This window comes from Streptomyces sp. NPDC031210 (assembly GCF_055570395.1).
This window is the reverse complement of record NZ_JBVIHH010000022.1, coordinates 1-51271: the sequence shown is the minus strand read 5'-3', so window position 1 is coordinate 51271 and position 51271 is coordinate 1. Positions and strand designations below refer to the sequence as shown.

Below are 51271 nucleotides of genomic sequence, written 5' to 3'. Positions count from 1 at the left end.
GGTGAGGGGCGAAAAACTGGATGGGAAGCTAATCCACGTTGTCTCTTCGGCTCTCCCCTTACCGGCGAAAGCAGGTTTGGGGCAAAATATTGGTGTTTGTGCGGGCGGGGGGCGCCCAGCCCCCCCCCCGGGACCAGAAGCACGGGGGTCAGGAGACGCCCAGCTCCTTGGCCTTGGCCTTGAGGTCGTCCAGGCCACCGCACATGAAGAACGCCTGCTCGGGGAAGTGGTCGTACTCGCCGTCGGCGATCGCGTTGAAGGCCGCGATCGACTCGTCCAGCGGGACGTCCGATCCGTCGAGACCGGTGAACTGCTTCGCCGCGTGGGTGTTCTGCGACAGGAAGCGCTCGATACGACGGGCACGGTGGACGACCAGCTTGTCCTCCTCGCCCAGCTCGTCGATACCGAGGATGGCGATGATGTCCTGCAGGTCCTTGTACTTCTGCAGGATCGCCCGGACGCGGGAGGCCGCGTCGTAGTGGTCCTGCGAGATGTAGCGCGGGTCCAGGATGCGGGACGTCGAGTCCAGCGGGTCGACCGCCGGGTAGATGCCCTTCTCCGAGATCGGACGGGACAGGACGGTCGTCGCGTCGAGGTGCGCGAAGGTCGTCGCCGGCGCCGGGTCGGTCAGGTCGTCCGCGGGGACGTAGATCGCCTGCATCGAGGTGATCGAGTGACCGCGGGTCGAGGTGATGCGCTCCTGGAGGAGGCCCATCTCGTCCGCCAGGTTCGGCTGGTAACCCACCGCGGAGGGCATGCGGCCCAGCAGGGTGGAGACCTCGGAACCGGCCTGGGTGAAGCGGAAGATGTTGTCGATGAAGAACAGCACGTCCTGCTTCTGCACATCGCGGAAGTACTCCGCCATGGTCAGACCGGCCAGCGCGACGCGGAGACGGGTGCCCGGGGGCTCGTCCATCTGGCCGAAGACCAGCGCGGTCTTGTCCAGAACGCCGGAGTCCGTCATCTCGTCGATGAGGTCGTTGCCCTCACGGGTGCGCTCGCCGACACCGGCGAACACGGAAACGCCCTCGTGCAGCTTCGCCACACGCATGATCATTTCCTGGATGAGGACGGTCTTGCCGACGCCCGCACCGCCGAACAGACCGATCTTGCCGCCCTTGACGTACGGGGTCAGCAGGTCGACGACCTTCAGGCCGGTCTCGAACATCTCGGTCTTCGACTCGAGCTGGTCGAAGGCCGGGGCCTTGCGGTGGATCGGCCAGCGCTCGGTGACCTGAGCCTCCGCCTCCGGCTCGTTCAGGATGGCGCCAAGGGTGTTGAAGACCTTGCCCTTGGTGATGTCGCCGACCGGAACGGTGATGCCGTTGCCGGTGTTGGTCACCGGGGCCTGGCGGACCAGGCCGTCGGTGGGCTGCATCGAGATGGCGCGGACCAGGCCGTCACCCAGGTGCTGGGCGACCTCCAGGGTCAGCGTCTTGAGCTTGCCCTGCTCGGCGGGGTCGGCGACCTCGACGTGCAGCGCGTTGTAGATCTCCGGCATCGCGTCGACGGGGAACTCCACGTCGACGACCGGGCCGATGACCCGCGCGACGCGGCCCGTTGCCGTGGCCGTTTCAACAGTGGTGGTCATAGTGGTCAGTCACTCCCCGCGGTCGCGTCGGCCAGAGCACTGGCACCACCGACGATCTCGCTGATTTCCTGGGTGATTTCGGCCTGTCGGGCCGCGTTGGCAAGCCGCGCGAGCGACTTGATGAGGTCTTCTGCGTTGTCGGTCGCCGACTTCATCGCACGACGCGTGGCGGCGTGCTTGGAGGCGGCGGCCTGCAGGAGTGCGTTGTAGATCCGCGACTCGACGTACCGCGGCAGCAGGGCGTCCAGGACGTCCTCGGCCGACGGCTCGAAGTCGAACAGCGGAAGGATCTCGCCCTTGGACGACTCCTCCGCCTCCGTCTTGTCGAGGCGCAGCGGCAGCAGACGGTCGTCGATCGCCCGCTGCGTCAGCATCGACACGAACTCGGTGAAGACGATGTGGAACTCGTCCACGCCGCCCTCGGCCGTGTCCTTCTGGACGGCCGCGATCAGCGGGCCTGCCACAGCCTTGGCGTCCGCGTACGTCGGGCTGTCGGTGAAGCCGGTCCACGAATCCGCGACCTTGCGCTCACGGAAGGCGTAGTACGACACACCCTTGCGGCCGACGATGTAGGTGTCGACCTCCTTGCCCTCGGCCTTGAGACGCTCGGTGAGCCTCTCGGCGGCCTTGATGGCGTTCGAGGAGTAGCCGCCGGCCAGACCGCGGTCGCTCGTGATGAGCAGCACCGCGGCGCGGGTCGGGGTCTCCACCTCGGTGGTCAGGGCGTGCTGGGTGTTCGAGCCGGTGGCAACCGCTGTCACCGCGCGGGTCAGTTCACTCGCGTACGGCGTCGATGCCGCCACCTGGCGCTGCGCCTTGACGATGCGCGAGGCGGCGATCATCTCCATCGCCTTGGTGATCTTCTTGGTCGCGGTGACGGAGCGGATGCGACGCTTGTAGACCCGGAGCTTGGCTCCCATGGATCAGGTCCCTTCCGTCGTCACTTGGTGGTGCTGACCGGAGCGTCCTCACCGAGCAGCTTGCCGTCCGAGGTCTCGAACTGCTGCTTGAAGGCGGCGACGGAATCGGTGAGCGCCTGGATGGTGTCGTCGGACATCTTGCCGCCCTCGCGAATGCTGGTCAGCAGGTCCTTCTTCTCCCGGCCCAGGTAGTCGAGCATCTCCCGCTCGAAGCGGCGGATGTCCTCGACGGGGACGTCGTCCATCTTGCCGGTGGTGCCGGCCCAGATGGAGACGACCTCGGCCTCGGTCGGGTAGGGCGCGTACTGGCTCTGCTTGAGCAGCTCGACCATGCGCTTACCGCGCTCGAGCTGCGCCTTGGAGGCCGCGTCCAGGTCGGAACCGAAGGCGGCGAACGCCTCCAGCTCGCGGTACTGGGCGAGGTCCACGCGCAGTCGGCCGGAGACCTGCCGCATGGCCTTGTGCTGGGCGGAGCCACCGACACGGGAGACCGAGATACCGACGTTCAGCGCCGGGCGCTGGCCCGCGTTGAACAGGTCGGACTCCAGGAAGCACTGGCCGTCGGTGATGGAGATGACGTTGGTCGGGATGAACGCCGACACGTCGTTCGCCTTGGTCTCGACGATCGGGAGGCCCGTCATCGAACCGGCGCCCAGGTCGTCGGAGAGCTTGGCGCAGCGCTCCAGCAGACGCGAGTGCAGGTAGAAGACGTCACCCGGGTAGGCCTCACGGCCCGGCGGGCGGCGCAGCAGCAGCGACACGGCGCGGTAGGCGTCTGCCTGCTTCGACAGGTCGTCGAAGACGATCAGGACGTGCTTGCCCTGGTACATCCAGTGCTGGCCGATGGCCGAACCGGTGTAGGGGGCGAGGTACTTGAAGCCGGCCGGGTCGGAAGCCGGAGCCGCGACGATCGTCGTGTACTCCAGAGCGCCCGCCTCCTCCAGCGCACCGCGCACGGACGCGATGGTGGAGCCCTTCTGGCCGATGGCGACGTAGATGCAGCGGACCTGCTTCTTCGGGTCGCCGGAACGCCAGTTGTCACGCTGGTTGATGATCGTGTCGACGGCCAGGGCGGTCTTGCCGGTCTGGCGGTCACCGATGATGAGCTGGCGCTGGCCGCGGCCGATCGGCGTCATCGCGTCGACGGCCTTGTAGCCGGTCTCCATCGGCTCGTGGACCGACTTACGGACCATGACGCCCGGAGCCTGCAGCTCCAGGGCGCGGCGGTCCTCGGACTCGATCTCGCCGAGGCCGTCGATCGGGTTGCCCAGCGGGTCGACGACGCGGCCGAGGTAACCCTCGCCCACGGCGACCGAGAGCACCTCACCGGTGCGCTGCACCGGCTGGCCCTGCTCGATGCCGCTGAACTCGCCGAGGACAACCGCACCGATCTCGCGCTCTTCCAGGTTCAGCGCAAGACCGAGCGTGCCGTCTTCGAACTTCAGCAGCTCGTTCGCCATCGCCGAGGGAAGTCCCTCGACCTTCGCGATGCCGTCACCGGCTTCGCTGACCGTGCCGACCTCCTCGCGCGAGGCCGCGTCCGGCTTGTACGCCTGGACGAAGTTCTCCAGCGCGTCCCGGATCTCCTCCGGCCGGATCGTGAGCTCCGCCATCTGGGTTCCCTGCTCTCCTTGTTGGGCCCGAAGTTACTTGCGGGGGTCCGGGGGGCTGTTTCCCCCCAGGGGGTTTCCGCTTACGGCCCAACTCGGGCCGCCGTCATGCTTGTGCTGTGTCCCCGGGGCCGGTCCCGGACCGCAGCCGGACCCGTGGGTCCGGCCGGCTGGTCCGGCGTCCGTCCGCCGGTTGTGCAGCTCTTGAGTTGGTGGCTGGGTCAGCCGGCCATCCGCCGGGCCGCCTCTTCGAGGCGCTCCGCGATGGTCCCGTTGATGACCTCGTCGCCGATCCGTACCTGCACGCCGCCGAGGACCTCGGGATCCACGTCGAGGTTCAGGTGGATCTGCCGTCCGTAAAGCTGTGCCAGCGAAGCGCCGAGGCGCTGCCGCTGCCCTTCGCTGAGGGGCACCGCGGAGGTGACCACCGCGACCATCCGGTCCCGGCGGGCCGCCGCCAGCTTGGAGAGGGCGTCGAGCCCCGCTTCCAGGCTACGGCCCCGCGGCTGTCCGACAAGACGGATCACGACACGCTCGGTGACCGGGTTGGCCCGGCCGCCCAGCAGCGTGTGCAGCAGCTCCGTCTTGGCGGCGACCTTCGCGTTCCGGTCGGTCAGCGCGCTGCGCAGCTCGCCCGCCGAGACGACGATCCGGCCGAACCGGAACAGCTCGTCCTCGACGTCGTCGAGCTGGCCGGCCCGCTGGGCCGCGACCAGGTCGGCGCTGTAGGCCAGCTCCTCGATCGCGTCCGCCAGGTCACGCGCACGCGACCAGCGGGAGCGGACCATACCGGTGATCAGCTCGGCGGTCGGGGCACCGACCTTGTCGCCGAACAGCCGCCCGGCCAGCTCGGCTCGCGCCTCGCCGGACTGCGCCGGGTCGGTCAGGACCCGACGCAGCGACACCTCGCGGTCGAGCAGAGCGGTGACGGCAGCCAGCTCCTCGGCGAGCTTCGCCGCGTCCACGGACGTGTTGTCCGTCAGCGCGTCGAGCTGCTCGCGTGCGGAGGCGAGTGCCTCGCGGCTCGCTCCGTTCATCGGCCGGCCTCAGCCTTCGTCGCGTCCGACGCCGCCTTGGCCTCGACCTCGTCGAGGAAGCGGTCGATGGTCCGGCTCTGCCGGGCGTGGTCCTCGAGGGACTCGCCGACGAGCTTGCCGGCCAGGTCGGTGGCGAGCTTGCCCACGTCCTGACGCAGCGACTGCGCGGCCTGCTTGCGGTCCGCCTCGATCTGGGCGTGACCGGCAGCGATGATCTCCTCACGCTGCCGCTGGCCCTCGGCGCGCATCTCGGCGATGAGCGTCGCGCCCTGCTCCTGCGCCTCCTGGCGCAGACGCGCGGCCTCGTGGCGGGCGTCGGCGAGCTGTGCCCGGTAGTCCTCGAGCACCTGCTGAGCCTCGGCCTGGGCGGCCTCGGCCTTCTCCATCCGGCCTTCGATCCCCGCGCGACGCTCGTCCAGAACATTGTTGATGTTCGGGATGAGCTTCTTGGCGAGGAAGCCGAAAACGATGAAGAAGGCGATCAGGCCGATGACCAGCTCTGGGATCGGCGGGACCAGGGGGTTCTCGGGAACCTCCGCCGCCATGGGAACCAGGGCGTTCACATCAGTGCCTTCCGTCTGAATGGATAGTCGATGCGGTTCGTTTACTTGTAAACGAAGCCCATGACGATGCCGATCAGGGCGAGCGCCTCACAGAAGGCGAAACCCATGATCTGGTTGGTGCGGATCAGGCCGGCGGCCTCGGGCTGACGGGCCAGGGCCTGGGTGCCGTTACCGAAGATGATGCCGACGCCGACGCCGGGGCCGATCGCGGCGAGGCCGTAGCCGATCGCGCTGACGTTGCCGGAAACAGTGTCCTTGGCGGCGAGGTTGACCATTTCGAGAGCAGCGGACATGCCGTTACTTCCTTCTCTTTCACGGACCGGTGGGGGTTGGCCACCGGACAGCCATTGGGCTGGGAGACGGGGTGCTCAGTGGTTCTCGGCGAGCGCGCCCTGAACGTAGTTGCAGGCCAGGAGGACGAAGACGTACGCCTGGACGGCCTGGATGAAGAGCTCGAACGCGGTCATCACCAGGGTCATCACGAAGGAGGCGCCCGCGTAGATGATGCCGACGCCGTTCAGCAGGTACCAGCTGGCGATGGTGAACATCAGGATCAGCATGTGACCGGCGAACATGTTCGCGAAGAGCCGGACGGCGTGGGTGAAGGGCCGGATGATCAGGTGCTGCGCGAGCTCGAGCAGCATGATCAGCGGCAGGACCCAGCCGAGCGACTTGTCGTAGCCCGTGATGTTCTTCATGCCGCCGACGAAGCCGTGCTTCTTGAACGTCAGGGACAGCCAGAGCACGTAGACGACCAGTGCGAGGCCCACCGGGAAGGCGATGACCGAGGTCACGGGGAACGAGAAGAGCGGGATCACCGACCAGAGGTTCATGATCCACACGAAGAAGAACAGCGAGACCATGAAGGGGACGTACTTGTCGCCCTCCTTCTTGCCCAGCGCGTCATAGACGAGCCCGCGGCGAACGAAGTCGTAGCCCGCCTCGCCGATCATCTGCAGCTTTCCGGGAACGACCTTCGCCTTGCCGAAAGCGGCCCAGAAGAACCACACAACGACGATGGTGCTGAGGAATGCCAGCAGCATCGGCTTGTTGAACTCGAACCCGCCCACTGTGAAGAGGGGTTCGAAAACGAACGAATGAAGACCCGGGGCCTCGAAGCCACACCCCGGGATGAAGAGGTGGCACTCCGTGTCGAAGGCGAGCATCGTTTCAGCACTCACCGCGGGCTCCTTCAGCGTGGCGCATGGGTACGGCAACCTCGTTGTGTCGGCGCGGCGTTGAGCCACGGAGCGGCACTGGACTGGTCTTACGGATTTGGGGGCGGCTGGTCGGCGCTGGGCCGGGTCGGATCACAGGCATCGGCCGCGAGGGCTGCCCGTTCCATCCCGTGGAATTCGGGAGCTCAGCCGCCTGCGCCAACTGTGCCGCAGTTGGCACCGGACGATAGCAGGCTCGCATGAGGGCATTTATTCCGGCCCTACGTGTCACGTCGGCGACCCCGCCGTCTCCGCCTTCTTCGCCTCTGCGGAGTCGGGGTCAACGTACAGAATCCTTGCCTTCATATGGCCGCGCGTCTGCGCCGCGATCCACACGAGAACGGCACCGAGCAGGGTGAACGCAAATGCCTTGGTGTCAAAGAGCGTTGTGTCCTTGAACGTCATCATGAAGACGGCGACGAGCAGGATCTGCACCGTGTACAGCAGCAGCCCCATCATCTGGAACAACTGCGGGTGGTTCTTCGCGGTCTGCTGCAGGACGACGAGGCCGGCACCCATCACGAGCACCACCAGCGCGGTGCCGACGGCGGCTCCGACCGCTCCCGCCCCGCCCGCGACCACAGCGCTCACGGCAACGGCGACAGCGCCGATGGCGAGCGTGGGCACAACGGCATGGAGGAGAAGTCGGGCGTCATTCGACTGCATGGCGGCGCTCCGGCAAGGGGTGGGGGTGTGGTCGTCAAGGACGAGCGTAGACCCGGCCTGAGGCGGAACCTGAGGCCAAAGGACAGTCGCACTACGGTCCTTCGGCTCTGTCGCCGGGTTTCGTGAACGGTATCACAAACTATTTGATGAGGTCTTTACCTGGTTCGTGTGCTACCTGTCACACTTGAGCGTGAACCTGCGCGTTGGTGCACTGACGGCCCGACTTATGTCTGGTATGGGACCAAGCGCCCCGATTCCTGACCGCCGAAAAGGCCGTCGAACCTCTGGCTCAGTGGTGACTGCCAGCCTTGCGGCGGTCCACGAAGCGTGACCGGTCGCCGATCGCGGTGGCGCCGTGGAGGCCCGCGGGCACCGGCTCGCGCTCCTCGCCGTCCGCCGCCGGACCCTCGGCGTCCGCCGCCTCGGCGCCCGCGCCCGGCGCGCGTACGACCCTGCGGTAGCGCGGCGGAACCATCCACTCCGCCCAGCGCGGCGCGCGCGGCGTGAAGCGCGGCAGCAACAGCAGCACCAGCCCGACCGCGCTCAGCAGCACGATGCCCAGCACGATCCACATGCTGGCGTTGTTCACGGAGTAGGCGACCGCGCCGAACGCGATGAGCGCCGACCAGAAGTACATGATCAGCACGGCGCGGCTGTGCGAGTGCCCGATCTCCAGCAGCCGGTGGTGGAGGTGGCCGCGGTCCGCGGCGAACGGCGACTGGCCGTTCCACGTACGCCGCACGATCGCCAGGATGAGGTCGGCCACAGGCACCGCGATGACGGTCAGCGGCAGCAGCAGCGGGATGTAGACCGGCACCATCGCGTGGGTCGCCTCACGCAGACCGCCCGCCTTGAGGTTGAGCAGGTCCGGGTCGACCTGGCCGGTGACCGAGACCGCGCCGGCGGCCATCACCAGGCCGATGAGCATGGAGCCCGAGTCGCCCATGAAGATCCGCGCCGGGTGCATGTTGTGCGGCAGGAAGCCCAGGCACATGCCCATCAAAATGACCGAGAACAGCGTTGCGGGCGCGGCCGCCTCGATGCCGTAGCCGAACCACATCCGGTACGCGTACATGAAGAACGCCGCTGCGGCGATGCACACCATGCCGGAGGCCAGACCGTCCAGGCCGTCGACGAAGTTGACCGCGTTGATGGTGATCACGACGAGCGCGACGGTGAGCAGCGTGCCCTGCATCGGGGTCAGCGAGACGGTGCCGACGCCCGGGACCGGGATCCACAGGATCGTCAGGCCCTGGAGGACCATCACACCCGCGGCGATCATCTGGCCGCCGAGCTTGACCAGGGCGTCCACGCCCCACTTGTCGTCCAGGACGCCGAGGATCCAGATCAGCGCGGCGCCGGAGAGCAGGGCCCGTGGCTCGTTGGAGCTGGCGAAGACGCTCTTGAGGTTCGTCAGGTGCGAGGCGACCAGCAGCCCCGCGCACAGCCCGCCGAACATCGCGATGCCGCCGAGCCGCGGTGTCGGCTCGCGGTGCACATCACGCGCACGGATCTCCGGCATCGCCCCGGCCGCGATCGCGAACTTGCGCACCGGCCCGGTCAGCAGGTAGGTCACCGCGGCTGTGACGCACAGCGTCAGCAGGTATTCACGCACGGGCTGCCCCATTGGTATAGCTGGCCATCACAGCCACACACCATATGCGTGTCAGCCCCTTGTCCGTGAATACAGCACAAGACGCTCACCGTCCCCGGCCGGTTCCCGCCCGTCAGTCGTGCGCCGGATACGGCGGGAAGCGGTGGGCCAGAGCGAGCGTTTCGGCCCGGGCGGCGCCGTCCTCCCGCAGGGCCGCGCCCATGAGGTCCGCGATCTGCCGCATCTCGGCCTCGCGCATGCCCTGGGTCGTCACCGCGGCGGTCCCCAGCCGGATACCGGTGCGGCGGGCGGCCCGGGCGGACCGGCCGGCGGGAGCCGCTTCCGGACAGGGCAGCGCGCACGTGTCGAGCACGATGCCGGCGGCGGCCAGCCGACCCCTGGCGGTGCGCGCGTCCAGCCCGAGCGGGGCGGTGTCTGCCGTGATCAGGTGCGTGTCGGTGCCGCCGGTGGTGATCGTCAGGCCCTGCCCGGTGAGCGCCTCGGCCAGGGCGCGGGCGTTGGCGGTGACCTGGTGGGCGTACGCGCGGAACGCGGGCGTGGCGGCCTCGCCGAACGCGACGGCCTTGGCCGCGACGGCGTTCATCTGCGCGCCGCCCTGGGAGAAGGGGAACACCGCGCGGTCGATGCGTTCGGCCAGCCGCGCGCCGCACAGGATCATGCCGCCGCGGGGCCCGCGCAGCACCTTGTGGGTGGTGGCGCACACCACGTGGGCGTACGGGACGGGGCTGGGCGCCGCTCCCCCGGCGACCAGCCCGATGGGGTGGGCGACATCCGCGATGAGGTACGCGCCGGTCTCGTCGGCGATGTCGCGGAAGGCGGCGTAGTCGAGGTGGCGGGGGTAGGAGATCGAGCCGCAGACGATGGCCTTGGGCCGGCGTTCGCGGGCCAGTGCGCGGATCGCGTCGTAGTCGAGGAGCCCGGTGTCCTCGTCGACGCCGTATCCGGCGAAGTCGAACCAGCGGCCGGAGAAGTTGGCGGGCGATCCGTGGGTGAGGTGTCCGCCGTGCGGCAGGGCCATGCCCAGGACGGTGTCCCCGGGGCGCAGGAGGGCGGCGTAGGCGGCCAGGACGGCCGAAGACCCGGAGTGGGCCTGGACGTTGGCGTGTTCGGCGCCGAAGAGCGCCTTGGCGCGTTCGACGGCGATCCGCTCGGCGAGGTCGACGATCTCGCAGCCGCCGTGGTGCCGGGCGCCGGGATAGCCCTCGGCGTATTTGTTGCCGAGCGGGGAGCCGAGGGCGGCGAGCACGGCGGGGGAGGCGTAGTTCTCGGCCGCGATCAGTTGGAGGTTGTCGCCCTGGCGGGCGCTCTCCCCCAGCAGGACGCCGGCGATCTCGGGGTCCTGGCGCAGCAGGGCGGCGAAGTCGGGGCCGCCGGCCGGTGCGGCGCCGGAGCGGGCGGCGGCGCCGGCCCGCTCCGCGAGGGTCCCGGTGAGGCCGGCGGCGGGCGGCGGCTCGGGGGCCGGGGCGCGGCCTGCCGGGGTGGCGCTGCGGGGTGACGCGGTGGTGGCGGGCATGGCGTGCTCCGGGCCTCGTACGGGGACGTAGTCCCAATGTAGGCGCGGGGGGGGCGATCGGGCGCGGTAGGTGCGGCGCTCGGGCGGCGGCCGTGCTCAGGCGCGGGCGGGGACTCCGGTGAGGGCCGTGACGACCGGGTCGAGCGCCTGGTTGATCTCGTCGCCGATGGAGCGGAAGAAGGTGATGGGGGCGCCGTAGGGGTCGTAGACCTCGTCGGACTCCGGGTTCGGCGCGAGCAGCCAGCCGCGCAGCGCGGCGGCGGCGCCGACCAGCGCGCGGGCGCGCTCGACCAGCCCGCCGTCCGGCAGGTCCGGGTCGGGCTCGGGCAGCGTGGCGGGGTCTATGGCCCGCACCAGCCGGTTGAACTCCTTGAGGGTGAAGGTGCGCAGTCCCGCGGAGTGGCCCATGGAGATGACCTGGGCGCGGTGGTCGCGGGTCGCGGTGAGCACCAGGTCGGCGCGGATGACGTGCTCGTCCAGCAGCTCCCGGCCGATGAAGCCGGCCGGGTCCGCGCCGTAGTCGGCGAGGACGGTGGCGGCGTGGGCCTCCATGGGTGCGCCTTCATGGCCCCAGGTGCCGGCGCTCTCGACGAGCAGCCCGCCGCTGTGGGCCCGGCCCAGGCGCAGTTCCAGGGCATGGCGGTGCAGCCGCTCGGTGATCGGCGAGCGGCAGACGTTGCCGGTGCTGACGTGGAGGATCCGGAAAGGGGGTGCAGAAGGCAGGAGGGGGTCGTCGCCTGGTCCCGCTATGCCACGCCCCAGGGGCGCCATCAATTGGCCACCTCGAGCTCGGGTACGACCTTGCGCAGCTCTTCCGCGCTGATCGCGCCCGCGCGCAGCAGCACCGGGACCCGGCCGGTGACGTCGACGATCGAGGACGGCACGGCGGCGGGCGTCGGGCCGGCGTCGAGGTAGACGGAGACGGAGTCGCCGAGCATCTCCTGGGCGGCGTCGCAGTCCTGCGGGGAGGGGTGGCCGGTGAGGTTGGCGCTGGAGACGGCCATCGGGCCGAAGTCGTTGAGCAGCTCGATGGCGACGGGGTGCAGCGGCATCCGCACCGCGACCGTGCCGTGGGTCTCGCCCAGGTCCCAGGTCAGCGACGGCTGGTGGTTGGCGACGAGGGTGAGCGCGCCGGGCCAGAAGGCGTCGACCAGTTCCCATGCCTGCTCGGAGAAGTCGGTGACCAGGCCGTGCAGGGTGTTGGGTGATCCGACCAGGACCGGGGAGGGCATCCCGCGGCCGCGTCCCTTGGCCTCCAGCAGGTCGCCGACGGCCTCGGCGCTGAAGGCGTCCGCGCCGATGCCGTAGACGGTGTCGGTCGGCAGCACGACCAGCTCGCCGCGGCGGACCGCCGACGCGGCCTCGCGCAGACCGGTCGCGCGGTCGGTCGCGTCGCCGCAGTCGTAACGCCGTGCCATTTAACGAACCTCCTCGTGCGGAACGGAAACATCACCGGCGCCGGGCGCCGTGCCGGTGCGCGTCATGGCGTCGCCCGGCGGGCGGTGGCGAAGCGGGGCCGGTTGTTGAGGTCGGGGTGGTCGGCCGCGTCCGCCCAGCCCTTTTCCTCGGTGAAGATCCACGGGACCTGGCCGCCCTGGGTGTCGGCGTGCTCGATGACGACGACGCCGCCGGGCCGCAGCAGGCGGTGCGCGGTCCGCTCGATGCCGCGGATGGTGTCCAGGCCGTCCTCGCCCGAGAACAGCGCGAGCTCGGGGTCGTGGTCGCGTGCTTCGGGTGCGACGTACTCCCACTCGGTCAGCGGGATGTACGGCGGGTTGGAGACGACCAGGTCGACCTGCCCGTCCAGTTCGGGAAGCGCGGTCAGCGCGTCACCGTGATGGAGAACGACGCGGGACCCCTCGACGTTCTTGCGGGCGTAGCGAAGGGCTTCTTCCGACAGCTCCACGGCGTGCACGCGCGAGCGCGGGACCTCCTGCGCCAGGGCGAGGGCGATGGCGCCCGAGCCGGTGCACAGGTCGACGATGAGCGGCTCGACGACGTCCATGGCGCGTACCGCGTCTATCGCCCAGCCGACGACCGACTCGGTCTCCGGGCGGGGCACGAACACCCCGGGGCCGACGGTGAGTTCGAGGTAGCGGAAGAAGGCGCGGCCGGTGATGTGCTGGAGCGGTTCGCGGGCCTCGCGGCGGGCGATGGCTTCCCAGTAGCGGGCGTCGAAGTCGCTGTCGGGGACCAGGTGCAGCTCGCCCCGCTTGACGCCGTGCACGTGCGCGGCGAGCTCCTCGGCGTCGAAGCGCGGCGAGGGCACACCGGCGTCGGCGAGCCGCTGGGTGGCCTGGGCCACCTCGGCGAGCAGCACCGAGCGGGGGTTCGGGGGGCGATCCCCCGGGGATTGCGGCACGGGCCTTCCTCCTGGTGCGCTGCGTCTTCGTCGGCCGGGGTCCGGGGGTGGTCCCCGGTGGTGCCTCTCCAGCCGGTACGTACGGGTCTTACTGGGCGTTGGCGAGCTTGGCGGCCGAGTCGGCGTCGACGCAGGCCTGGATGACCGGGTCGAGCTCGCCGTCGAGCACCTGGTCCAAGTTGTACGCCTTGAAGCCGACCCGGTGGTCCGAAATGCGGTTTTCGGGGAAGTTGTACGTACGGATGCGCTCCGAGCGGTCGACGGTGCGCACCTGGCTGCGCCGGGCGTCCGACGCCTCCTTCTCGGCCTCTTCCTGGGCCGCGGCCAGGAGCCGGGAGCGCAGGATGCGCATGGCCGACTCCTTGTTCTGAAGCTGGCTCTTCTCGTTCTGGCAGGAGACGACCAGACCGGAGGGGAGGTGGGTGATGCGGACGGCGGAGTCGGTGGTGTTGACCGACTGGCCGCCGGGGCCCGACGAGCGGTAGACGTCGATGCGCAGGTCGTTGGGGCCGATCTCGACCTCGACCTCGTCCGCCTCGGGCGTGACGAGCACGCCGGCGGCGGAGGTGTGGATGCGGCCCTGCGACTCCGTGGCGGGCACCCGCTGGACGCGGTGCACCCCGCCTTCGTACTTCAGCCGGGCCCAGACGCCCTGGCCGGGCTCGGTCGCCCCGCCGCCGCCCTTGGTCTTCACGGCGACCTGGACGTCCTTGTAGCCGCCGAGGTCGGACTCGTTGGCTTCCAGGATCTCGGTCTTCCAGCCGGCCCGCTCGGCGTAGCGCAGGTACATCCGCAGCAGGTCCCCGGCGAACAGCGCCGACTCCTCGCCACCCTCACCGGCCTTGACTTCAAGGATGACGTCCTTGTCGTCGCTGGGGTCGCGCGGGACCAGCAGCAGGCGCAGCTTTTCGGTCAGCCGCTCGCGCTGGGCATCGAGCTGCTTGACCTCGTCGGCGAAGTCCGGATCGTCGGCGGCGAACTCGCGCGCCGTCTCCAGGTCCTCGCCGGTCTGCTTCCAGGCGCGGTACGTCGCGATGATCGGGGTCAGCTCGAAGTAGCGCTTGTTGAGCCGCATGGCCTCGCGCTGGTCGGCGTGGACCGCGGGGTCGGCCAGCCGCTTTTCGAGATCGGCGTGCTCGCCGATCAGTTCCTCGACCGCCTCGAACATCGTGGGGTTCCTCTGCTGGCTGTCTGTTTCTTTCCGGGGGCGCCCCCGGACCCCTGGGCCGGAGGCGCAAGGGGTCGTACGACGGTGCGGGGGCGCGGGGGGGACCCCGGACCCCGCCAAACAAAGACGCCGGTCCGGTCACCCCTGGGCAGGGGCGACCGTGAACCGGCGCCTTGCGGGTCGCTACTTCTTGGCGGCTGCGCCCTTGCCGAAGCGGGCCTCGAAGCGGGCCACGCGGCCGCCCGTGTCCATGATCTTCTGCTTACCCGTGTAGAACGGGTGGCACTCGGAGCAGATGTCGGCGCGGATGCTACCGCCGGCAACGGTGCTACGGGTGGTGAACGACGCGCCACAGGTGCAGCTCACCTGGGTCTCGACGTACTCCGGGTGGATGTCGCGCTTCAAGGGGTTCTCCTAGGTTCGGGAGTGCTCCGGGTCGTGCCGCGGGTTGCGGCACGTGAACCGGGGCCGACGGTCCAGTCTGCCAGGACTCGCCGTATCTCCAAAACCGGGGGACGGTCGCCGCTATTCCCCGGTCCGGTCCGCGGAGCCCGGCCGGCCTCCGGGGGCGGCGTCCCGGCTACTTGACGTAGGCGTCCGTGCCGCCCTTGTCACCGGCGGAGCCCTTGGCGGCGGACTTCGGGATGTCCTTGTCGGCCCGCAGCGCGCCCCAGACCTGGGCGCTCTGCTTCTCCAGCGGCAGCACCCGGTCGGGGTCGGCCGTGTCGTAGGCCACCGGCAGCGTCATCATGGCGATGTTCTCCGACCCGATGCCGCCCAGGCTCTTGGCCAGGCCGGTCAGCTCGCTGACGGAGTTGAGGTCGGTGTCGGTGGTGATGGCCTTGGTGGCGGTGTCGGCGATGTCGTAGAGCTTGGTGGGGTTGGTGAGCACCCCGACGTTCTTGACCTGGTCCATCAGCGCCTTGATGAACGTCTGCTGCAACTGGATGCGGCCCAGGTCGCTGCCGTCGCCTCCGGGCACGCCGTGCCGGGTGCGCACCAGGCCGAGCGAGTCCTCGCCGTCGAGGGTGTGCCGGCCGGGCCGCAGGTGCAGGTGGCTGCTGTCGTCGTCGATGGCCTTGCTGGTGGTGATCTCCACCCCGCCCAGCGCGTCGATGAGCTTCTTGAAGCCGGTGAAGTCGACCTCGATGAAGTGGTCCATGCGGATGCCGCTCATCGATTCGACGGTCTTGACGGCGCAGGCCGGGCCGCCGACCTCGAAGGCGGTGTTGAACATCGCCCGCCGCGCCCCGGGGACGCTCTTGCCGTCCTTGGTGCAGTCGGGCCGCTTGACCAGGGTGTCGCGGGGGACGCTGACGACGCTGGCCTTCTTGTGGCCCTGGTACACGTGCACGATCATCGCCGTGTCGGAGCGCGCGCCGCCCTCGTCGCGGCCGTACGCGCCGTTCTTGCCCGCGCGGGAGTCGGAGCCCATCACGAGGATGTCCATCGAGCCGTTGTCGACGTTTTTCGGACGGTCACGGCCGAGGGCGGCGTTGATGTCGACGCCCTTGAGGTTGCCGTTGAGTTTGAAGTAGACGTACCCGAGTCCGGCTCCACCGAGCAGTACGGCGCTGACCAGCGCGCACAGGGTGATCGTCAGGGCCCGGCGGCGCCGGGTCGGGCCCTTGCGCCGGCGGCCCGAGGCACGTATGCCGCGGGCGCGGCTTTCGGCCGTCTTCGCGGTCCCGTTGCTGTCCGCCATCTGCTCCTCAGTCCTCTGTCCGTCGGCTGCCCCTCACCGTCACCGTGCGTTCACGCGCTCACGGGTTGTTGCCCTTCTTCAGACGGGAGGCAGACCGGAAGGGTTGCACAGGGAGTTATCCGGGCTTTCTCAGGAACGGGCGCGGCCGGCGCGCGGCACCGCGGTAGCCGGGTCCGTTCTCACCTGGGATTTCGGCCGGATTCGTGCCCTGGCCGAAACCGGCCGGTGGCGGGCGGATCTGTGCGGAAGGTCTCAGCCGGAACGGCTTCCGGGCAGCACGAAGCCCCCCTCGCCCACAGCGGGCGAGGGGGGCTCGTTCAGGCGTCGTGCGGGGCGTCAGTCGTTGCCGTTGCCGCCCATGCCCGGCGTCGTCTTCTGGATCTGGAGCAGGAACTCCGCGTTGGACTTCGTCTGCTTCATCTTGTCCAGCAGCAGCTCGATGGCCTGCTGCTGGTCCAGCGCGTGCAGCACCCGGCGCAGCTTCCAGACGACGGAGAGCTCGTCGCTGCCCATCAGGATCTCTTCCTTACGGGTGCCGGACGCGTCCACGTCCACCGCCGGGAAGATGCGCTTGTCGGCGAGCTTGCGGTCGAGCTTGAGCTCCAGGTTGCCGGTGCCCTTGAACTCCTCGAAGATCACCTCGTCCATGCGCGAGCCGGTGTCGACCAGCGCGGTGGCCAGGATGGTCAGCGAACCGCCGTCCTCGATGTTGCGCGCGGCACCGAAGAAGCGCTTCGGCGGGTACAGCGCGGTCGAGTCGACACCACCGGACAGGATGCGGCCGGAGGCGGGGGCGGCGAGGTTGTACGCGCGGCCCAGACGGGTGATGGAGTCCAGCAGGACGACCACGTCGTGACCCAGCTCGACGAGACGCTTGGCGCGCTCGATGGCCAGCTCGGCGACGGTGGTGTGGTCCTCGGCCGGGCGGTCGAAGGTCGAGGAGATGACCTCGCCCTTGACCGACCGCTGCATGTCGGTGACCTCTTCGGGCCGCTCGTCGACGAGGACGACCATCAGGTGGCACTCGGGGTTGTTGCGGGTGATCGCGTTGGCGACCGCCTGCATGATCATGGTCTTACCGGTCTTCGGCGGGGCCACGATCAGACCGCGCTGGCCCTTGCCGATGGGCGCGACCAGGTCGATGATGCGGGTCGTCAGACCGCCCGACTCCCCCTCCAGGCGCAGTCGCTCCTGCGGGTAAAGGGGCGTCAGCTTGCCGAACTCCGGCCGGTTGCGGCCCTGTTCGGGCGCCACGCTGTTGACCGTGTCGAGCCGGACGAGCGCGTTGAACTTCTCGCGGCGCTCGCCGTCCTTGGGCTGGCGGACGGCACCGGTGACGTGGTCGCCCTTGCGCAGGCCGTTCTTGCGGACCTGGGCGAGCGAGACGTAGACGTCGTTCGGACCGGGGAGGTAGCCGGAGGTCCGGATGAACGCGTAGTTGTCGAGGATGTCGAGGATGCCCGCGACGGGGATCAGGACGTCGTCCTCGGCGACCTGCGGCTCGTTGCCGAACTCCTCGCGCGCGCCACGGCGGCCACGGCGGTCGCGGTAGCGGCCGCGGCGGCCACGGCGGCCGCCCTCGAAGTCGTCGTCGTCCTCGACGCGGCGGTTGTCGCGGTTGTCGCGCTGGCGGTTGCCGCCCTGGCCGCCGTCACCGGCGTCGTTCTTGCGGCGGTCACCACGGTCGCCGCGGTCCTGGCGGTCCCCACGGTCCTGGCGGTCCCCACGGTCCTGGCGGTCCCCGCGGTCCTGGCGGTCCCCGCGGTCACGGTCGCGCTGGCCGCGCTGCCCGCGCTCCGGGCGGTCGCCGCGGTCCTGGCGGTCCCCACGGTCACTCTTCTGCCCGCGGTCCTGACGGTCCCCGCCCTTGTTCGGCCGGTTGTCGGTGTCCGGGGCGGCCACGGAGCCCTCGGCCTTGGCGGCCTTGGTCTCGGTCCGGGTCTCGACCTTGGTGTCGGTCTTGACGTCACCGGAGACGGCCTCGGGGCTGCCCGCGGCGGCGGTGGCCCGGCGCCGGCGGCGCTCGCCGGCCGGCTGCTCGTCACTCACCGGCTGGCCGGGGATGTCGATCTGCTGCTGGGCCGCGGCGGGCTCGGCGGCCTGGGCCGTCTTGCCGGCCCTGGCGGCCTTGTCGTCGTCGCCGGTACGCGCCTTGGAGGTCGTACGGCGCTTCGGCTTGGTCTCGGTGTCGGCGGGCGCGTCGGCCTTGGCCGCGGAGCCTCCCCCAGAGCCTGAAGCGGCCTGGGAGGAGCCGCCGGCCTGCTTCTCCTTGATGACCTCGATCAGTTGGCTCTTGCGCATGCGCGCGGTGCCCTTGATGCCGAGGCCGGAGGCAACCTGCTGCAGCTCTGCCAGGACCATGCCATCAAGGCCGGTGCCCGAACGGCGGCGCCGCGTGGCAGGGGCTGTGGCAGCACCGGTGGCAGGCGCGGCGGGAGCGTCCGTGGCGGGCGCGGTGGCACTGCCATCGGTGCGCGCGCCCATCAGATCGGTGGTGTCGCTCACGAAGGGTCCTTCCCTGGAGCGGGCGTCGGCCTGTCTGGCTCGGCGACCGGTTGTGCTGTCCGGCTGCGGTCCTTAGGTCTTGCGGACCGGGCCGGGGCGGTGGTCCCGCCGGGAAACGGCGGAAAGATCAGTTCATGGTTCCGGCGTGAAGAGATGCAGAGTGCTCATGACGTCACGCCGATTCCGGAGCGTGCTCACTACTGCTCAGGCCATTGCTCCAAGCAGTTTGGGAGGCTCCCGGAAGAAAGTGGTCCCGATGGGGGACCCGAAGCACCGCGCCACACAGGCGTCGAGTACTGACTTGAGGTTAACACTACCGGATCCAACAAACATTCCCCCTTTCCAAGACCGGCAATCGTCGATCACTGCCTGTGATCACCCGGCGAGCGGCAGCACACAGGTGCCGTCCGCGTCGAGGGTCAGCCGGTTGGCCGCCCACCCCTCTCCCGCCAGCGCGGCGACCTTCTCGGCCGCGGCGTCCTCGACCAGCGCGAGGACCGTCGGGCCCGCGCCGGAGATGACCGCGGGGACACCGTCCGCGCGCAGTCGGTTCACCAGGCCCACGCTCTCCGGCATCGCCGGCGCGCGGTATTCCTGGTGAAGTCGGTCCTCGGTCGCGGCGAGCAGCAGCTCGGGGCGCCTGGTCAGGGCCTCGACGAGCAGTGCGGCGCGGCCGGCGTTGGCCGCGGCGTCCACATGGGGGACGGTGCGCGGCAGCAGTCCGCGGGCGGTCTCGGTCAGCACCGGCTTTCCGGGCACGAACACCACCGGAACGATGGAAGCGGCCGGATCCATCCGGATGGCCCGCGCGGTCCCCGTGTCCATCCAGGCGAGCGTGAAGCCGCCGAGCAGGCACGCCGCGACGTTGTCGGGGTGGCCCTCGATCTCGGTGGCCAGCTCCAGCAGCGCGGCGTCGTCGAGCTTCTGCTCACCGCCTATGGTCACCGCGCGGGCGGCGACGATGCCGGCGCAGATGGCGGCCGAGGAGGAGCCCAGGCCACGGCCGTGCGGGATGCGGTTGGCGCAGACGATTTCCAGGCCGCGCGGCTGTCCGCCCAGCAGATCGAAGGCGGTGCGCAGGGCGCGTACGAGCAGGTGGCTCTCGTCGCGCGGGAGGGTGCGGGCCCCCTCACCCGCGATGTCGACGTGCAGACCGGAGTCGGCGACGCGCACCACGACATCGTCGTACAGGCCCAGGGAAAGACCCAGGGCGTCGAAGCCGGGACCGAGATTGGCGCTGGTAGCGGGGGTGCGCACCCGGACGGCGGCGGCGCGGAACGCGGGACCGGCCATCGCTCGATGACTCTCCTTGATTGATGCTGCGGTACTGCCCCGGAGCACCGCGGCACCGAGGTGCCCGGCCGGCTCGTGGGGTCTGTTCTGACCTGCCCTGCGCACCACTGCGTTATGCCGTGGGGAGGGGAGTTGGCTGCCAGCCTATCGAAGGAAGGTTCTGTGGCGACATAGGGCGCACAGGAGGCGCATGATGCGTGTCGCGCGCCAGCCGTGCCCCGGAGCCGTCTTTGCAGCCTTTGCTCGATTTGCTGTACGGGCGGTGCGGGACGGCGAACGTCCCGCACCGCCTTCCGTACGCGTGGGCCGGGCCCGTCGGACGCGCGCTTTACGCGAGGCCGAGGCGCTCGGCGGCGGCGTCCGCGTCGATCGGGATCGTCACGGGCTGCGGCGCGCCGGCCACGGCCCAGTCGGGGTCCTTGAGGCCGTTGCCGGTGACGGTGCAGACGATGCGCTGGCCCGGGTCGACCTTGCCCTGCTCGGCGGCCTTGAGCAGACCGGCGACGGACGCGGCCGAGGCGGGCTCGACGAAAACACCCTCCTGAGCGGCCAGCAGGCGGTAGGCGGCGAGGATTTGACGGTCCGTCACCTCGTCGATGAAGCCGCCGGACTCGTCCCGCGCCTGCTCGGCGAACGTCCACGAGGCGGGGTTGCCGATGCGGATGGCGGTGGCGATCGTGTGCGGGTCCTTGACGACCTCGCCGCGCACGATCGGCGCACTGCCGGACGCCTGGAAGCCCCACATGCGCGGGGTGCGCGAGGAGATGCCGTCGGCGGCGTACTCCTTGTAGCCCTTCCAGTAGGCCGTGATGTTGCCGGCGTTGCCGACGGGCAGCACGTGGATGTCGGGCGCGTCGTCGAGCATGTCGACGATTTCGAAGGCGGCGGTCTTCTGCCCCTCGATGCGCACCGGGTTGACGGAGTTCACAAGTGCGACCGGGTACTTGTCGGACAGGCTCCGCGCGAGCGTGAGGCAGTCGTCGAAATTCCCGTCGATCTGAAGGATCTTCGCGCCGTGCACCAGGGCCTGGCCCATCTTGCCGAGCGCGATCTTGCCCTGCGGGACGAGCACGGCGCAGACCATGCCGGCGCGCACGGCGTAGGCGGCGGCCGAGGCGGAGGTGTTGCCGGTGGAGGCGCAGATCACCGCCTTGGCACCCTCCTCCTTGGCGCGGGTGATCGCCATCGTCATCCCGCGGTCCTTGAAGGATCCGGTGGGGTTGGCACCCTCGACCTTGAGGTGGACCTCGCAGCCGGTGCGCTCGGAGAGCACCTGGGCCGGTACGAGGGGCGTGCCGCCCTCCCGGAGGGTGACCACCTCGGTCGTGTCACTGACCGGCAGCCGGTCACGGTATTCCTCGATGATTCCGCGCCACTGACGGCTCGCGGTGGAAATAGCAGACATGGGTTCCTTTACTCCCCTTCGACCCGCATGATGCTGGCGACACCGCGGACGGTGTCCAGCTCGCGCAGCGCCCCGACGGTCGACGACAGGGCCGCGTCCGCCGCTCGGTGGGTGACGACGACGAGGGATGCCTCGCCGTCCTTGCCCTGCTGACGGACCGTATCGATCGATACGCCGTGTTCGGCGAAGACCGTCGCGACCTGCGCCAGAACGCCGGGCTTGTCGGCCACGTCGAGACTGATGTGGTACCGCGTGACGACCTCGCCCATGGGACTGACGGGCAGCCGGGTGTACGCCGACTCCCCCGGCCCGGTCGTGCCGGCGACCTTGTTGCGGCAGACCGCGACGAGGTCTCCCAGGACCGCGGAGGCGGTCGGCGGGCCGCCCGCGCCCGGCCCGTAGAACATGAGCTGGCCGGCCGCGTCGGCCTCGATGAAGACCGCGTTGTACGCCTCGCGCACGGAGGCGAGCGGGTGGCTGAGCGGAATCATCGCCGGGTGCACCCGGGCGGTGACGGACGCGCCGTCGGCGGCCCGCTCGCAGATGGCGAGGAGTTTGACGGTGCAGCCCATCCGTTTGGCGGAGGCGATGTCGGCGGCGGTGACCTCGGTCAGGCCCTCGCGGTGCACGTCGTCGATGGTGACGCGGGTGTGGAAGGCGATACCGGCCAGGATCGCGGCCTTGGCGGCGGCGTCGAAGCCCTCGACGTCGGCGGTCGGGTCGGCCTCGGCGTATCCGAGCGCGGTCGCCTCGTCCAGCGCCTCGCTGTAGCCCGCCCCGCTGCTGTCCATCTTGTCGAGGATGAAGTTCGTCGTGCCGTTGACGATGCCGAGCACGCGGTTGACCTTGTCCCCGGCCAGCGATTCGCGCAGCGGCCGCACCAGGGGGATGGCGCCCGCGACGGCCGCCTCGTAGTAGAGGTCCGCGTCGTTGGCCTCCGCCGCGGCGTGCAGCGCCGCGCCGTCCGCCGCGACCAGCGCCTTGTTGGCGGAGACCACGCTCGCGCCGTGCTCGAAAGCGGTGGTGATGAGCGTGCGGGCCGGCTCGATGCCGCCGATGACCTCGATGACGACGTCGATGTCGCCCCGCTTGACGAGGGCGGTCGCGTCGGTGGTGACCAGGTCGGCGGGGACGCCGTCGCGCACCTTGCCGGGGCGGCGGACGGCGATCCCGGCGAGCTCCACGGGCGCCCCGATGCGGGCCGCGAGGTCGTCGGCGTGCGTCGTCATGATGCGCGCCACCTCTGAGCCGACAACACCACAGCCCAGCAGCGCCACCTTCAGCGGACGCGTACGCATCATTCGACCTCTGCTTTTCATCGTTCCAGCGGTTTTCATGCGGTTTTCATGCTTGGTAATGCACCAGTCTCACGCACCTGAGGGCACTTTCCGTCCCTAGTCCAGATGCCGAGACATTTATTTCATCCCGGGCCCGGCCCCGGCGATCCGCCCCTAGCCGACATCCAACCGCAGGAGATCTTCCTCCGTCTCGCGCCGGACGATCACCCGGGCCCGGCCGTCCTTGACCGCCACGACCGGGGGCCGCAGCGCGTGGTTGTAGTTGCTCGCCATCGAGCGGCAGTACGCGCCGGTGGCCGGCACCGCGAGCAGGTCACCGGGCGCCACATCGGCCGGCAGGAAGGCGTCGCGGACGACGATGTCACCGCTCTCGCAGTGCTTGCCGACCACCCGCGACAGCATCGGCTCGGCGTCGGAGGTGCGGGAGACGAGCGCGACGCTGTACTCCGCGTCGTACAGCGCGGTGCGGATGTTGTCCGACATCCCGCCGTCCACGGACACGTACGTCCGCAGCCCCTCCAGCTCCTTGACCGTGCCCACCTCGTACAGCGTGAACGCCGTCGGCCCGACGATCGCCCGCCCGGGCTCCACCGACAGCCGCGGCACGGCCAGACCGGCCGCCTGGCACTCGCGCGTGACGATCTCGCCGAGCGCCTTCGCGATCTCGTGCGGCTCCGCCGGGTCGTCCTCCGAGGTGTACGCGATGCCGAGCCCGCCGCCGAGGTCGATCTCCGGCAGCTCGACGCCGTGCTCGTCGCGCACCTCGGTCAGCAGTTGGACCACGCGGCGGGCCGACACCTCGAAGCCCGCCATGTCGAAGATCTGCGACCCGATGTGGGAGTGGATGCCGATGAGCTCCAGCCCGTCCAGCTTCAGCGCCCGCCGGACCGCCTCCGCGGCCTGCCCGCCGGCCAGCGCGATCCCGAACTTCTGGTCCTCGTGCGCGGTCGCGATGAACTCGTGCGTATGCGCCTCGACACCCACCGTGACCCGGATCTGCACCGGCTGACGCCTGCCGAGCCCCTGCGCGATGTGCGAGACCCGCACCATCTCCTGGAAGGAGTCGAGCACGATCCGCCCGACCCCGGCCTCCACGGCGCGGGTGATCTCCTCGACGCTCTTGTTGTTGCCGTGCAGCGCGATCCGCTCCGCCGGCATCCCCGCCGCGAGCGCGGTCGTCAGCTCGCCGCCGGAACACACGTCGAGGTTGAGGCCCTCCTCGTGCAGCCACCGCACGATGGCCCGCGACAGGAACGCCTTCCCGGCGTAGAACACGTCGGCGTCCGGACCGAAGGCGTCCTTCCAGGCACGGCAGCGCGCCCGGAAGTCGTCCTCGTCCATGAAGTACGCCGGCGTACCGAACTCCTCGGCGAGCGCGGCGACGTCCAGCCCGCCCACGGTGACCACCCCGTCGGCGTCGCGCCGGACGGTACGGGACCACACGTGCGGGTCGAGGGTGTTGAGATCGGCGGGCGGCCCGGAGTAGTGCCCCTCGGGCATCACATCGGCGTGGCGGGGCCCTGCGGGGTGGGCGGAACGGCTCATGACGGTGAAGGTCCCCTCAAGGGTTCAGAGGTGTTCGGGCGCGGAGATGCCGAGCAGACGCAGGCCGTTGGCGAGCACCGTCCCGGTGGCCTCGGCGACGGCCAGGCGGGCACGGTGAACGGCCAAGGGTTTCTCCTCCCCGACCGGCAACGGAGGCCACACCTCCACCCACCGCGCGAAGGCGTCCGCCGTTTCCTCCATATGCCGCACCACCCGCTCGACGGCTCCGAACCGCGCGGCGTTCCGGAGGGCGGCGGGGTAGGTGGCCAGGAGGGTGGGGAGGGGGTGGCCGGATGTGTGGGGGGCGGATGGGTCGTTGGAGTGGCTGGGGTGGTCCGGGTGGCTGGAGGGCCGGGTGGTGGAGGAGTGGTCCGGGTAGCCGGGGGCGGGGAGCCCTTCGGCATCGCGGGGGTGGCTGAGGGCATCACGGACATGGCTGACGGCATCGCGGGGGTGGCTGACCTCGCCCACGTCCCCCGGCTCACTCGCGAATCCCAGATCCCGCGCGTTACGCAGCAACGCCCGGGTCCTGGCATACGCGTACTGCACCCGGAACCGCGGATTGCTCTCCCGCTGCACCGGCCGCTCCGGCAGCCGGACCGGGTCGTGCGCCGCGGGCCGCAGCAGGGCCCAGCGCGCTTCGTCCTCCCCCAGCCGAGCCACCAGCCCGGCGAACTCCCGCTCCCCCGGCACTCCCGCCCCCGCACCCGCCGGTCCGGCAGGCGTCGGCCGCCGCATCCCGGCAGCCGCCACGACCCGCTCCCACGCCTCACCGACGACAAGCCCCCGAGCCCCGGTCAGCCGCGGCCCCTGGGCAACGCCTGCGGCGGCCCCCGCGTCCTGAGCGCTCTCCGGTCCTGCCTCGCCGTACCTCTCCGGTCCTGCCTCGCCGTACGAGGCGCCCTGCGCGAGCACCTCCCGCACCAGCGCGGCCTGTGCCCCGTCCCCCAGCGTGAAGTTCAAGAATCCCGGCCCGGCGATCTCTACCCGGGCGATCCCGGCGCTCCCCAGCAGCCGCTTCCGCAAGATCTCGGCGACCTCACGAGCCGGCCGCCCCGCCGGCTTGGCCAGTTGCAGCGCCACATTCGACGCGTAGTCCCCACACCCGGGCCGCGGCGGCGGCTGCACGACGATCCGCGCCGGCACGGGCACGGAGAGCTCCTGCTCCTCCACGGCACCACGCACGGAGCGCAGCACGGTACGGGAGAGCTCAGCGGGGGTCACGAGACAAGCGTATGGGAGAAGCCACCCCACCACGCGACCCGGTTTCGCCCTGTGGACACCTCACGCCCCGCGCACTCCGTCGGCCCGAACCCCCTACGCCGCCGGCTCCGAATCCCCCTCCGCGCACCCGGCCGCGTCCCCACCGAGGTCGGCCACACCCATCCCCCCGGACGACGGCCCGTTCCCCGCGACATTCCCCGCTACGCTCCCCGCCGCGAAATCCGTCCCGTCCTCATCCCTGTCCACCGCCCCGTCCTCGGGCTCGCCCTCCCGCCGCCGACCCTCACGCAGAAGGTCCCGCACGGTCCGGACGAGCTCGGCCGGCTCGAAGGGTTTCGCCAGGTAGGCATCGACCCCCACCGACTCGCCGCCGTCCACGTCACCCTGCGTGGAGGCGCTCACGATGGCGATGGGAATGTCCCAGGTCCGCGGATCCGACCTCAGCCGCTCCGCGGTTCGCAGACCGTTGAGCCGTGGCATCACGAGATCAAGGGTCACCACATCAGGTCTCACGTGGTGCACGACATCCAGACATTCGGCACCATCAGCCGCGGTCACGACCTCGAAGCCCTCAAGCTCGAGATTGACCCTGATCAACTGCCGGATCACCTTGCTGTCATCGACAACAAGGATCCGACCGGACAAGCCAGGCACACCATGAGACTAGGCGGGCGCCCGTGACTGCGTCCCGGTTTTCCCCACTTCCGCCCCCATGCGAGGGACCTTTCCCCGACCGCCGCCCCCACGCCCGACACATGCGCTAGGAACCCCCCGACCCTCTCCCCCACCCCCACAAAACCCTGTTCATGAACACCCCGTCAGAGCTGGTAGTGTTCTACCCGTCGCCGCACAACACGGCGCAACGCCCCCGTAGCTCAGGGGATAGAGCAACGGCCTCCGGAGCCGTGTGCGCAGGTTCGAATCCTGCCGGGGGCACACTGTGTAAGTGTGTCCAAGACCCCGTCACCAACGGAAACGTTGAGGCCGGGGTCTTCGCGTATGTGCAGCCATATGCCGCTCGGAGCGGCTGCATGGCGGGGTCTGCGGACCAGGCATCGACGGGCGTTCCCGCATCGCCGCAGGTGAGCGTCTGGAAACGATGAGGGCCGCACCACCGCCAGACGCCCCGTCCTGGACGTTGATCACGCCGTGGAGGCCGCCGACAGGCACCCGTAAGGACGGCCGGCACCGCGATGAGGCGCACCGACTCAGGGTCGCAGTCGATACGGCCCGACGCTTGCGCGACCGTAGTCTGGGACGGATCTCAGCGACCGCCCGCCCGTGGTTCGTATCGAGGAGCCAGGGTTTCCTCGAGTACACATAGCGCAGGTGATTGGTCCGACCGTTTCATTTTGCTGGCTGCCGCCGCAACGGCCCAAGGCCGCGACTTTACTCAGCAAGCTTCCACGTTTCGCATTGGGAGCCGAAAGGGAGTTCAATCAATGGCTCACTCGGTAAATTCTTGGGCTTCCTTGAGTCCTTCCTGAACGTAGTTCGGAAGCGTGACCTGAGCGGGACCATCTGGGGGCCAAACCCTTACACCGTGCCGAGCAACGAAGTTCAGGGGGATTTTGGGGTTGTTGAGGTGCGGACGCGCACCTCCGCCCCGACGAGAATCGATCTCGATCTGTTCCTGGAGCGCTGCTTCCCACTGGGAAAAATACGGCTCCAGCTTACTCGGATGAATCTCGTATATTCCTTCCGGGGTCGATTGGTCGAAAACCGCGACGATCCAGAGATGAACCGACCTGTAGCGATCAATGTTGTCGAGGGTGAGCGTATGTTCCGTAGTAACGCTAAGGCTTTTCTTGCGCTCACCCTTAAAATTCAGCCTTGCGACAGTTTTGATTTCATACTCGCGTCCCAGCACATCTGTCGCATCGTTACCGACTCGCCCTCCTCCCTTGGTGAGGTTGAACAATTCAAGTAGCAATAGTTCCTTATAGCCCCCATCGTCAAACACGTTATGAATACGCCGCTCAGAGGCTTGCCTCTGGAGCTGTAGACCCAGTTCTACGATCTTGCGGATGTCACCTTGTGGGCGGAGTAGAGCGCCCTGGCCTTCCGGATTTCCCTGCCTCGGGATGAGTTGACGATCAGTCACGCAGAAACAGTCGCCCGCACCTAGATCAACGTCTACAGACTATGAGTAACATGACGCATGCGGAACATGAGCATGGGTGTTCGAGCGCGCAGGGTGGCGTCCTTGAGTGAGGATCGGGCACGGCTGGGCTGCGGGGCGCTGATACGTCCGATCACAGCAATTCGCTAGCGGCAAAGCCACGCCCTTCAGTTGTTCTTGGCTCATTCGCTGGCGCAGTAGCCTTCGTGGTTCTGAATTGCGTTGAGGACATAGAGGATATAAAGGGCGGTGTCCCGGAGATCATTCCAGGTCTCGGCCGGGCCAAGCAATGGAGGATGGGTCGCGGCCTGACCGAGCTTCTCCAACTCGCCGACGGATGGCGTGGTGTCTGTCGGACAGTTGATCAGCCCCGGCGCCCCTCCTGAATCCGCTGCTCGACATTTCGGCCTCAGCAGCCGTGTCTGACGGATCTTCGCCCTGCCCGTCGCCGTTCCCGGTCGTCGACGGCTCGGGCGCGCCGGAGCCGTGCGCCTACTCGGGCTCGACCAGTAGGCCCGTCTTCGGGTCGATACTCCACCCGTCATCCAGGAGCGTTGCGGTCGCCGTCCGCAGATTGAGGTCAGCGACACTCCATCCCTCCCGAAGCGCACGGCGGAGAAGCTCCAGATACAGGTGGCTCGGTGAGGCGGGGCCAGCGGCACTCACCAGCTCGCGCATCGCCGCGGCAACTGCCTCAGCTGACGGTTGCTTAAACGAAGCCTCGGCGTCGTCCTGCGAAACCATCGTCAATACAAGGTCGAGCGTGGCGACGTGCTCGAAGCCCGAGGCAAGCCCCTTCACGGAGCGCTGCCCCTTGTTCAAGACGGCGATCTTCTCCGGCTCGATGCGCAGGCCGGCTGCTGCGACTGCTCGCTGGACCACTGCCCAGACTTTGCCCGACGAGTTGCCGAAAACCATCGAGATGCGTCCGCCAGGCTTCAGGACGCGCCGGCACTGTTTGAGCGACTCCGTCAGCAGCGCCTCGTAGCGGTCCGCTGTGCGCTTCGTGCCGGTGGAGCGATCGATCACCGCTTCCTTACTGACGTCCGTGAAGCCATCCAGCCAGCCCTCCTGGAACAGGGCCATGTCCGCGTAGAAGAGGTTCGAACCGAACGGCGGGTCCGTGAACACGTAGTCCACGCTCGCATCCGGCAGGGACAGCTCCGCAGCGCTCTCTGTGACGTACTCCGCGGGCACCGTGTCCGCGTCCACGTTGCGCGTGAACGCCTGTGTCCGGATCCAGTCATCAGCCTTCAACACGGCGGTCGTCTTGCGCTCGAACAGCTCGAAGACGTTCCACTCGTAGAAAACCGGCGCGATGTAGTAGTTCTGGTTCGCGGCGTTCAGCGGGCGTTTGTGGGACCACTGGTACCGCTTGCTCGCCCGAGTCAACGTTGCAGTGAACGCGAACAGCAGCTTTTGGCTCACGGCGCGATCCTCAAGCCCGCGAATCTCATCGCGCAGGGCCACCAGAGTGCGCAAGTTACGCGGCGAGTAGAACGACGCCACGGTCGTGTAACCGCTCTTGCCCAGCGCAGACGCCCGGTACATCTCCCGGTCGGGCGTAATCTCAACGTGGGGGAATTCCAGGCCATCGACGTCGATACTCGGCGCGGCGACCGCCGGCTGCTCACGCTGCTTCGGGGAGCACGCGCAGTTGATGTAGTCGACCACGGGCTGTTCACCTACGCGGTCGAGCTTGCTCGAAATGTGGGCCGAGCAGTGGGGGCAGGCCATGTTCGGCTTCGACCACTCCGCGGCTTCGAGCGAGTGGTAGTAGTTCACAGGCTTGTCGCAGCCCGCACACCTCACCAGGACGCTCCAGACGGTCTTCGCGAGCCGGCCAGTTCCACCGCACCCATTGCAGGGGACCTCGTAGATCTTGCCGACAGCGTCCTGGGCCCGCTTGATGACGGCCTGCGCGGCACCGGTGAACTCGTACCCCTCCACCATGTTGAGATAGTTGGAGCCGATGTGTCGACCCAGCACCGAGATGTCCGACAGGCGTGCCTGGCGTCCGGTGATCCGCGCCGCGACCCCCGTCATGCCAGAGCCGGCGAACGGGTCGACCACGACGCCGCCGGGCGGGCAGTAGGCCTCGATAAACGGCGTAATCGCAGGCACGGGGACCTTGGTCAGGTAGGCGTGCGCGAGGTAGGCGGGGTCGCCACGACCCACCACCAACTCCTCGGCCACGCCGCCAATGTTACTCATAGTCTGTAGACCCATCGTCTGCACCGTCCTAGCGTCCCTACATCATGACGCAAGCCTCCGACAAGTCCCGCATCCAGCGGCAGCGTGAGGCGTTCGGCCATCGTGTGCGGCAGCACCGTCTCTCGGCAGGCCTCTCGCAAGAAGAGCTCGCGGAAGCTGCGGGCATCCACCGCACCTACGTCTCTTCGGTGGAACGAGGTCAGCGCAATGTAAGCCTTGACAACATCATTGCCCTCGCGCGTGCGCTCAAGATCGATGCCGCACAACTACTCGAAGGTATTTGATGGGCTTCAAGGAAGACGTTGATTTCGCGCGATTCCTGAGCATGGGAGTCCACGCGGCCGACGCGATCACCCAAGACCTCGAGCATAATCATGGGCACCGCATCATCGAGCTTGAGCGGTACGCCAAGGCCAACAAGGTATGGCAGACGAAGGTCAAGCGCATGCGCCTACCCGACCTCATGTGCGTTGACTGTGGGCGCCGCTTCGAGTCCAAGGGCAAGACAAAGCTTGAGATCAAGCTCTCCGACTCCACGCTGCCAGGCCGCGCCTGGCGCGACGGAGGCATGCGCCCGGACGACATCTTCGCTTTCGCACGTGTCGGCATGAAGACGAACCCCGTGCGCGTGTCCAACCTTGTCTATGTGACTCGGCAGAGCTTGGAAGATGCCCTGGTCCAAGGAGGGTAATCGGAAGTCCGTATCCGATGGACTGGAGCTGGCAGAAGGACCTCTTCTCGACCGATGAAGACATTCGATTCCCGGCCGTCAAGGCGGCCCGGTTCCTCGGCACGGAGCCGGTCGAGGACGTCCTCATCGGCATAGCGGACGATAAGACCAATGACTGGCGCCTACGCCTCGAAGCGCACGCCAGCCTTGCCCCCACGCGCCCAGCGTCCGTTGCTGCGCTGCTCGTGGTCGCTGAATGCGCTGACTCGACCGACGAGGAGCGTATGGAGGCGGTGTTTTCCTTGTCGGAAATCGACACCGACGAGGTCGCAGAGGCGCTGCACTCGGTAGCCGGCAGCACCAAGCCGGCAGTTCCGGAAGAGGTGCGTGCGGCTGCCGCCTGGGGGCTCGGGACTGGGGCTCGCAAGGCACCCGCCAAGCTCATGCGCCTCGTCAATGATCCCAGCGTGCTTGTCGCGACACACGCAGCGGCGGTCATGCCGTCGGACCTACCCCAGAAATGCTTGGACGAGCTGCTCAACTGGCTCCGCGTTGATGACCTGCGTCAGGCCGCTACGGCTGCGCACCTGCTGGCTGAGCGCGGTCTCATCGCCGAGCTCGTAAAAGCCCTCCAGGCGGCGCCGGAGGACGTTCGCAGGCTGATCGTCCTGGCGCTCGGGGACGTCGCGGAAGAGGCGATTTATGGCCTGCTGGGCGGGCTCGACGCTCAGAGCCGTGCCGGCATCGTCACCCTGTGGGCGAAGAAGGACGACTGGCTCCGTCAACCAGATACGGACGGCATTCTCAACGCCCTGAAGTCTCAGACGCTTCGCCGATAGCAGTGACTCGAATTCTGCTCTGCGTCCTGGCAAACCCACCTGGGGGTGGTGATGCCCGTGCCCGTGCTCGAGTCGCACCCGTCTAGCGTTACGGACATCGCCGCCCTTGGTGCAGGCTCTGCTGGCTGGCTGGAGGCTCGTGCAGCGCCGGAGGGAGGCTCTCCGCCGTGGCTTCGCGCTTCTGTACGGCGGAGAGCACAATGGCCCTTCGATGGAACTGGTTCAGCACTCCAGTCGATCCGCGCCCAACAGCGCCTGGGCATCGGCCACTTCCCGGTCGGTCAGGACACGGTCCCGCTCGCGGCGGCCGGCCGGGGAGCCGGTGACGTGCCGGAGCAGGCGGACGGTGATCGAGGGGCTGATCAGGCTGTCGCCCGCCATCGCCGCCCGGACCGCCTCGATGAGCAGGGTGGGGCCGGACCGTTTGAGCAGGAAACCGGAGGCGCCGAAGCGGAGCGCTTGAGCGCGCGGGCCCGCTCCACAGCGTCCACGCCGTTCGCCGCCTCGCCGACCACTTCGATGTCCGGCTGGCTCTCCACGATGCGCCGCATTCCCCGACGGACCATCTCCTGGTCGTCGGCGATCAGTAAGCGAATGGTCACGGGAGGGCATTCTGCCGTACGGCGGGAGGGGTCCGGCGCGGTCCGGCGCCGGGCGACAAAAACCGGGCACTCGGCCATGGAGCCAGGTGCCCGGTCGGGGAGCGCGAGGGGTGGCGGGCGTTCAGCCGCCGAGATGGACCGGCAGCGAGTCGATTCCGTAGACGATCGAGAGCTTTCGGAATGCCAGCTCCTCCGGTTCGACGGCGAGGCGCATGCGGGGGAATCGTTGTACCAGTGCCGGATAGGCGGCGCGGAGTTCCATCCGGGCCAGCTCCGCACCGACGCAGCGGTGTATTCCGTAACCGAAGGCGAGATGCGAGGGAACGTTGCGCGAGGGGTCGAACTGTTCCATCTCCGGGCCCAGTTTGCCGTCCCGGTCGGCGCCGCTGAGCGAGCACAGCACGACGTCCCCGGCGGTGATCCGCACGCCGCCGATCTCCAGGTCCTCGCGCGCGAAACGCGGGAACGCGACCTGCACGACGGTGAGGTAGCGCAGCAGTTCCTCGACATAGCGGTCGACGACCTCGTCGCCGTCGTTCATGGCCGCGAAGTGCTTGGGGTCCTGAAGGAGCACCAGGGTGCCCAGCGCGAGCATGCTGGCGGTGGTCTCGAAGCCGCCGGTCAGCACGCCGTCGGCGAGCCCGGCCAGCTCCTCGTCGCTGACCGAGTCGCCGTGTTCCTTCACGATCATGCCGAGCAGGCCGTCACCGGGGTTCGCGCGCTGCTTCTTGACGATGTCCCGGAAATAGGAAAGCGATTCAGATATGGCGCCGAACGAGGCATTGGCGCCGCTGAACAGGTCGAAACGGGCGGCGCTGAGCCGCTCGAAGTCCACCCGGTCCTCATACGGCACGCCGAGCAATTCGCAGATGACGAGGGAAGGAATGGGCAGCGCGAAGGAATGGACGATGTCCACCGGCTCGCCGTTCTTGGCCGCCTTTTCCATGGCGTCCAGGCGCTCTTCTACGATTTCGTGAATGCGCGGCGTGAGCCGGCCGAGCCGGCGCATGGTGAATTCCGGGGTGAGCAGCCGGCGAAGGCGGGTGTGCACGGGTGGGTCGGCGAATCCGAGGCCGCCGGGATTCTGCTCGGCGCCGGCCCCGGCCTTGCCGACGAGGTTGGTGAAGTCGGAACTGAAGGCGTTCGCCTTGCCGAGCACCGCCTTGACCTCGTCATAGCCGGTGACCAGCCACACGTTCGCGGCTATCGGGACCGGCAGCCGGGTGACGGGCTCCTTCTCCCGGGCGGCCGCCAGATCCGTCACGGGGTCAAGCCCCTCGCGCCGCAGCGGCATCAGGACGGACTCGGGCAAGAAAGACATTCGAGACAGGTCGAAGCCCTTCCGCCGAGTTCTCGCCAGGTACATACGGCCGGCCCAGGCGAAGATCCGGGAACGGAGAGTCGTCATGACGCTAATACTGCCTTTCGTCGAGGGGGACGGTCCCCCGCACTCGGCGGCCCAAGGCGGCCGGGACGGCACAGGACCCCCACTCGGCGCGCGCGGATGTGTCGTACGCCATAGCCCCTTGCTCACGGCGGCCATGGCCCAGGCCCATGCCCTCGACCGGTAGTTCGGTCGTCCGCTTCCGCTGACGAGCTCGGCCTTCTTTTATTCGGTCGGACCGAGTTTACAAACTGTCATCCGACTCGTTCACAGAACAACCCTGGACCACCCCTGGCACGACCCTGACTCTTCCCCTATGGCGCCCTCCTCCCTCAGGCGCAGCCGAGACGGCCGCCACACCCGTCTCCGCCCGGGGCAATCCTCGCTCCGGGCCACCCGGGTGGCGGAATGTCACGACCCGTCATGAATTCATCCGCCGCCCGGCGGCAGGTTCCTCACCATCGGCGACGAGTTGCAGACCCTCCGGGGCCTCCTTAGCGTGTGGTTTGCACCTCGCGCAAAGGCGCCGAATCACTGCTTACCGGCGCAAAGTCGCACTCGTAGCCGGGCAGGGACGCGGATAACGCGCCTATGCGACTCAGTTCCCGCCCCGCTCCGTTCCGCCCGTCGCCCGACGCCCCGGCAACCCCACCGGACTCATCTCGCAGGGATTTCTTGCCTTCGCAGGAGGAAGCGCATGTCGTTGAAGCCGAAGTCGAAGTCCGCCACGCTCGCCCTTTGCGCCCTCTCGGGCGCGCTGACCACCGCCCTCGCGGCCGGTCCCGCCCTGGCGGCGGACAGCGGTCACGACCGCGGCCCGTACAAGGGCCGGGTCATCGCCAAGTCGGGCCTGCTGGTCCGCTCGGGGCCGAGCAGCCACTACCGGGTGGTCGGCAAGAACCCGTACGGCAAGATCGTCGATGTCGTCTGCAAGGTCAACGGCGAGAACATCCAGGGCAATCCCCGCTGGTACAAGCTCACCGACGGGTCCTACACCTGGTCCTCCGCGCGCTACATCGTGAACATCGGCGCGGCCCCCGCCTGGTGCTGACGCGAGTGCCCGGTGTCACCCCGCCCCGGCCGCCGGCGCGGTCCGGGGCGCCGGCCCCCCGAACGCGGTATCCGGCATAACCGAAATATCGTCCACCGCTTGCTACGTTGCCAGGCATGACGGCAACGGCCACGGCAGCCTCCGCGCGCCCGGCGGACTCTCCCCCGCCCGTGCCGCCGCCCCCCGGACAGCGCGGCATCGAACTCGCCCTCCTCGTGGGCGCCGTCCTGATCTGCGTGTGCGGCTATGTGGTCGTGGGCGCCGCCACCGCGCGCGGCGTCCCCAGCGGCGCGGTCGGCTACGGCGCCGGGCTGGGCGTCCTCGCCCTGCTCGCCCACCTCGCGGTCCGCTTCCGCGCCCGCTACGCCGATCCGCTGCTGCTGCCCGTCGCCGTGCTGCTCAACGGGCTCGGGCTGGTGCTCATCTACCGCCTCGACCGGGAGACCCCCGACGACCACGCGGCGCCCGTGCAACTGATCTGGTCCGCCGTCGGCGTCGCCCTGTTCACCGTCGTGGTGGCCGTGCTGCGCGACCACCGGGTGCTCCAGCGGTACGCCTACGTCTGCGCGGCCCTGGCGCTGTTCTTGATGGTGGCCCCGATTTTCTTCCCGGCGGTCAACGGGGCCAAGATCTGGATCCGGTTCGCCGGGTTCTCCCTCCAGCCCGGCGAATTCGCCAAGGTCCTGATCACCGTCTTCTTCGCGGCCTATCTCGCCGCCAACCGCGGCGCGCTGGCCCACACCGGCCGCAGGGTGTGGGGACTGCGGCTGCCCACCGGCCGGGTGCTCGGCCCGATCGTCGCGATCTGGCTGGTCAGCGTCGCCGTGCTGGTCCTGGAACGCGACCTGGGCACCTCCCTGCTGTTCTTCGGTCTCTTCGTCGTCCTGCTGTACGTGGCCACCGGGCGGACCGGCTGGATCGCGATCGGCCTGCTGCTCGCGGGCGCCGGCGCGGCCGCCGTGGGCACGCTGGAGCCGCATGTCCACGGCCGGGTCGAGGACTGGCTGCACCCGTTCGCCGGTATCGCGGCCGGTGAGGGGCCGGGCCAGCTCGCCCAGTCGCTGTTCGCCTTCGCCGCGGGCGGGATGCTCGGCACCGGCCTCGGCCAGGGCGACTCCTACCTGATCGGCTTCGCGATGAAGTCCGACTTCATCCTGGCGACCTGCGGCGAGGAACTGGGGCTGGCGGGCCTGTCCGCCCTCTTCGTCCTCTACGCGCTGCTGGTGGGCCGCGGCTACCGCACCGCGCTCGGCCTGCGCGACCCCTTCGGCAGCCTGCTGGCGGTCGGCCTCGCCGTGCTGCCCGCCCTTCAGGTCTTCGTCATCGCGGGCGGGGTGATGGCGCTGATCCCGCTGACCGGTATGGCGCTGCCGTTCCTCGCGCAGGGCGGCTCGTCCGTCGTCACCAACTGGATCATCATCGCGCTGCTGGTGCGCCTCAGCGACCGGGCCCGCGCCCCGCGGCCGGAGGCGGACGGGCCGCCGCCCGGCACCGCGCACCCCGCCGCCCCGAAGAGCCCCGCCAACTGGGAGAGCAGGTGATCCGCGGCATCCGGCACACCGCCGCGTTCAGCTTCGTGCTGCTCGCGGCCCTGCTGGTCAACGCCGCGCGGGTGCAGCTCTGGGAGGCCGGTGCCTACGCCGGCGATCCGGCCAACCGGCGGGTGGCGATGGACCGTTACGAGCGGCCGCGCGGCGCCGTCCTGGTCGCCGGCGTACCGGTCACCGGTTCGCGGGACAGCGGCGGGCGGCTGCGTTACGAGCGGACGTACACCGACGGCCCGCTCTACGCGCCGGTCACCGGCTACTCCTCGCAGACGTACGGCACGTCCCTGCTGGAGCGGGCCGAGGACGACATCCTCGCCGGCACCGACGACCGGCTCGCCGCCTTCCCCTGGTGGGACGAGCTGACCCGCACCCACCGGCCGGGCGGCGACGTGGCCACCACCCTCCACCCCGGCGCCCAGCGCGCCGCGTTCGCCGGCCTCGGTGACAAGAAGGGCGCGGTGGCCGCGATCGAGCCGCGCACCGGCCGCATCCTGGCGCTGGCCAGCACGCCGTCGTACGACCCGGGCGTCCTGTCCGGGAACGGCCCCGCGGTGGCCGCCGCCTGGCGCCACCTCAACAGCGCCCCCGACCGGCCGATGCTCAACCGGGCGATCCGCCGGACCTACCCGCCCGGCTCCGTCTTCAAGGTCGTCACCGCGGCGGCCGCGCTGGAGAGCGGCACCGTCACCGACGCCGACGCCCCCACCGACGCCTCCGATCCCTACACCCTGCCCGGCACCGCCACCCGCCTGGGCAACGACGCGCGCGGTTGCGCGGGCGCCAGTCTGCGGGACGCCTTCCGGGTGTCCTGCAACACCGTCTTCGCCCGGCTGGGTGCCGCCACGGGCCTGCGGCACATGGTCCGTACGGCCCGGAATTTCGGCTTCAACGACCGCCGGCTGCGCATTCCGGTCCCCGTCGCGCGCAGCAACTTCGACACCCGGATGGACACCGCGCAGCTCGCGCTGTCCGCGATCGGGCAGTACGACACCACCGCGACGCCGCTCCAGATGGCGATGGTCGCGGCGGCGGTCGCCAACGACGGGGTGCTGACGCCGCCGTATCTCGTGGAGAAGGTGACCGACGCCCGGGGGGTCACCGTCGGCACCGGGCCGCACCGCCCCGCGCGCCAGGCGGTCGGCCCGGCCGCCGCCCGGCAGCTCCAGGACATGATGGTCGACGTCGTCGAGCACGGCAGCGGGAAGCGGGCCGCGATCAAGGGCGCGACCGTGGGCGGGAAGACCGGCACCGCCCAGCACGGCGCGCGCAACGAGGGCGCCCCCTACGCCTGGTTCATCTCCTGGGCCCGGGAGAAGGACAGCGGCGAGCCGGCGGTGGCGGTGGCCGTGGTGGTCGAGGACGCGGCCACCGACCGGGCGGAGATCAGCGGCGGCGGCAGCGCGGCGCCGCTCGCCCGCGCGGTGATGGCTGCCGTCCTGCGCCGGGACCCGGCCGGTGAGGGCACGGCGGCCCCGACGCCCCGGAGTGCTCCTCCCCCGGCCCCGCGCTGACGCGCCCGCCGCCGCCCGCCACAATGGCCCCATGGCCCGAACTCCCGCTTCCGTCCCGCCGCCCGCGCGCCCGCCGCTGTCCCTGGCCGAGGTCGAGGCGCTGGCCCGGCGGGCGCACGCGGGACAGACCGACAAGGCGGGGCTCCCCTACGCCGGGCATCTGGCGGCCGTCGCGGCGGGCGTACGGGCGCGCGGCGGGAGCGATGAGCAGATCGCCGCGGCGTGGCTGCACGACGCCGTGGAGGATGCCGCGCTCAGCCGCGCGTGGCTGGGCGGCGCGGCGCTCACCGACGCGACGAAGGACATCGTCCTGGCGGTCACCAAGCGCGCCGGTGAGCCGGTGGAGGAGTACGCCGCGCGCATCCTGGCCACGCCCGGCGCACTGCTGGTCAAGGAGGCGGATCTGGCGCACAACGCCGATCCGGGCCGGCTGGCGGTCCTGGACGCGCCGACCCGGGAGCGGCTGACCGCGAAGTACGCGCGGATGCGGGCGCTGCTGGGACTGGCCTGAGCGGCCGGCCCGCGCGCCGTTCATCCCTGAGCGGCCGGCCCGCGCGCCCGCTCACCCCTGCGCCGCCCCCCGCTCGACGGCCGCCGCGACCTCGGCCTTGCGTGCCGCCTCCTCGGCGGCGAAGCGCTCCGCGTCGAGCCGGTCGGCGAGTTCCTCGTCCTGGGCCATCAGCAGGTCGAGGTTGGAGTCGCCCATCTCGAAGACGCCCAGGTCGACGTAGGCGCGTTGCAGCCGTTCGCCCCACAGGCCGATGTCCTTCACGCACGGCACGATCCGGCTGAAGAGCAGTTTGCGGAACAGGTGGAGGAATTCGGAGCGCTCGGTGATCTCGGCGGCCTCCTGGGGCGGTATGCCGAAGTTCTCCAGGACTTCCAGTCCGCGCAGCCGGTCGCGCATCAAGTAGCAGCCCTCGATGACGAATTCCTCGCGTTCGCGCAGTTCGGCGTCGGTGAGCTGCTTGTAGTAGTCGCGCAGCGCCAGCCGGCCGAAGGCGACATGGCGGGCTTCGTCCTGCATGACGTAGGTGAGGATCTGCCGGGGCAGCGGCTTGGTGGTGGTGTCGCGGATCATGCCGAAGGCGGCCAGCGCGAGGCCCTCGATCAGCACCTGCATGCCCAGGTAGGGCATGTCCCAGCGGGAGTCCTCAAGGGTGTCGGCGAGCAGGGCCTGGAGGTTGTCGTTGACCGGGTAGAGCATGCCGATCTTGTCTTTGAGGAAGCGGCCGTAGATCTCGGCGTGCCGGGCCTCGTCCATGGTCTGGGTGGCGCTGTAGAACTTCGCGTCGAGGTCGGGGACGGACTCGACGATCCTCGCCGCGCACACCATCGCGCCCTGCTCGCCGTGCAGGAACTGGCTGAACTGCCAGGAGGTGTAGTGCTGCCGCAGATCGCCGCGGTCCTTCTCCGTCATTTTGTCCCAGTACGCGGTGCCGTACAGGGACATCGACTCGTCCGGGGTGCCGAGCGGGTCCTTGGGGTCCACCTCCAGGTCCCAGTCGATGCGTGTGGTGGCGTCCCACTGCTTGTCCTTGCCCTTCTGGTACAGGGCGAGCAGCCGGTCCCGGCCGTCGTCGTATTCCCAGTTGAACCGGGCCGCGCCGGCGGCCGGCACCTCCCACAGAGGGTCACCGGGGCCTTGCACGTAGAGGTCTCGGATCGACACGGACGCCTCCTCGGGGTCGCCGAACCCCTTGCCAGAGCGGGGTCGTTGGCAGGCTCACACGCTTCTTACCGGCGGGTCAATAAGTCGTGCGCGGGGGATTGACGTCCTTGCTGACACGCAGTCTCATAAGACGTGACCGCCGGTAACCCACGAGCGAGGTAGCCACTGCCATGACAAGCGCGCCCACCGCAATGACCGTGCCGGACACCGAAGTCCTGCGGGACGCCCTCGGGCTGCTCAAGGACCGGGAACAGGTGGCCGAGCGACTGCTCGACTCCTCCGCCAAGCACTCCTTCGACCCCGACACCGAACTCGACTGGGCCGCGCCACTCGACGAGGGCAAGTGGTTCTGGCCGCCGGAGCTGGTCTCGCTCTACGACACACCCCTGTGGAAGAAGATGTCGCACGAGCAGCGGGTGGACCTCTCCCGGCACGAGGCGGCCTCCCTGGCCTCCCTGGGCATCTGGTTCGAGATCATCCTGATGCAGCTCCTGGTGCGCCACATCTACGACAAGCCCGTGACCAGCGCGCACGTCCGCTACGCGCTCACCGAGATCGCCGACGAGTGCCGGCACTCCAAGATGTTCGCCCGCATGATCCACAAGGGCGGCGCGCCGACGTACCCGGTCTCCCGGCTCAACCACAACCTCGCCCGGATCCTCAAAACGGTCTCCACCACCCCGGGTTCGTTCGCCTGCACGCTGCTCGGCGAGGAGATCCTCGACTGGATGCAGCGGCTGACCTTCCCCGACGAGCGGGTGCAGACCATCGTGCGCGGCGTGACCCGCATCCACGTGGTCGAGGAGGCCCGGCACGTGCGCTACGCGCGTGAGGAGTTGCGCCGCCAGATGGTCACCGCGCCGCGCTGGGAACGGGAGTTGACCCGGATCAGCTCCGGCGAGGCGGCCCGGGTCTTCTCCCTCGCGTTCGTCAACCCCGAGGTCTACACCAACGTCGGCCTGGACCGGCGCGAGGCCGTCGCCCAGGTGCGGGCCAGCGGGCACCGCCGCGAGGTCATGCAGTCCGGCGCCCGGCGGCTGACCGACTTCCTCGACGAGATCGGTGTACTGCGCGGCGTGGGACGCCGGTTGTGGAAGAGCTCGGGCCTGCTGGCGTGACCCGCGCCCCGGGCGCGGAGTGGCGCACACCGTACGAGCACCTGTGCGAAGCCGCGACCGGGGCGGTTACGCTGCTGGGCATGAACGGCAGCGGCACCGCCCCAGCAGTAGCCCGACCCGCGTACCGCAGGATGGGCGTCGAGCAGCGCCGCGGCCAACTGCTCGCCGCCGCACTGGGCCTGTTCGCCCACCGCGCGCCGGAGGACGTGTCACTGGACGACGTCGCGGCCGCCGCCGAGGTCTCCCGCCCGCTCGTCTACCGCTACTTCCCCGGCGGCAAGCAGCAGTTGTACGAGGCGGCGCTGCGCAGCGCCGCCGACCTCCTGGAGCGGTGTTTCGCCGAGCCCGAGACCGGTCCGCTCACCCAGCGCCTCTCCCACGCCCTGGACCGCTATCTGGCGTTCGTCGACGAGCACGACGCCGGTTTCAGCGCGCTCCTCCAGGGCGGCAGCGTCGTGGAGACCTCCCGTACGTCCGCGATCGTGGACGAGGTGCGGCGCGCCGCCGCCGACCAGATCCTGCGGCATCTGGGCGAGCCGGAGCCGGGTCTGCGGCTGCGGATGACGGTGCGCATGTGGATCACCGCCGTCGAGGCCGCGTCCCTCATCTGGCTCGACGAGGACAAGCGGCCCGCCCTGGACGAGCTGCGCGACTGGCTGGTCGACCACTTCATCGCCCTGCTGACCGCGACCGCGGCCCGGGATCCGCAGACCGCGCGGGTGACCCGGGCGGCGCTGGCCATCGAGACCTCCGACGGTCCGGTCGGCGACCTGGCCCGCCGCGTCCTGCCGGTCGTCGGCGACGCGGCCCACCTGCTGTGACCCGCCGCCGCCCACCGCGAGCCGCGGGGCGGCGGGTGGTGTGACACTGAGGGGGTGAGAAGCGAGAACACCCCCTTCGTCGGCGGGCCCCTGGACGGCCGGGTACTGCCGGTGCTGGTGGGCGCGACCGGCCAGCCGCCGAAGATCTACACCGTGCCGGTGCCGAACGACGACGGACGGCCGCCGACGGTGCACGTCTACCGCCGGACCCACGGGCAGGTGGGGCGCCTGGGGCTGCCGCGCGGCTGGAAGTACACCTACGACCCGGAGGGCAAGCCGCCGGGCGGGCTCAAGTGGCCCTGGACGAAATCCGGTTGAGAGGTTTTCCGACGGCCGCCGGGCGGCGGGTGAGCGGCGCCCGGCCGGCGGGTGCCGGCACCTTGCGCGAGGGCCGGTCGAGGACGACCGATCGAGTGAGCGCGGGCGCCCGTTCCTCCTCGTTAATCCCGAATGTACGACTGGCGTGACACCATCCGAGACCTGCGGACGGTCAGCTCGGCGGGCCCTGGACGACCGGGGCGACCCGGGCGGCCGCGGGTGGCGGAGGTGACGAGGTGTCCGGACGGTTGCTGCGCTCGCTGTGCGCCTCGGCGCTCGTCGGCGCGGTGACGCTGTCGCTGCCCGCGGCGGACGCCCTGGCCCCGGTGGCGTCGGCGCCCGCTCCCAGGGGGGCGACGCGCGGCGGGGCCTGGGACGCCGCGACCTCCGGGGCGGCGGACGACGGGTCGACGGGCGGCGGGTCGGCGAGCGGCGGGTCGGCGAGCGGCGGGTCGGCGAGTGGCGGCTCGGCGGACACCGGCTCGACGGACACCGGCGAGGGCGGTCTCGGGCAGGTCACCGAGGGCGCCGACGGAAGCGGCGGCCCGAACGGCACAGGCGCAGGCACAGACACCGGCACCGGCACCGGCTCGTCGGCCGGTCCCGACGAGGACGAGGACGCGCCCGAAGCCGCCGTCGGCGACCCGGCCGACCGCGACCCGGCCGCCCTCCTGCGACGCCTGCGGACCCTCTACTGGAAGGCGAAGAGGTCCGCCCGGGAGCTCCACGCCACGCAGCGGGACCTGCGGAAGGCGCAGGCGAAGTACCGGCTCCTCGCCGCCCGGCTGGCGAAGGCCAGGGCGCGGCTCGCCGACGGGCGCGTCGGCGCGGGGCGGCTGGCCCGGCTCCAGTACCAGGGCTCGGCCACGGACGGGCTGACGTCGTTCCTGCGCGTCCTGCTGTCCAAGGACCCCCAACAGGCCATGGAGCGTGCGCACTTCCTCAAGGAGGTGGCGCGCGCCCAGACCGCCGCCGTCACCCGGCTGATCGCCGCCGAGAAGCGAGCGGCCGCGCTGGCCGGCCGGGCCCGCGCCGTACGCGACGCGCGGCGCGGGCTGGCCGCCCGGCGCGAGCGGCAGCGCAACGCGGTCCGCGCGCGACTGGGAAAGGTCGAGGAACTGCTGGCCTCGCTCTCCGAGGAGCAGCTCACCGCGCTGAGCCGGCTCGGGACGGCGGGCTCCACCGGCCGGGGCCGGTGGAGCCGGACCGCCGGCCGGGCGGGCCTCAGGACGTCAGGGACGCCAGGTAGGCGTTCGCCTTGTCCGGGTCGTAGAAGAAGTTCTCGAAGTCGGACGGGTCGTTGAAGCCGTTGGCGAAGCGGTCGGCGACGGGCTGGAGCTCTCCGGCCGCGCCGATGACGTTCAGGACGTGCTCGGGCGGCGGCGCCAGCATCGCGTTGGTCCACTTGGTGACGTGCTGGGCGGTGTTCCAGTAGCGGTCGAAGGTCGCCCGCATCCAGTCCGCGTCGAACGGCTTCTCACCGTGCTCGACGATGGCGGCGAGGTAGGCGGCGGCGCACTTGGCGGCCGAGTTGGAGCCCTGGCCGGTGATCGGGTCGTTGGCGACGACCACGTCGGCGACGCCCAGGACCAGGCCGCCGGAGGGCAGCCGGCCGATGGGCTCGCGCACGGTCGGGGCGTAGCGGCCGGCCAGCGTGCCGCCCGCGTCGGTCAGTTCGACCTTGGTGGCGCGGGCGTACTCCCAGGGCAGGAAGCGCTCCATCAGCTCCAGGGTGGTCGCGAGGTGCTCGTTGGGGTCCTTGACGCCCTGGAAGACGTCGAGCGGGCCGCCGGGGACGCCCTCCCAGAAGAGGATGTCGGCGCGGCCGGAGGTGGTCAGCGTCGGCATGACGAAGAGTTCGCCGACGCCGGGGACGAGGTTGCAGCGCACCGCGTCGAAGTCGGGGTGCTCGGGGCGCGGGCCCATGCCGTGGACGTAGGCGACGGCGAGCGCGCGCTGCGGCGCGTCGTAGGGCGAGCGGGCGGCGTCCCGGCCGAACATCGACACCAGCTCGCCCTTGCCGGCCGAGACCAGCGTCAGGTCGTAGCGGCTCGCGAAGAAGTCCAGGTCGGAGACGGCCGCGCCGTGGATGACGAGTTGGCCGCCGCGCTGGGCGAAGGTCTCCATCCAGCCGGCCATCTTCACCCGCTGGTCGACGGACTGGGCGTAGCCCTCCAGCTTGCCGACCCAGTCGATGGCACGGGTGGAGTCCGGCGCCGCGACCGAGACGCCCAGGCCCTCGATGCGCGGGGCCTGGCTCTCCCAGAAGTTGATCTGGAGGTCGCGCTCGTGCTGGAGCGCGGTGTCGAACATGCACTGCGTCGACATGACCCGGCCGGAGCGGATCTCGTCCGCGGTGCGGTTGGACATGAGGGTGACCTCGTAGCCCTGGGCCTGGAGTCCGAGGGCGAGTTGGAGGCCGGACTGGCCGGCTCCGACGATGAGTATCTTCCGCATGGCGGCGCTCTTCTCTGTTACTGCTGGCGTTCGGGGGGTGGGGCTGGGGGGCGGGCTACTCGGGCGTGGTCTCCAGGGCGTGGCCGACCAACGCCAGCAGCGACTCGATCACCGTGATCCGGTTACGGGCGTCCATGATCACCACGGGTACGTGCGGGGGCACGGTCAGCGCGTCGCGGACGTCCTCCACGGCGTAGGAGTCGGTCCCCTCGAAGTGGTTGACCGCGACGACGTAGGGAAGTCCGCAGCTCTCGAAGTAGTCCAGCGCCGGGAAGCAGTCCTCCAGGCGGCGGGTGTCGGCCATCACGACGGCGCCGATGGCGCCGCGCACCAGGTCGTCCCACATGAACCAGAAGCGCTGCTGCCCGGGCGTGCCGAACAGGTAGAGCACCAGGTCCTGGTCGAGGGTGATCCGCCCGAAGTCCATCGCGACCGTGGTCGTGGTCTTCTCCGGGGTGGCGGTCAGATCGTCGGTGCCGGCGCTGGCCTGCGTCATCACCGCCTCGGTCTGGAGCGGGGTGATCTCCGAGACCGAGCCGACGAACGTGGTCTTGCCGACGCCGAAGCCGCCCGCCACCACTATCTTCGTGGCGATCGGCGCCCGTGAGCGGTCCGTCTGCCAGCCGTGCAGCCCCTCGTCGGTGGCCGCCGCCACCGCCTCGGCCGGGGCCGCGTCACGAGCGGTGGTCATCGGCTCGGCCGCTATCGTGTCAGAGCCTGTGAAGTCCACTCAGCACCCTTTCCAGCAGCGCGCGTTCGGGTCGGCCGGTGCCGTGCCCGGTGCCGTAGACGCGGATCTTTCCCTGGTCGGCGAGGTCGCTGAGCAGTACCCGGACCACGCCCAGCGGCATCTTGAGCAGCGCGGAGATCTCCGCGACGGAACGCATGCGGCGGCACAGCTCGACGATCGCGCGCATTTCCGGCATGACGCGGTCGCCCCAGCCGCCCGAGGTCAGCTCGCGCCGTTCGCCGGGGCCTTCCAGGGCTGCCACGAACGTCTCGACGAGCAGGACGTGGCCGAAGCGGGTCCGGCCGCCGGTGAGCGAGTACGGCCGTACCCGGGCGGGTTTCTTCTCCCCGCCGCGTACGGGGAGCTTGGGAGTGGGACTCACTGGGCGCTCTCCATCGACTTGCGCAGTTCGGTGCGGAGTTCGGGCGTGAGGACGTGGCCGGCCCGGCCGACGAACAGCGCCATGTGGTAGGCGATGACGCTCATGTCGCAGTCGGCCGTGGCGTGCACGCCGAGCAGCGAACCGTCGCTGATCGACATGACGAAGAGGCTGCCCTCCTCCATCGTGACCATCGTCTGCTTGGCGCTTCCGCCGTCCATCAGCTTCGCGGCGCCATGGGTGAGGCTGCCGAGGCCGGAGACGATGGTGGCGAGGTCGGCACTGGAGCCCCTCGGACCGTCGCTCTCACCGGGCCGCGCGGTGTCCCGGCCGGGGTCGGAGGACAGCAGCAGCAGTCCGTCGGAGGAGACCACCGCGACCGAGCGGATGCCGGGTACCTCGTCCACCAGATTGGTCAGCAGCCAGTGCAGGTTCCTGGCCTGGCTGCTCAGTCCGTGGCCTTGAGCAGTGGGCGCTTGCGCGTTCAATCGCGTGCCTCCTCGACGATGTGGCTCTTTTCCGGGGCCCCCGCTCCGTCGGTGTCGGTCTGTGGGTTGGTGTGTGGGGTGGTCTGGGTGGTCCGCTCCGCGGTGGCGTCCCCGGTCTCGGCCGCCACCTCTCGGCGGCCCTCGCGCGCGCCCTGCTGGAACCCGCCGAGCCGGCGTCGCAGCGCCTCGGCACCGGCCGCGCCGCCGGCGCCCTTGCGCGGTGCCTTCGCCTGCCGCTGCTCGACGACCTTCGGCGTGCGCTTGGGCAGCCCGGTGACGGTCGTGCGCCGCTGTTCGGCGGGCGGGGCGGCGGCGTGCTCGTCGGGGCCGATGGCGTACGGGTCGGAGGGAGCCGGGTCGGACGGGGCTTCGGGCCCGGCCGGGGCGGCCTCGTCCTCGGGCCGGGTGTGTTCGTCGCCGCCGGTGGCGTAGGGGCCGGGCGACTGCGGGCCGTACGGGCTCGGGTCGGGCGCGTGGTGGGTGGTGGGGCCGGACGGATCTGACGGGTCGGACGGGTCGGACGCGTCGGACGGTTCCGGTGCTTCGGCCGGCGTGGTCGCGTCCGCCGGCTCGGCCGGGCCCAGCCCGGCCGCGTCGATCGCCCGCTCGGCGGCGGCGACGAACGGGTCGGCGGCGGGAGCCGGGGCGTCCTCGGGGCCCGGCTGCTCCGGAATCAGGCCGGAGGTGTCGGGCGCCTCCGTGGCCGGTGCGGCCGCGGCCGCCTCCTCCTCGGACGCCGCGGGCGCGTCGGCCTCCGGAGCATCGACTCCACCGGCCGTCGTCGCCGCGTCGGTCCGCACCCGCGTCTGGAGGGTGTTGGAGTTCGCCTCGGCCACCGAGCCGGGCAGGCTCGGGGTGTACGTCACGTCCCGGAGGGCCGCCGGCGAGGCGGACGGGCGGGTGGCCAGTATCGAGCCGGGCAGGACCACGACGGCGGTGACGCCGCCCTGCTTCTGGTCGCGCAGTTGGACGCGGACGCCGTGCCGGGCGGCCAGCCGGACCACGACGTACAGGCCGAGGCCGAGCGCTTCGTCGATGGTCTCGGAGGAGGAGGCCGCCTCGACGTCGGACAGCCGGTCGTTGAGCTCCGCCAGGCGGTCCGCGGTCATCCCTATGCCCTGGTCCTGCACCGAGAGCATGACCTCGCCGCTCTCCAGCAGCCAGCCGGACAGCTCGACGTGCGCGTCCGGCGGTGAGAAGGCGGTGGCGTTCTCCAGGAGTTCGGCGACGAGGTGGCTGAGGTCGTCCGCGGCGAAACCGGCGACCTGCGCGTGCGGCGGCAGGGACTGGATGCGGACCCGCTCGTACCGCTCGATCTCGCTGACCGAGGCACGCAGCACGTCCAGCAGGGGTACCGGCCCGGGGTGGCCGGTGCCGTGTTCGGAGCCCGCGAGCACCAGGAGGTTCTCGCTGTTGCGGCGCATCCGCGCGGCGAAGTGGTCCAGCTTGAAGAGGGTCTCCAGCCGCGCCGGGTCGTGCTCGCCCTGCTCCAGGGTCTCGATGACGGCGAGCTGGCGCTCCACCAGGGCCAGGGTGCGCAGGGAGAGGTTGACGAACCGGCCGTGCACGCCGGCGCGCAGGGCGGCCAGCCGCTCGGTGAGGTCGGCGATCTCCTCCTTCAGCTCCGCCTGCTGGTCCTGGAGCACCTCCCGCTCGGCGACCATCCGCTGCCGGCCGGTGACCAGCCGCTTGCGCTCGCCCTCCAGTTCGCCGGTCCGCCGCGCCAGCTCGCCGACCTTGGCGTGCAGCGCGTTGACGGACCGTACGGCGGCGGCGAACTCGTCGTCGCGGCCCTTGAAGGTGAGGGGCTCCTCGTGTGCGGGGTCGGCGGCGACCCGCTGGGCGCCGAGCCGCAGGACGGCCAGCGGCCGGGTCATGGAACGCGCCGCCCACACCCCGGCACCGACGGCGGCCAGCAGGCAGAGCCCGGCCAGCGCGATGCGGATCTCCAGTTCCGTCACCTCGTCGTCGCGCAGCTCACCGAGCCGCGCGATCTCGGCGGTGGCCATGGCCGACTCGACACCGCGCATCAGTGCGACGCGGGTGGTGAGGGTGGAGCGCACCCGCGCGCGGTTCAGCCGCAGGTCGGCGGGGTCCAGGCGGGGCTGGTCGGTCAGCCGGGCCAGATAGCGCTCGGCGGTGGCGACGTCCGTGCCGTTGACGGTGCGGTCGTAGCGGTCCCGGGCGCCGTCGCCGGCCACCTGGCGGAAGTCGGCCAGCGCGCCCTGGGCGCGTACGTGGGCGAGCTGGGCGGCGGCGGTCAGCCGGGGCTGGGGGCCGCCCGCACCGAGGGCGGCGAGGAGCAGGGCGCGGGTGCCGGCGGCCTGGTCGGCGGCGCGGCCCAGGACGGGCAGCGCGTGGGTGTCGGCGTCGGCGGAGTCGGCGCGGGCGGGCAGCCCGCGGGCGATGTCGTCGCTGATCGCGCCCAGCGCCTGGACGGCCGCGGTGTAGGCGGCGTACGTCTCCTGGGCCGTGCCGGGGCCGGACAGTGCCTGGCGGCGGGTTGCCGGGAGCGCGTCGAGGAGTTTCTCCGCGGTGGCGACCGCGGACCGGCGGCCGGAGGCGTCGCGGGCCTCGGTGCGCAGTTCGGCGATCTGGCGGTCCACCCGGGACTGCTGGGAGCGCAGCGCGTCGGGCGCCGGGCGCCGCCCGGCGGCGACGTGGGCGGTCAGGGTGTCGCGCTCGTCGGCGAGGGAGTGCGCGAGCCCGATGGCGCGCGCGTTCAACTCGGCCAGGTCGACCAGTTGCTGGGTGCTCTGAGCGTTGTCGGCGGCGGTGAGGACGGCGGGCGCGCCGGCTCCCAGTACGGCGGCGGCCACGACGGCCACGGCTGCGACGAGCCGGTTGCGCACCCGTGCGGGACGTCGTCCCGCACGGCCGTCGCCGTCCGTCGTGCCCGGATCCCCCACCGGGCCCTTGCCCGGTCCGAAGACCGAACCGGCCGGTGATCCCGGCTTCCCTGCGCCGCCCCGAAGCCGCTTCTTCCGCACCGCTGCTCGCAATCCTGTCTCGCCTGCGTACGCCGAATGGCGTCGCGGACCCGGCTCGCTCTCCGCTCGCGGGGCGGACCTGCGCGAAGACCGCAGCAGCACACTTCCGCGAAGGGGAACAGCCCGGTTCTGCGCGTCGCGACGAGCGTCCTGGCCCCACCCCGTGATCCGGGAAACGACCATTCCACCGGCGCCGCGCAGTGGCTCGGCAACACCTGCCCGGCCACCGGAAGGAGTGAACATCAATCGGAGTTTGACCATCAACTTCCGTCCACCGCCGGGCCGGGCCGCAACGCGGCGCAACCCCGGGAAAAGTTTGGAGAACGGTCCCGGTCCTGGCAGGATGCGCGCCCGCAGTCCGGCCGGCCGTCCGGTCCGGACCTTCCCCGCTCCCCTGGTCCGCCGGTACGTCACGGGCCGCGGACCCCTTGGCGGCCGGGGCCGGTGCGCCGCCTCCGGCAGACTTGCCGGCATGCGCATCGCACTCGCCACCGAGCCGGGCGATCCCCAACGCCCAAACGAGGACTACGCGTCCGTGGCTCTCCCGGCCTCCGGCCAGGGCGGAGTCCTGGTCCTCCTGGACGGTGTGACGCCTCCGGAGGCGGACTACGGCTGCGCGCACCCGGTGTCGTGGTTCACCGCGCGGCTGGGGGGCGCAATGCTCGAACTGTCGGGTTCACACCCGGATATGACGCTCGCTGAGGCGCTCGCCGAGTCCATCTCCCGCACGGCCGGAACCCATCGCACCACCTGTGACCTTTCTCACAGCCGCACGCCGCAGGCAACCGTGGTCGCCGTGAGGTGGTCGGAGGCCACCGTCGAACACCTCGTCCTGTCCGATTCCGCCCTGTTGATGGAGGGGGCGGACGGCGCACTGCGGCCGGTGCTGGATCCCCGGTTGGACGAACTGCCGCCGCCGGTCCCGGCCCTGCGCGACACCGTACGGGCGCTGCCCCGCGGCTCCGCCGAACGGGCCGCCGCCGGCCGGGAGTACGTCCGGGCGGTCGAGGCGCTGCGCAACGCCGAGGGCGGCTTCTTCACCGCGGCCGCCGATCCGGCCGTCGCCGCCCGCGCCGTCACCGGCACCACCCCGCGCGGCGAGGTCCGTTCGCTGACCGCGCTGTCCGACGGGGCGAGCCGCTGGGTCGAGGTCTTCCACGAGGGCTCCTGGGCGGACTGCGCGGCCCTGGTGGCCACGCTGGGCCCGCAGGCGCTCATCGACCGCGTCCGGGCGGCGGAGGCCGCGGACCCGGAGGGCACGGCCCATCCGCGCGGCAAGGCCCGGGACGACGCGACGGTGGTCCATGTGACGCCCTGACGGTGCCGAATCTCCGGCGCCCGCCCGGCCCGCCTAGCCTTCCTCGCTGTCCTGCCCCGCGTTGAGCTGGTGGAGCAGGCGGGCCAGTTCGGCCACCTCCGCGCGGTCCCAGGAGGCGAGGCGGCGGGCGTACTGGGCGCGGCGGGCCGTGCGGACGCGGCTGAAGCGGTCGCGGCCCTCGTCGGTGATGCGGACGAGGACGGCGCGGCCGTCGGCCGGGTCCGGCTCGCGGGCGACGAGCCCGAGGCGTTCCAGGGCGTGCAACTGGCGGCTCATCGTGGCCTTGCCGACGCCGAAGTAGCCGGCGAGGTCGGTGGCGCGCTGGGCGCCGGCGTCGGCCAGCCGGACCAGGAGTCCGTAGGCGGCCGGTTCCAGATCGGGGTGGACCTCGCGGGCCAGTTCACCGGAGGAGGCCCGGGCGCGGCGCAGGAAGACCGCCAACTCCCGTTCCAGGGAGAGGAATACGTGGTCCACACCAGCGGGCTGGCCGTCCGCCGTCGTACCGTCGGCTCCGGTGTTGTGCACGTCAGCGCCCTCTCCCGCTTTCCCTGCCCCGAAAGTTTCTTTCAGCGGCGGCCGAAGCCGCAGCTCGGCCAGTATTTCGCAGGATTAGACCAACGGCAGCCCCGCGCCCCTCTTCTCCCCCGCCGGTCTACGCGCGTATCGTCCGTAATGGCATGACCACACCAAGTCACCGCGGCGTGCCGGACGTGCCACCGCGCCTCCCGCACCTCGCGGCGGGTGCCTCACCCCCCACGTCATGCCGCCAGACCGCTCCCCCCTCAGGTCCCTCACCGAGATCTTCGGAGGCACGTATGCCCGTGCTCAGATCCGGCTCCCCCCACCGTCCCTCGCGTTCCCTCGCGACCGCGGCCGGGGTCCTTCTCGCGCTCCTCTCCCTCCTCCTCGGCCTGCCCGGCACCGCCGGGGCGTACGCGGAGGCCGCCACGTACGCGCCGGAGCCCACCCATCCCGGCCAGGACTGGGCCGGCTCGCAGATCGCCGCCCACGAGGGCGGCGCGCCGGTCGCCACGCCCCCGGCACCCTCGCTCGCCGCGAGCGTGGAGGGCGTGGACGTCAGCGGCCACCAGGGCAGCGTCGCGTGGTCGACGCTGTGGAACAGCGGTGTCCGGTTCGCCTACGTCAAGGCCACCGAGTCCACCAGCTACACCAACCCCTCGTTCGCGCAGCAGTACAACGGCTCCTACAACGTCGGCATGATCCGCGGCGCCTATCACTTCGCCACCCCCAACACCTCCAGCGGCGCCGCGCAGGCCACCTACTTCGCCGGCCACGGCGGCGGCTGGTCGCGGGACGGCAGGACGCTGCCCGGCGCCCTCGACATGGAGTACAACCCCTACGGAGCGACCTGCTACGGCATGAGCGCGGCCGGGCTGGTCAACTGGATGAAGGACTGGTTCGCCACCTACAAGGCGCGCACCGGCCGGGACGCGGTGCTCTACACCTCCACCAGTTGGTGGAAGCAGTGCACCGGCAACTACGCCGGATTCGGCAGCGTCAACCCGCTGTGGGTGCCGCGCTACGGCTCGTCGGTCGGCGAACTCCCGGCCGGCTGGGGCTTCCACACCATCTGGCAGTACACCTCCACCGGGCCCACGGTCGGTGACCACAACCGCTTCAACGGCGCGCTGGACCGCCTCAAGGCGCTCGCCAACGGCTGATCCCCGTTCTCGGGGGGGGGGGGGGGGGGGGGGGGGGGGGGGGGGGGGGGGTGCCCTCCCCAGGGGGGGTGGGGGGGGGGCCCTCTTTTTCCCCCACTCGCAAAGAGGCTGGTTTGGGGAG

At 70.4% G+C, this 51271-nt stretch carries 46 protein-coding genes, 1 tRNA gene and 1 pseudogene; 14 read left to right on the top strand and 34 right to left on the bottom strand.

The genetic code is table 11. The features are described 5' to 3' along the window. Positions 1-148: 148 nt before the first annotated feature. From atpD to ACZ45Z_RS30280, 23 genes are all read right to left on the bottom strand, one after another. Positions 149-1591, bottom strand: a complete 1443-nt coding sequence (atpD, locus tag ACZ45Z_RS30390) for a F0F1 ATP synthase subunit beta (RefSeq protein ID WP_468369181.1) — start codon at positions 1589-1591, stop codon at positions 149-151. Between the two features lie 5 nt (positions 1592-1596). Then, on the bottom strand, positions 1597-2511 hold the full coding sequence (locus ACZ45Z_RS30385; protein ID WP_468369179.1) for a F0F1 ATP synthase subunit gamma: 915 nt from the start codon (positions 2509-2511) through the stop codon (positions 1597-1599). A gap of 20 nt (positions 2512-2531) precedes the next feature. Next, complete coding sequence (gene atpA, locus ACZ45Z_RS30380) at positions 2532-4124, bottom strand: F0F1 ATP synthase subunit alpha (RefSeq protein ID WP_468369177.1); 1593 nt, start codon at positions 4122-4124, stop codon at positions 2532-2534. A gap of 218 nt (positions 4125-4342) precedes the next feature. After that, on the bottom strand, positions 4343-5158 hold the full coding sequence (locus ACZ45Z_RS30375) for a F0F1 ATP synthase subunit delta (protein WP_468369175.1): 816 nt from the start codon (positions 5156-5158) through the stop codon (positions 4343-4345). Then, positions 5155-5721: a F0F1 ATP synthase subunit B gene (locus ACZ45Z_RS30370; RefSeq protein ID WP_468369173.1), complete on the bottom strand. Its 567-nt coding sequence runs from the start codon at positions 5719-5721 to the stop codon at positions 5155-5157. The genes ACZ45Z_RS30375 and ACZ45Z_RS30370 overlap by 4 nt, the downstream gene beginning before the upstream one ends. A gap of 41 nt (positions 5722-5762) precedes the next feature. Beyond that, positions 5763-6014, bottom strand: a complete 252-nt coding sequence (atpE, locus tag ACZ45Z_RS30365) for an ATP synthase F0 subunit C (RefSeq protein ID WP_468369171.1) — start codon at positions 6012-6014, stop codon at positions 5763-5765. A gap of 75 nt (positions 6015-6089) precedes the next feature. Continuing rightward, entirely contained in the window at positions 6090-6887 is a 798-nt protein-coding gene (gene atpB / locus ACZ45Z_RS30360; RefSeq protein WP_468369266.1) for a F0F1 ATP synthase subunit A, read from the bottom strand. Between the two features lie 279 nt (positions 6888-7166). Beyond that, positions 7167-7604: a hypothetical protein gene (locus tag ACZ45Z_RS30355; protein ID WP_468369168.1), complete on the bottom strand. Its 438-nt coding sequence runs from the start codon at positions 7602-7604 to the stop codon at positions 7167-7169. Between the two features lie 289 nt (positions 7605-7893). Continuing rightward, complete coding sequence (locus tag ACZ45Z_RS30350) at positions 7894-9231, bottom strand: MraY family glycosyltransferase (protein WP_468369165.1); 1338 nt, start codon at positions 9229-9231, stop codon at positions 7894-7896. Positions 9232-9331: 100 nt separating this feature from the next. Next, complete coding sequence (locus ACZ45Z_RS30345) at positions 9332-10732, bottom strand: serine hydroxymethyltransferase (protein WP_468369162.1); 1401 nt, start codon at positions 10730-10732, stop codon at positions 9332-9334. Positions 10733-10828: 96 nt separating this feature from the next. Further along, on the bottom strand, positions 10829-11506 hold the full coding sequence (locus ACZ45Z_RS30340) for an arsenate reductase/protein-tyrosine-phosphatase family protein (RefSeq protein WP_468369160.1): 678 nt from the start codon (positions 11504-11506) through the stop codon (positions 10829-10831). After that, entirely contained in the window at positions 11503-12150 is a 648-nt protein-coding gene (locus ACZ45Z_RS30335; protein WP_468369157.1) for an L-threonylcarbamoyladenylate synthase, read from the bottom strand. Before ACZ45Z_RS30335 ends, ACZ45Z_RS30340 begins: the two co-directional genes overlap by 4 nt. Positions 12151-12212: 62 nt before the next feature. After that, positions 12213-13094 carry a peptide chain release factor N(5)-glutamine methyltransferase gene (prmC, locus tag ACZ45Z_RS30330; RefSeq protein ID WP_468369154.1) on the bottom strand — a complete coding sequence of 294 codons (882 nt, stop codon included), beginning with the start codon at positions 13092-13094 and terminating at the stop codon, positions 12213-12215. Between the two features lie 88 nt (positions 13095-13182). After that, a complete protein-coding gene (prfA, locus tag ACZ45Z_RS30325) occupies positions 13183-14262 on the bottom strand; it encodes a peptide chain release factor 1 (RefSeq protein WP_468369152.1) in 1080 nt (359 codons plus the stop codon). Between the two features lie 183 nt (positions 14263-14445). Further along, positions 14446-14667: a 50S ribosomal protein L31 gene (gene rpmE / locus ACZ45Z_RS30320; protein ID WP_310726570.1), complete on the bottom strand. Its 222-nt coding sequence runs from the start codon at positions 14665-14667 to the stop codon at positions 14446-14448. Positions 14668-14842: 175 nt separating this feature from the next. Next, a complete protein-coding gene (locus ACZ45Z_RS30315) occupies positions 14843-15967 on the bottom strand; it encodes an LCP family protein (protein WP_468369150.1) in 1125 nt (374 codons plus the stop codon). 336 nt (positions 15968-16303) lie between these two features. Further along, the gene (gene rho / locus ACZ45Z_RS30310) at positions 16304-18472 is read right to left on the bottom strand and encodes a transcription termination factor Rho (RefSeq protein ID WP_468369148.1); all 2169 of its coding nucleotides are present in this window, start codon (positions 18470-18472) and stop codon (positions 16304-16306) included. Between the two features lie 375 nt (positions 18473-18847). Further along, a complete protein-coding gene (gene thrB, locus ACZ45Z_RS30305) occupies positions 18848-19765 on the bottom strand; it encodes a homoserine kinase (protein ID WP_468369146.1) in 918 nt (305 codons plus the stop codon). A 328-nt stretch (positions 19766-20093) separates the two neighbouring features. Then, positions 20094-21170 carry a threonine synthase gene (gene thrC / locus ACZ45Z_RS30300; RefSeq protein WP_468369144.1) on the bottom strand — a complete coding sequence of 359 codons (1077 nt, stop codon included), beginning with the start codon at positions 21168-21170 and terminating at the stop codon, positions 20094-20096. An 8-nt stretch (positions 21171-21178) separates the two neighbouring features. After that, complete coding sequence (locus ACZ45Z_RS30295) at positions 21179-22471, bottom strand: homoserine dehydrogenase (protein WP_468369141.1); 1293 nt, start codon at positions 22469-22471, stop codon at positions 21179-21181. A 150-nt stretch (positions 22472-22621) separates the two neighbouring features. Then, entirely contained in the window at positions 22622-24013 is a 1392-nt protein-coding gene (gene lysA, locus ACZ45Z_RS30290; RefSeq protein WP_468369139.1) for a diaminopimelate decarboxylase, read from the bottom strand. Between the two features lie 24 nt (positions 24014-24037). After that, entirely contained in the window at positions 24038-25237 is a 1200-nt protein-coding gene (gene nrtL / locus ACZ45Z_RS30285; RefSeq protein ID WP_468369136.1) for an ArgS-related anticodon-binding protein NrtL, read from the bottom strand. Between the two features lie 93 nt (positions 25238-25330). Continuing rightward, positions 25331-25891, bottom strand: coding sequence for a response regulator (locus ACZ45Z_RS30280; protein WP_468369134.1), 561 nt, complete (start codon positions 25889-25891; stop codon positions 25331-25333). Between the two features lie 210 nt (positions 25892-26101). Here ACZ45Z_RS30280 and ACZ45Z_RS30275 point away from each other — a divergent pair. Continuing rightward, positions 26102-26173, top strand: a tRNA-Arg gene (locus ACZ45Z_RS30275). 511 nt (positions 26174-26684) lie between these two features. Here ACZ45Z_RS30275 and ACZ45Z_RS30270 read toward each other — a convergent pair. Both ACZ45Z_RS30270 and ACZ45Z_RS30265 read right to left on the bottom strand, forming a co-directional pair. After that, the gene (locus ACZ45Z_RS30270; protein WP_468369131.1) at positions 26685-27341 is read right to left on the bottom strand and encodes a PDDEXK family nuclease; all 657 of its coding nucleotides are present in this window, start codon (positions 27339-27341) and stop codon (positions 26685-26687) included. A 510-nt stretch (positions 27342-27851) separates the two neighbouring features. Continuing rightward, positions 27852-29555, bottom strand: a complete 1704-nt coding sequence (locus tag ACZ45Z_RS30265; RefSeq protein WP_468369129.1) for a DNA methyltransferase — start codon at positions 29553-29555, stop codon at positions 27852-27854. Between the two features lie 62 nt (positions 29556-29617). Between ACZ45Z_RS30265 and ACZ45Z_RS30260 the strand changes: the two genes are divergently transcribed. The 3 genes from ACZ45Z_RS30260 to ACZ45Z_RS30250 are packed head-to-tail and all read left to right on the top strand — an operon-like array spanning position 29618 to position 31082. After that, complete coding sequence (locus tag ACZ45Z_RS30260; protein ID WP_468369126.1) at positions 29618-29857, top strand: helix-turn-helix domain-containing protein; 240 nt, start codon at positions 29618-29620, stop codon at positions 29855-29857. Beyond that, on the top strand, positions 29857-30264 hold the full coding sequence (locus ACZ45Z_RS30255; protein WP_468369123.1) for a hypothetical protein: 408 nt from the start codon (positions 29857-29859) through the stop codon (positions 30262-30264). Before ACZ45Z_RS30260 ends, ACZ45Z_RS30255 begins: the two co-directional genes overlap by 1 nt. Positions 30265-30281: 17 nt before the next feature. After that, positions 30282-31082: a HEAT repeat domain-containing protein gene (locus ACZ45Z_RS30250; protein WP_468369120.1), complete on the top strand. Its 801-nt coding sequence runs from the start codon at positions 30282-30284 to the stop codon at positions 31080-31082. A 270-nt stretch (positions 31083-31352) separates the two neighbouring features. Here the strand turns inward: ACZ45Z_RS30250 and ACZ45Z_RS30245 are convergent. Both ACZ45Z_RS30245 and ACZ45Z_RS30240 read right to left on the bottom strand, forming a co-directional pair. Continuing rightward, positions 31353-31684 (bottom strand): annotated as a pseudogene (locus ACZ45Z_RS30245) (response regulator); the annotation flags it as partial. Positions 31685-31805: 121 nt separating this feature from the next. Next, positions 31806-33092 carry a cytochrome P450 gene (locus ACZ45Z_RS30240; protein ID WP_468369116.1) on the bottom strand — a complete coding sequence of 429 codons (1287 nt, stop codon included), beginning with the start codon at positions 33090-33092 and terminating at the stop codon, positions 31806-31808. A 673-nt stretch (positions 33093-33765) separates the two neighbouring features. On the opposite strand from ACZ45Z_RS30240, the gene ACZ45Z_RS30235 reads away from it, so the two are divergent. The 4 genes from ACZ45Z_RS30235 (at position 33766) to ACZ45Z_RS30220 (ending at position 37688) form a co-directional block, all read left to right on the top strand. Beyond that, positions 33766-34119, top strand: a complete 354-nt coding sequence (locus ACZ45Z_RS30235; protein WP_468369113.1) for an SH3 domain-containing protein — start codon at positions 33766-33768, stop codon at positions 34117-34119. Between the two features lie 116 nt (positions 34120-34235). After that, entirely contained in the window at positions 34236-35660 is a 1425-nt protein-coding gene (locus ACZ45Z_RS30230; RefSeq protein ID WP_468369110.1) for an FtsW/RodA/SpoVE family cell cycle protein, read from the top strand. After that, positions 35657-37177: a penicillin-binding transpeptidase domain-containing protein gene (locus tag ACZ45Z_RS30225; RefSeq protein ID WP_468369107.1), complete on the top strand. Its 1521-nt coding sequence runs from the start codon at positions 35657-35659 to the stop codon at positions 37175-37177. The genes ACZ45Z_RS30230 and ACZ45Z_RS30225 overlap by 4 nt, the downstream gene beginning before the upstream one ends. Before the next feature lie 31 nt (positions 37178-37208). Beyond that, the gene (locus tag ACZ45Z_RS30220) at positions 37209-37688 is read left to right on the top strand and encodes an HD domain-containing protein (RefSeq protein ID WP_468369104.1); all 480 of its coding nucleotides are present in this window, start codon (positions 37209-37211) and stop codon (positions 37686-37688) included. Between the two features lie 51 nt (positions 37689-37739). On the opposite strand, the gene ACZ45Z_RS30215 is transcribed toward ACZ45Z_RS30220, so the two are convergent. Then, on the bottom strand, positions 37740-38849 hold the full coding sequence (locus tag ACZ45Z_RS30215; RefSeq protein ID WP_468369102.1) for a ferritin-like domain-containing protein: 1110 nt from the start codon (positions 38847-38849) through the stop codon (positions 37740-37742). A gap of 170 nt (positions 38850-39019) precedes the next feature. On the opposite strand from ACZ45Z_RS30215, the gene ACZ45Z_RS30210 reads away from it, so the two are divergent. The 4 genes from ACZ45Z_RS30210 to ACZ45Z_RS30195 all read left to right on the top strand — a co-directional run bounded on the left by ACZ45Z_RS30210 (position 39020) and on the right by ACZ45Z_RS30195 (position 42410). Continuing rightward, positions 39020-39967, top strand: coding sequence for an AurF N-oxygenase family protein (locus ACZ45Z_RS30210; RefSeq protein WP_468369099.1), 948 nt, complete (start codon positions 39020-39022; stop codon positions 39965-39967). 80 nt (positions 39968-40047) lie between these two features. Then, complete coding sequence (locus ACZ45Z_RS30205) at positions 40048-40788, top strand: TetR/AcrR family transcriptional regulator (protein WP_468369097.1); 741 nt, start codon at positions 40048-40050, stop codon at positions 40786-40788. Positions 40789-40842: 54 nt separating this feature from the next. Continuing rightward, a complete protein-coding gene (locus ACZ45Z_RS30200; RefSeq protein ID WP_468369094.1) occupies positions 40843-41106 on the top strand; it encodes a hypothetical protein in 264 nt (87 codons plus the stop codon). A gap of 236 nt (positions 41107-41342) precedes the next feature. Continuing rightward, a complete protein-coding gene (locus tag ACZ45Z_RS30195) occupies positions 41343-42410 on the top strand; it encodes a hypothetical protein (protein WP_468369091.1) in 1068 nt (355 codons plus the stop codon). Here the strand turns inward: ACZ45Z_RS30195 and ACZ45Z_RS30190 are convergent. From ACZ45Z_RS30190 to ACZ45Z_RS30170, 5 genes are read right to left on the bottom strand one after another with little or no spacing between them, the layout of a single operon-like run. Continuing rightward, positions 42331-43563, bottom strand: coding sequence for a styrene monooxygenase/indole monooxygenase family protein (locus ACZ45Z_RS30190; RefSeq protein WP_468369088.1), 1233 nt, complete (start codon positions 43561-43563; stop codon positions 42331-42333). The two genes, ACZ45Z_RS30195 and ACZ45Z_RS30190, sit on opposite strands and share 80 nt — an antisense overlap. A gap of 55 nt (positions 43564-43618) precedes the next feature. After that, the gene (locus ACZ45Z_RS30185) at positions 43619-44254 is read right to left on the bottom strand and encodes a GTP-binding protein (RefSeq protein WP_468369085.1); all 636 of its coding nucleotides are present in this window, start codon (positions 44252-44254) and stop codon (positions 43619-43621) included. Between the two features lie 19 nt (positions 44255-44273). Next, complete coding sequence (locus ACZ45Z_RS30180) at positions 44274-44675, bottom strand: DUF742 domain-containing protein (protein ID WP_468369082.1); 402 nt, start codon at positions 44673-44675, stop codon at positions 44274-44276. Next, positions 44672-45160, bottom strand: coding sequence for a roadblock/LC7 domain-containing protein (locus tag ACZ45Z_RS30175; protein ID WP_468369079.1), 489 nt, complete (start codon positions 45158-45160; stop codon positions 44672-44674). The genes ACZ45Z_RS30180 and ACZ45Z_RS30175 overlap by 4 nt, the downstream gene beginning before the upstream one ends. Further along, complete coding sequence (locus ACZ45Z_RS30170) at positions 45157-48150, bottom strand: sensor histidine kinase (protein ID WP_468369077.1); 2994 nt, start codon at positions 48148-48150, stop codon at positions 45157-45159. The genes ACZ45Z_RS30175 and ACZ45Z_RS30170 overlap by 4 nt, the downstream gene beginning before the upstream one ends. Before the next feature lie 472 nt (positions 48151-48622). On the opposite strand from ACZ45Z_RS30170, the gene ACZ45Z_RS30165 reads away from it, so the two are divergent. Then, a complete protein-coding gene (locus ACZ45Z_RS30165) occupies positions 48623-49468 on the top strand; it encodes a hypothetical protein (protein ID WP_468369074.1) in 846 nt (281 codons plus the stop codon). A 33-nt stretch (positions 49469-49501) separates the two neighbouring features. Here the strand turns inward: ACZ45Z_RS30165 and ACZ45Z_RS30160 are convergent, their stop codons facing one another. Further along, on the bottom strand, positions 49502-49993 hold the full coding sequence (locus ACZ45Z_RS30160; protein ID WP_468369071.1) for a MarR family winged helix-turn-helix transcriptional regulator: 492 nt from the start codon (positions 49991-49993) through the stop codon (positions 49502-49504). 290 nt (positions 49994-50283) lie between these two features. Between ACZ45Z_RS30160 and ACZ45Z_RS30155 the strand changes: the two genes are divergently transcribed. Beyond that, positions 50284-51150, top strand: coding sequence for a lysozyme (locus tag ACZ45Z_RS30155; RefSeq protein WP_468369068.1), 867 nt, complete (start codon positions 50284-50286; stop codon positions 51148-51150). Positions 51151-51271: the final 121 nt, after the last annotated feature.

Excerpts from the sequence above, each read along its gene's own strand:
- atpD (WP_468369181.1), bottom strand. The coding sequence starts at position 1,591 with ATGACCACCACTGTTGAAACGGCCACGGCAACGGGCCGCGTCGCGCGG.
- ACZ45Z_RS30385 (WP_468369179.1), bottom strand. The coding sequence starts at position 2,511 with ATGGGAGCCAAGCTCCGGGTCTACAAGCGTCGCATCCGCTCCGTCACC.
- atpA (WP_468369177.1), bottom strand. The coding sequence starts at position 4,124 with ATGGCGGAGCTCACGATCCGGCCGGAGGAGATCCGGGACGCGCTGGAG.
- ACZ45Z_RS30375 (WP_468369175.1), bottom strand. The coding sequence starts at position 5,158 with ATGAACGGAGCGAGCCGCGAGGCACTCGCCTCCGCACGCGAGCAGCTC.
- atpE (WP_468369171.1), bottom strand. The coding sequence starts at position 6,014 with ATGTCCGCTGCTCTCGAAATGGTCAACCTCGCCGCCAAGGACACTGTT.
- atpB (WP_468369266.1), bottom strand. The coding sequence starts at position 6,887 with ATGCTCGCCTTCGACACGGAGTGCCACCTCTTCATCCCGGGGTGTGGC.
- ACZ45Z_RS30355 (WP_468369168.1), bottom strand. The coding sequence starts at position 7,604 with ATGCAGTCGAATGACGCCCGACTTCTCCTCCATGCCGTTGTGCCCACG.
- ACZ45Z_RS30350 (WP_468369165.1), bottom strand. The coding sequence starts at position 9,231 with ATGGGGCAGCCCGTGCGTGAATACCTGCTGACGCTGTGCGTCACAGCC.
- ACZ45Z_RS30345 (WP_468369162.1), bottom strand. The coding sequence starts at position 10,732 with ATGCCCGCCACCACCGCGTCACCCCGCAGCGCCACCCCGGCAGGCCGC.
- ACZ45Z_RS30335 (WP_468369157.1), bottom strand. The coding sequence starts at position 12,150 with ATGGCACGGCGTTACGACTGCGGCGACGCGACCGACCGCGCGACCGGT.
- prfA (WP_468369152.1), bottom strand. The coding sequence starts at position 14,262 with ATGTTCGAGGCGGTCGAGGAACTGATCGGCGAGCACGCCGATCTCGAA.
- ACZ45Z_RS30315 (WP_468369150.1), bottom strand. The coding sequence starts at position 15,967 with ATGGCGGACAGCAACGGGACCGCGAAGACGGCCGAAAGCCGCGCCCGC.
- thrB (WP_468369146.1), bottom strand. The coding sequence starts at position 19,765 with ATGGCCGGTCCCGCGTTCCGCGCCGCCGCCGTCCGGGTGCGCACCCCC.
- thrC (WP_468369144.1), bottom strand. The coding sequence starts at position 21,170 with ATGTCTGCTATTTCCACCGCGAGCCGTCAGTGGCGCGGAATCATCGAG.
- ACZ45Z_RS30295 (WP_468369141.1), bottom strand. The coding sequence starts at position 22,471 with ATGATGCGTACGCGTCCGCTGAAGGTGGCGCTGCTGGGCTGTGGTGTT.
- lysA (WP_468369139.1), bottom strand. The coding sequence starts at position 24,013 with ATGAGCCGTTCCGCCCACCCCGCAGGGCCCCGCCACGCCGATGTGATG.
- ACZ45Z_RS30260 (WP_468369126.1), top strand. The coding sequence starts at position 29,618 with ATGACGCAAGCCTCCGACAAGTCCCGCATCCAGCGGCAGCGTGAGGCG.
- ACZ45Z_RS30255 (WP_468369123.1), top strand. The coding sequence starts at position 29,857 with ATGGGCTTCAAGGAAGACGTTGATTTCGCGCGATTCCTGAGCATGGGA.
- ACZ45Z_RS30250 (WP_468369120.1), top strand. The coding sequence starts at position 30,282 with ATGGACTGGAGCTGGCAGAAGGACCTCTTCTCGACCGATGAAGACATT.
- ACZ45Z_RS30240 (WP_468369116.1), bottom strand. The coding sequence starts at position 33,092 with ATGACGACTCTCCGTTCCCGGATCTTCGCCTGGGCCGGCCGTATGTAC.
- ACZ45Z_RS30235 (WP_468369113.1), top strand. The coding sequence starts at position 33,766 with ATGTCGTTGAAGCCGAAGTCGAAGTCCGCCACGCTCGCCCTTTGCGCC.
- ACZ45Z_RS30230 (WP_468369110.1), top strand. The coding sequence starts at position 34,236 with ATGACGGCAACGGCCACGGCAGCCTCCGCGCGCCCGGCGGACTCTCCC.
- ACZ45Z_RS30220 (WP_468369104.1), top strand. The coding sequence starts at position 37,209 with ATGGCCCGAACTCCCGCTTCCGTCCCGCCGCCCGCGCGCCCGCCGCTG.
- ACZ45Z_RS30210 (WP_468369099.1), top strand. The coding sequence starts at position 39,020 with ATGACAAGCGCGCCCACCGCAATGACCGTGCCGGACACCGAAGTCCTG.
- ACZ45Z_RS30205 (WP_468369097.1), top strand. The coding sequence starts at position 40,048 with ATGAACGGCAGCGGCACCGCCCCAGCAGTAGCCCGACCCGCGTACCGC.
- ACZ45Z_RS30190 (WP_468369088.1), bottom strand. The coding sequence starts at position 43,563 with ATGCGGAAGATACTCATCGTCGGAGCCGGCCAGTCCGGCCTCCAACTC.
- ACZ45Z_RS30185 (WP_468369085.1), bottom strand. The coding sequence starts at position 44,254 with ATGACCACCGCTCGTGACGCGGCCCCGGCCGAGGCGGTGGCGGCGGCC.
- ACZ45Z_RS30165 (WP_468369074.1), top strand. The coding sequence starts at position 48,623 with ATGCGCATCGCACTCGCCACCGAGCCGGGCGATCCCCAACGCCCAAAC.
- ACZ45Z_RS30155 (WP_468369068.1), top strand. The coding sequence starts at position 50,284 with ATGCCCGTGCTCAGATCCGGCTCCCCCCACCGTCCCTCGCGTTCCCTC.